The sequence below is a fragment of the Streptomyces sp. NPDC057010 genome, assembly GCF_042673805.1.
Lineage (GTDB): Bacteria > Actinomycetota > Actinomycetes > Streptomycetales > Streptomycetaceae > Streptomyces.
In genome coordinates, this window is the sequence record NZ_JBHUSC010000037.1 from 1 (window position 1) to 56,066 (window position 56,066).

Below are 56,066 nucleotides of genomic sequence, written 5' to 3' on the forward strand. Positions count from 1 at the left end.
GATCTTGGGCGGTGCCGGGATTGGGAGGGGGATGGGGATCTTCGGCGGTGCCGGGATCGGGAGGGGGATCGGGAACTTGGGGGGTGCCGGGATCGGGAGGGGGATCGGGAACTTCGGGGGTGCCGGGATCGGGAGGGGGATGGGGAACTTAGGGGGCGCCGGGATCGGCGGCAGGGGGATCGGGATCTTCGGGGGTGCCGGGATCGGGGGCAGCGGGATCGGGATCTTCGGCGGCGCAGGTATGGGCAGGGGGCCCGGTATCTGCGGCGGTGCCGGTATCGGGGGCAGGGGGATCGGGAACTTCGGGGGCACGGGGCCCGGGTTCTTCGGGGGCACCGGGAACGGGGGCCACGGTCCCGGCTTCGGCGCGGGCATCTTGTCGTGGTCACCGTGCCGCTTCTTGTTCTTGTCCGACTTCTTCTTGTCGTTGTTTCCCTTCCCGTTGCGGTTCTTGTTCTTCCAGTCGCCCTGGCCGTTTTTCTTTTTATTGCTGTCATTTCCGCTGTGATTGTCATGGACGACGTTGGCGTGACTGACTGCCGCAGTCGTTCCGGACGTCGCGGCGAATGCGCTCGCGGGCAGTGCGACGGATCCGGCCGCCAGGGCGGTCGTCGTCGCCAGCATCACGAAACGCCTGGTCATGGGCGTCTTGGGCATAGGTGTCTCCTTGCTCTGTGAAGGGGGTGATGAATGGATCCGGCGCCGGGCCGGCCCATTTCGGTGTTCTCGTGAACCGTGTGGGTTCCCACATCAAGTAAGCACGGGACGATCAGCGAGGACATGTCCCTGCATCTCGCGACTTGACGTCCTGGATTTACGTGTTCCACACGGCCCGCGAGGTGTTCGATCACCGCATCACGCCTGTTCAAGGCGATAGGAGCCCGAATAACGCGAAAAGCCGCCGCGGAGTACCGCGACGGCTTGGAACAGCCTCCCCGGGCGGCCCGGGGAGGCAGGGGCTTCAGCAGGTCGAGTGGAAGAGGCCGCCGACCGGTTCGGTCTCGGCCAGCCGGTTGTATAGCTCCACGGCCTCCGACGTCGGTGCGACGTGGACCTCGGCCCCGGCCTTCCGGACGAGCTCCAGGGTCTCCGGCATGATCCGCAGCCGCCGTTCCATGCCCTCACCGAGGACGATCACCCTGGCCCCGTGGCCGAGCAGCTCGCCCACCTCGCCCGGCACGATGCCCGGATCGTGCCGGGTGCCGTGCTCGGACCAGTCCCAGGGGCGGCCGCCGCCCGGGTACAGCTTGACGTCCTTGCCCGGGGCGAGCCCCTCGACCTCGATCCGGCCCCAGGAGAGGTGGGTGACGCGCGGAGACCTCGCCGGGGGAGCCCACAGCATCAGGTTGCTCATGAGCTCGGCCTGCTCGACGGCGTCGTCGAGGGCGTGGTGCGTGTGCGGCAGGCGGGAGCGCAGTTCGCGGGGCATGCGGCCCTTGACCGCGGCGCGCAGCGGGACCCGCGCCTTCACCGCGTAGAGGGTCTTCATGTCCAGGCATCCGGAGTGGCCGAAGGGGCTGTCGCCGCCGAAGCGCATCAGGTACCAGTACAGGAAGGTCCAGTCGAAGGAGGCCGGGTAGCCGCACATCACCGGCTGCGCCCCCGCGGAGACCTCCCGCACCCAGGTCCGGAACTCCGCCATGGCCACGGCCGGATCGGCGCCCTCCCGGACCAGCCGGTCGCGGTCCAGCCCGCTGACGGCGAGCGCCTCGGGTACGTACGCGTCGCTGATCGGCCGCAGCTCGCGGTAGAAGGTCTGCTCGCGCGGATCGGCGGCCGTATACGAGCCGCCGTCCTGCCGGCCCGCGACGGCGGCCCCGAAGCTGATCATCGAGTACGGGCCGGGGATGGGTCCGTCGGCCTCGATGTCGACGGAAACGTAGAGACTGGGACGTGCGGTTCGGGCTGCCATGCGGGTGAGCATGCCAGCCCGGTCCCGCCCGATCACACGGATTTACGGACTACGGCGCGGCCGTCAGGAACATGCCCGTCTGGTCCGCCCCGGCGGTGTTCTTGCAGCTGACGGAGGAGGTCGCGGGCTGCGCCACGGCCAGGGACAGGCAGCGGCCGACGGCCAGCTGCCCGAAGTGGTTGGGGTGCATGGACTCCTGGACGAGCCCCTGCGACTCGTTGTTGTCGATCCAGCGCGCCCACTCGCTCGTCGTCGCCGACGCGGGCACCGTGGAGCTCACCTGCTTGCTCGCCTTCGCGCACACCTCGCGCCCCTGCATCATGTCCCGCAGGTCCAGGAACTGCACGCCCTTGGCGGCGGCAACGCCCTTGAGCCGGCCCGCGATCTGCGGCACGAGGGAGTCCCGCGCCCAGTCCGAGTCCCGGTTCCAGAAGGGGCAGCCGCCGGTGTTGAGGCGGCTCCAGTCGCTCTGCGTGTACCGGTTCTCCGCGCCGCGCGGTATCGGCGACGGGTAGGACTGCAGCACGATGCGGTAGGAGGAGTCCGCGTACCCGGCCCCGCGCATCACGGCGCGCACCTCGTCGACGGACTTGCCGACGTTCGCCATGACGGCGTCGATCTTCTGGTCGACGCCGGCCTGCTGGTCGTCGTAGCAGTACGAGTTCCAGAGGACGAAGTCGTAGGCGCACTCCTTGATGATGTCGGCGAAGCCGAGGTCGTTGCCGCCGACGGACAGCGCGATGACCTTGACGTTGTTGCTCGCGGCTACGGCGGCGAGCTGGTCGGCCTGCGGGGCCTCGCCCTTGAAGGCGACGCCGCCGCTGGAGGCGCGGAACACGTTCTGGGAGGTCGCCCCGGAGCAGGCCAGGTTCACGGCCTTCTCGGCGATGGCCCCGGCGCTGATCACCTCGGCGGAGTCGGACCTGTGGCAGCCACCCGCCGTGGCCCCGTACACCTTGGCGGGATCGTAGGTGCTGCCGCTCACCCAGGCCCGGTCCGTGCCGTTCCTACTGCCGGTGTTGGTCAGGCTGTTGCCCTTCCAGCGCCCGGCTTCGCCGGATATGTAGCTGTCGCCCATGGACACCACGGCGGTGGGCCCGGCCCCGGGACTGGCGGCGGAGGTCCCGGCCCCGGCGGCCAACAGCGCCCCGACGGCGAGCGGCAGAACCATCCCGGCCCCCACCGCGCGTCGCACACGACGGCGGGACCGGTTCTTGCTGGCGGTGCGGAATCCGATCACTGCGGAACTCCTGCGGTCGGCCATGCCGGAGCGGACGACAACTCCGGTGCATGGCTGTGAAGTGGGGGTACCGCCGGCCGGTGGCACCGGAAAGGTGACACGCGCCCACTTGTTACCGCTAGGTACAGTCAGGTTACGAACAAGTAACAACCGACCGGTCGTTCGGCTCGGCGGTCCCCGAGGGGGGCGGGATGTGAGACCAGGTCCCTTGTGTGTGGCACGTTTTGCTAGGTTCGCTCGGTAATGAACTGAACCGGGTGGGGGCGTCGTGAATCAGATCGACAAAATCCTGGACAAGGTGGACGCGGGGGACATCGCGCTGCCTGAGTTCCAGCGGGGATACGTGTGGACCCGTGACCAAGTCCGGGCCTTCTTCCTCTCGTTGTACCGCGGCTATCCGGTGGGCGGCTTCCTCACCTGGAGCACCAAGGCGGAGACCGCCGACGCCCGCGGCGGTGTCGGCGGCAAGGACGGCACCATCCACCTGCTCCTGGACGGCCAGCAGCGCGTCACCACGCTGTACGGCGTGATCCGGGGCAGGGCTCCGCGCTTCTTCGACGGGAACGAAGCGACCTTCACCGGGCTCCACTTCAACCTGGAGACCGAGACCTTCGAGTTCTACGCACCCGCGAAGATGAAGGACGAGCCGGTCTGGGTCGACGTGACCAGGCTCTTCGAAGGAGGGACCGGCGTCCTCCTCGCCTTCATCCAGCGGACCGGTGCCGAAGGCGAGCAGTTCAACCAGTACTTCAAGCGGCTCACCGACATCCTGCAGATCGCGACCAGGCAGGTCCACATCGAGGAGGTGACGGGCAAGGACAAGACGGTCGACGTCGTCGTCGACATCTTCAACCAGGTCAACTCCGGTGGCACCAAGCTCTCCAAGGGGGACCTGGCCCTCGCCGCCCTCTGCGCCTCCTGGCCGCAGGCGCGGCCGACGATGAAGACCGCCCTCGCCGACTGGGGCGCCGCGGGCTTCGGCTTCAAGCTCGACTGGCTGTTGCGGAACGTGAACGCCGTCGTCACCGGCGAGGCGCAGTTCGCCAAGCTCGCCGATGTCGGCGTTCCGGAGTTCAAGAGCGGCCTCAAGGCGTCCGTCCACGCCGTCTCGCACCTGCTGGACGCACTGGGCGGACGGTTGGGCCTCGATCACGACCGGGTGCTCACCGGCCGCTCCGCGTTCCCCGTCATGAGCCGCCTGCTGCACCAGAGCGGCGGAACGTTCCCCGATGCGAAGACCCGCGACCGGCTGTTCTACTGGTACGTCCACAGCTTCCTGTGGGGCCGGCACGCCGCCTCCGTCGAGACCACCCTCAACCAGGACCTCAAAGCCCTCGAAGAGGGCGGTGTGGACCAGCTCGTCGCCGTCCTGCGCCGCAGCCGCGGACATCTCGACGTACGCCCCGACGACTTCGACGGCTACAGCATCGGAGCGCGGTTCTACCCGCTCCTCTACCTGCTCACCCGCGTGTACGGGGCCAAGGACCTGCTCAGCGGGGTCGAGCTGAAGCACAACCTGCTCGGCAGGAACGCCTCGCTCCAGGTCCACCACATCTTCCCGAAGGCCCGGCTGCGCAAGCACGACTACGCCCAGCGGCAGATCAACGCCGTCGCGAACTTCTGCTTCCTCACCCAGGACAGCAATCTCAAGATCGGTGCCAGGGACCCGCTGGAGTACTTCGAGGAGGCCGAGGCGAGGAACCCGGGCGTACTCGCCACCCAGTGGATCCCGATGGACCGGGAGCTGTGGCGCATCGAGAACTACCCGGACTTCCTGGAGGCCCGCCGCGTTCTGCTGGCCGGCGCGGCGAACGCGTTCCTCGACGCCCTGCACGACGGCGCGTCCCCGGCCGGTCAGCCCGCTCCCGCGGTCCCCCGGCCGGCCTTCCCGTTCCAGGGGGCCGTCGCCCCCGTGGAGCCGACGGCCGACGAGGACGAGGTGCCCGGACTGCGCGAGCTGCTGCGGTTCGTGGACGAGGCGGGGCTGGCGGCGCCCGAGCTCGAATCGGAGGTGACGGACCCCGCCACCGGCGAGGCGATCACCATCGCGGCCGCCGTCTGGGCCAGCGGCCTGCAGGAGGAGACCGGGAACCCGGTCGTGCTCGCCCTCGACCACGAGCCGTCGGTGCAGGCGGCGCTGGAGGCGGGCGGGTACCGGGTCTTCCACACGGCCGGCGCCCTGATGGCTTACATCGGCAACGTCCGGGCCGGGCGGGCCGGTTAGGGGAACGGCTCCGCCCCCGCTGCCTCGACGGCGGCGGGGGCGGAGCGGCTGTTTTCGACTGCTGTGCGTTTCAGCCGAATCCAGGGTCTAGCCGACCAGCTGGTCGTACGCCGGGAGGGTGAGGAAGTCGGCGTAGTCCGCGTCCAGGGAGACCTGGAGGAGGAGGTCGTGGGCCTGCTGCCACTTGCCGGACGTGAAGGCCTCCTCGCCGACCTCGGCGCGGATGGCGGCCAGTTCCTCCGCCGCGATCTTGCGGGTCAGCTCGGCCGTGGCCCGCACGTGTTCGCCGTTGTGCTCGAATACAACACCGGCGTTGATCCACTGCCAGATCTGCGAGCGCGAGATCTCGGCGGTGGCCGCGTCCTCCATCAGGCCGAAGATGCCGACCGCGCCGAGGCCGCGCAGCCAGGCCTCGATGTAGCGGATGCCGACCTGGACCGCGTTGCGCAGGCCCTCGTACGTCGGCTTCGCGTCCAGGGAGTCGATGGCGATGAGCTCGCCCGGGGCCACCGAGACGTCCTCGCGCAGGCGGTCCTTCTGGTTCGGCTTCTCGCCGAGCACCGCGTCGAAGGAGGCCATCGCGATCGGGACCAGGTCGGGGTGGGCGACCCAGGAGCCGTCGAAGCCGTCGTTCGCCTCGCGGTCCTTGTCGGCCTTGACCTTCTCGAAGGCGACCCGGTTGACCTCGGCGTCCTTGCGGGACGGGATGAAGGCCGCCATGCCGCCGATGGCGTGCGCGCCGCGCTTGTGGCAGGTGCGGACCAGCAGTTCGGTGTAGGCGCGCATGAACGGCGCCGTCATCGTCACCGCGTTGCGGTCCGGCAGGACGAACTTCTCGCCGCCGTCACGGAAGTTCTTGACGATGGAGAACAGGTAGTCCCAGCGGCCCGCGTTCAGACCGGCCGCGTGGTCGCGCAGCTCGTAGAGGATCTCCTCCATCTCGTACGCGGCGGTGATCGTCTCGATGAGGACGGTCGCGCGGACGGTGCCCTGCGGGATGCCGACGTAGTCCTGGGCGAAGACGAAGATCTCGTTCCAGAGGCGCGCCTCCAGGTGCGACTCCGTCTTCGGCAGGTAGAAGTACGGGCCCTTGCCGAGGTCGATCAGACGCTTCGCGTTGTGGAAGAAGTACAGGCCGAAGTCGACCAGCGAGCCGGAGGCCGGGGCGCCCTCGAACTGCAGGTGGCGTTCCTGGAGGTGCCAGCCGCGCGGGCGCATGACGACGGTCGCCAGCTCCTGGGCGGGCTTCAGGGCGTACGACTTGCCGGTGCGCGCGTCGGTGAAGTCGATGCGGCGCTCGTAGGCGTCGATGAGGTTGAGCTGGCCGAGGACGACGTTCTCCCAGGTGGGGGCCGAAGCGTCCTCGAAGTCGGCGAGCCAGACCTTGGCGCCCGAGTTCAGGGCGTTGATGGTCATCTTGCGGTCCGTCGGACCGGTGATCTCCACACGGCGGTCGTTCAGCGCGGCCGGGGCCGGGGCCACCTTCCAGTCCCCCTCGCGGACCTGTGCGGTGTCCGGGAGGAAGTCGAGGGTGGAGGTCCGGGCGATCTCGGCGCGGCGCTCCCCGCGGCGGGCCAGCAGCTCGGCGCGGCGGGGGGCGAACCGCCGGTGGAGCTCGGCCACGAAGGCGAGGGCCGCTTCGGTGAGGACTTCGTCCTGCCGTGGCAGGGGCTCGGCATCGACGATGGCCAGCGGGGACGGCGCTGGTGCGGACATATCTGTCACTCCTTCAGCGGCGGTGCCTGGCGGCCGCGGGGAATGCTCGCGCGAGACGGCACGCAGTGCCGTCGGGTGTGGAGAGTTCCGGGATACGGTCGCGGGCGCCGTCTTTGGTTCAGGGCGCTTCTGACCAGTGGATAGTAATTTCCTCATGGTGGAAGTTCAATGGTTTGTTGACGTCGAGATTCTCTGAGTCGACAGATTCCGCTTCCCGGTGGCCCTCAGTGCCACCGTCGTCACGCCGTGCTCAGAGGAGACGTGCCAGGTCGGGCGGGGTGTCGATGTCATACGCCTCCGCGATATCCGCGCACTCCACCAGTACGAGCTCACCCGCATGCCGGGTGAGATGCACCCGCGCGCCCTTGTCGCCCGTCGCCGTCGCCGCGATGTCCGCCCACCGGTCCGCGCCGAAGAGCACCGGATGGCCGCGCTCCCCGTCGTACGCCGCCGCCACCAGGCTCGCGGGGGATCGGTACGCCTCCCTCACCCGGGAGACGGCCGCCGGCCCGATGCCCGGCTGGTCCACCAGCGAGACCAGGGCCGCGCGGGCCCCCGTACCGGCCAGCGAGGCGAGGCCGACCCGCAGGGAGGAGCCCATCCCGTCCGCCCAGTCCGGGTTGTCCACGACCACGCAGCCCGCCAGGTCCGCCCGCTCGCGGACCTCGGCGGCCGAGGCCCCGAGCACCACGTGCACCGGGCCGCAGCCCGCCTCGCGCAGCACCCGTACGGCGTTCTCGACCAGGGGGCGGCCGCGGTACGGGAGCAGCGCCTTGGGCCGCCCGCCGAGGCGCCGGCCGCCGCCGGCCGCCAGGAGCAGGCCCGCGATCACGGGTGAATCGGCTGACTTGGTGGAACCGGAACCGGAATCGGTGTGGGATGACATGCCACCGATTCTCGCTCCTGGGACGGGCCCCTCCCACGCCGTCCCAGCGCACGCCGTACGGCGGCCAGCGCGGCCCCGATGCGCAGCGGCTCGGAGATCCGGTTCTCGGCGGCGGCCAGCAGGGCACGTTCGTCACGGTCGGTCAGCATCTCGGCGTCTCCTTGCCAATCGGGGGCCAATACGGCGAGTCTGGTCCTCGATTGGCCTGGTCGGCAGAGCCAATCAGGGGAGGTTGGCATGGCAAACGGGCGAGTGGTCCAGACGGCGGACAGAACCATCGGCAGCCGCCAGCTCGCGGCCCTGCTCCCCGCGGAGGTCCTGGCCCGCCCCGGCTACCGGGCGCTCGCCGACTCCGTGCGCACGCTGATCCTCGACGGCCGGATCGCCCTGCACGTCCGGCTCCCCGCCGAGCGCGAGCTCGCCGAGGCGGTCGGCGCCAGCCGGGCCACCGTCACCGGCGCCTACGACCTGCTCCGCGAGAGCGGTTACGTCCGCAGCCGGCGCGGCTCCGGAACCTGGACCGAACTCCCCGACGGCCACCTGCCGGTCGGCTCGCCCGGCATCCTCGGCGGCGGCACCGGAGGCCGGCCCGACGGCGAATCCGGGATCGACCTGGCCATCGCCGCCATGGGGGCCCCGGAAGGCAGCCTCGCCGAGGCCTTCGCCTGGGCCGCCCCCCGCCTGCCCGAACTCGCCCGCTCGCCCGGCTACCACCCCTTCGGCATGCCCGACCTGCGCACGGCCGTCGCCGACCGGTTCACCCGGCGCGGGCTGCCCACCCGCCCCGAGCAGATCCTGATCACCGCCGGCGCCCAGCAGGCCTTCGCCCTCGTCGTCAGCCTCCTGTGCCGGGCCGGGGACCGGGTCGTCACCGAGAACCCCACCTACGCCAACGCCCTCGACGCCCTGCGCCACGCACGGGTCCGCACCGGCTCCATCGCCGTCTCCGACGCCGGCTGGGACATGGAGATAGCCGAGTCCACGCTGCGCCAGACCGTGCCCAGGCTGGCGTACGTGATCCCCGACTTCCACAACCCGACGGGCGCCCTGATGCCGCCGGAGCAGCGACTGCGGCTGCTCTCCGCCACCCGCGCCACCGGCACCTGGCTCGTCGTCGACGAGACCATCGCCGACATCGCCCTGGACGTGCCCGCGCCCGCGCCCCTGGCCGCGCTCGCCCCGCGCGGCGGCGCCGACCACGTGCTCACCATCGGCTCGCTCAGCAAGACGCACTGGGGCGGCCTGCGGGTGGGCTGGATCCGGGCCACCGCGAGGATGATCACCGAGCTGACGGCCGTACGGGTCTCCGCCGACATGACCGGCTCCGTACTCGACCAGCTGGTCGCCCTCCCGCTGATGGACAGCCTGGAGCGGTCCCTGCCCGCACGCCTCGCCGCGCTGCGGACCCAGCGCGAAGCCCTCGTGCGGTCCCTCCAGCGGCACACCCCCGAATGGTCCTGGCAGCTCCCGCCCGGCGGGCTCTCCCTCTGGGTGGACCTCGGCGAGCCGGTGAGCTCCGCCCTGTCCGACCGGGCGGCCGAGGCGGGGGTCCACATCGGCCGCGGCGCCCGCTTCGGGGTCGACCCGGGCACCTTCGAGCACCGGCTCCGGATCCCGTACACGCTCCCGCCCGACCGCCTGGACGAGGGCGTACGCCGCCTCGCGACGGCCTTCCACGACGGGGTCCCGCTGGCACCGGCGGTGGAGCGCCCGCACTGGGTGGCCTGAGCGGCCTTACGCGGCCTTGCGGAAGTAGGCGTTCGCCGCCGGGCGGAACATCAGCACCACGGCGGTGCTCACGGCCGCGACGTGGACGGCCCGGCTCGCACCGAAGACCCAGTCCAGGACTCCCGCCCGCGCGGCGGCGTCGGCGAGCGAACCGCCGTCGGCGAGGTACCCGAGGGGCTGCACCACCAGCGAGGCGGTCCCGAGCACCCCGAGGACGAGAGCCAGGGCGATCCGGGCCCACCGGGCGCCGCCCCGCATCCGTACGGCGGTCAGCACGGCGGCGGTGAACACGGCGAGCCGGACGGCCAGTCCGACGCCGGTGTCGAGGGCCGAGCCGCTGTCGTCGGCGAGGATCCGGCCGATCGCGAGCACGGTCTCGAAGACGCCGGCGGCCACGGCCGTCAGCCACAGTGCGCAGGCGGTGCGGACCTCGGCGGGAGGGGTGGCGGTCGGGCGCGTGAGGACGTCGGGGTGCATCGGGGGCTCGCTCTCGCATCGGGGACTCGATGCCCCGATGCTCCCGCCGCGGCCCCGTGCTCCGCCCGCCTGCCCGCCGGTGTCCCGAGAGGGGGGCCAGCCCCACCGGACGGGGTCTACGGCGTGCGGATCAGCCGGCGGGTGGCCGCGGCCGCCACGGCGGAGGTGCGGGAGTCGACGCCGAGCTTCGCGTAGACGTGCACCAGGTGGGACTTGACCGTGGCCTGGCTCAGGAAGAGCTTCTTGGAGATCTGCTGGTTCGACAGCCCGTCCGCGACCAGTTGCAGCACCTCCAGCTCCCGCTTCGTCAGCGCCTCCGCCGGGGTCCGCATCCGGTCCATCAGCCGCAGCGCCACCGCCGGGGCCAGCGCCGACTGGCCCGCCGCGGCCGTCCGCACGGCCGCCGCCAGCTCCTCCGGCGGGGCGTCCTTGAGGAGGTAGCCGGAGGCGCCCGCCTCCACCGCCGCCAGGATGTCCGCGTCCGTGTCGTACGTGGTCAGCACCAGCACCCGCGGGCCGCCCGCCCGGGCCGTGATCAGGGCCGTCGCCTCGGAGCCGTGCATGCCGGTCCCCGGCCCGAACTGCAGGTCCATCAGGACCACGTCCACCGGCTCGGCGGCCGCCAGCTCCACCGCCCGTTCGGCGGTCGCGGCCTCGGCGACCACCGCGAAGTCCGGCTCGGTGTCCAGTACGGCGCGCAGCCCGGCCCGGACCACCGGGTGGTCGTCGGCCAGCAGGAGGCGGATGGTCACGGTCGGGCCTCCAGGGGTTCCAGCGGCAGCGGCAGGGTGACGGCCACGGCGGTGCCCTGGCCCGGGGCGGACTCCACGGTGAACAGCCCGCCCAGGGTCTCGGCGCGCGAACGCATCGCCGGCAGGCCGAAGCCTCCGTCGCCGGCCGACGGCGGCGCCGAGGAGGGATCGAAGCCGTCCCCGTCGTCCACGACGTCCAGCGTGACCGAGGCGTCCATGAAGGTCAGGGTGATCTCGGCGCGCCCGGCCCGGGCGTGCCGCACCACATTGGCCAGCGCCGACTGCGCGATCCGCAGCAGGGCCACCTCGTAGGGCGTGGGCAGCACCCGCGGGCCGCCGCTCAGCGAGAACCGCACCCGCGGCCCCGGCACCCCCGAGCACAGCCGCTCCAGCGCACCGGCGAGCGACCCGTGCTCCAGGTCCGGGGGCGTGAGGGCCCGTACGAAACGACGCGCCTCCGCGAGGTTCTCCTGGGCGGCCTCCCGGGCCTGCGCGATGTGGGGCCGGGCCGGGGCCCCCTCCGGCAGCGCCCGCTCGGCGGCCCGCAGCAGCAGCTGGATCGAGGACAGCCCCTGCGCCAGCGTGTCGTGGATCTCCCGGGCGAGCCGCTCCCGCTCGGCCAGGATCCCCGCGCCACGCTCGGCGGCGGCCAGCTCGGCGCGGGTCGTGATGAGCTCGTCGATCAGCTCGCGGCGGCGTTCGCTCTCGCGGTACAGCGCCTGGTAGCCCAGTACGGTCGCCACCGCCACGGCCCCGCCCAGCAGCGGTCCGAGGAAGGCTCCGGGGGTCACCGCACTGCTGTGCGCGAGGAAGCCGCAGATCGCCGCGCAGGCCGTCACCGCGACGGCCGCGACCCCCCAGCGCAGCCGCAGCAGGTGCAGCTCCAGGAAGTACAGCGGGAAGGCGATCCACAGCCCGTCGGGGGAGACCACCAGCAGCGCCGCCCAGGCCGCGCCGAGCCCCGCCAGCCACACCGCCCCGGCGCGCGGCGAACTGTGCACGGCGGGGGCCCGTACACCGCCCGCGTACACCGCGGCCAGCACGGCGCACGCGGCGACCACCCAGCCGGCCCGGGGCGCCGAGTCGGCGACGGCCCGCCCGGCGGCCAGCACGAGCAGCCCCAGCAGCAGGGCGTGCAGGCACAGCCGCAGCACCTTCGACACGGGGGTGAGGGGGCGCGAGCCGGCGGGAGCGGGGGACGGCGGCGGAAGCGGAGCGGGAGCAGTCATGGCCTGACCAGCGTAAGTGGGCTCCCACCGCCCCCGGTCAACCAAAAGTTTGATGTCGGCGTGCGCCCTTCGATACGAGGATCGCTACCGTGGCGCGATGCCCCGTGTCCACGCGGAGGACCAGGGTGGGCAGCATGTTCGTCGCATGGAGAGATCTACGGTTCGCCAAGGGCCGGTTCGCCCTCATGGGCTCGGTCGTACTGCTCATCACGCTGCTGGTCGGCCTGCTGTCCGGGCTCACCTCGGGCCTGGCCCGGGAGAACATCTCGGCCATCACCGGCCTGCCCGCCACGCACCTGGCCTTCGCCGCGCCCGCCGGTGACCAGAAGGTGTCCTTCACCAATTCCCAGGTGCCCGAGTCCGCCTGGCGGGCCTGGCGGGCACAGCCCGGCGTGGCCTCCGCCGAGCCGCTCGGCATCCGCACCACCAACGCCGCCTCGGGGGAGCGCACGGCCGCCGTCTCCGTCTTCGGCGTCGACCCCGCCGGGAAGCTCGGCCCGCGCGGCGGCGGCCCCGACCGGGGCCGGGTGGTCCTCACCGAGAAGGCCGCCAAGGAGCTCGGCGGGCTCACCGCCGGCGCCACGCTCAGGATCGGCCCCCTCGAACTGACGGTGGCCGCCGTCTCCGGCACCGCCGCCTACAGCCACACCCCCGTCGTCTGGATGGACCTCGGCGACTGGCAGCGCCTCGGCAACCCCGGCGCCTCCCCGGAGCCCCTCGCCACCGTCGTCGCCGTGACCGCGTCCGACGGCGGCGGCCCGGACCTCGCCGCCGCCGAGAAGGCCTCGGGCACCAAGGCGCAGACCGTCGACGAGGCCCTGGGCGCGATCGGTTCGTACCAGGCCGAGAACGGTTCCCTGCAGCTGATGCGCGGCTTCCTCTTCGCCATCTCGGCCCTGGTGATAGGCGCCTTCTTCACCGTGTGGACGATCCAGCGCAGCGGGGACATCGCCGTCCTGAAGGCACTGGGTGCCTCGACGCCCTACCTCCTCAAGGACGCCCTCGGGCAGGCCGTGGTCATGCTCGCCATCGGCACCGGGCTGGGCACCGCGCTCGCCGCCGGCTTCGGGGTGCTGATCAGCGGCGGTGACGTGCCCTTCGTCCTCGACGCCGCCACCGTGCTCGTGCCCGCCGCGATCATGATCGTGCTGGGTGCGCTGGGCGCGGCCCTGTCCATCCGGCGGATCACCGCCGTAGACCCGCTGACCGCCCTCGGGAGCGCCCGATGACCCTCCTCGTCCACGACGTCACGCTCACCTACCCGGACGGCGACGGCCGGCTCACCGCCCTCGACGCCGTCGGCCTGGAGGTGCCCGCCGGCACGCTGACCGCGGTGATCGGACCCTCCGGCTCCGGCAAGTCCAGCCTGCTGGCGGTGGCCGCCACGCTGGTCACCCCGGATGCGGGGCGGGTCGTCGTCGCGGGCCAGGACACCTCCGGGCTGGGCGCCGCGGAGAAGTCGGCGCTGCGCCGGGAGAAGATCGGCATCGTCTTCCAGCAGCCGAACCTGCTGGCCTCGCTGACCGCCGCCGAGCAGCTCCAGGTCATGGCGCACCTCTCCGGCCGCCCCTCCCGGGCGCTGCGCCGTCGTGCGCTGGAGCTGCTGGACGCGGTGGGGCTGGCCGACAAGGCCGACCGGCGGCCGCACCAGCTCTCCGGCGGCCAGCGCCAGCGGATCAACATCGCCCGCGCCCTGATGAACGAGCCCGCCGTGCTGCTGGTCGACGAGCCGACCAGCGCCCTCGACCACGAGCGCGGCGCGGCCGTCCTCGACCTGCTGGTCACCCTGACGCGGGAGCGCTCCACCGCCACGGTGCTGGTCACGCACGACCACGCCCACCTGGAGCGGATGGACCGTACGGCGACGATGGCCGACGGCCGTCTGACGCAGAGCCCCGACTCGGTACCGGCGTAGACCCCCGCAGCGGGGCCGCCGGGGGGCGGCTCCGACCGCACGGTCAGCCGCCGCAGTCGGACGGACGAAGGCCCTCGGCCGCCCAGTGGGGGGCGGCCGAGGGCCTTCTTCACGCCTTCGCGCGCCGTCGTACGGCGCGGTGCGCTACGCCGGGTTCTGGTTCGCCAGGGCCACCGACAGCTCGGCGGCGACGCCCTGGAGGATCGGCACGAAGGACTCGGCGACCGCCTCGGTCACCCGGCCCGCCGGGCCCGAGATGGAGATCGCGGCGGCGGTCGGCGAGTTCGGCACCGACACGGCGAGGCAGCGGACCCCTATCTCCTGCTCGTTGTCGTCGACCGCGTAGCCCGCCTTGCGGACCTGCTCCAGCGCGTCGAGGAAGCCCTCGGGCGTGGTGATGGTCTTCTCGGTCGCCGCAGGCATGCCGGTGCGGGCGAGGAGGGCCCGTACCTCCTCGGCGGGGGTGTAGGCCAGCAGGGCCTTGCCCACGCCCGTGGAGTGCGGCAGCACACGGCGGCCGACCTCGGTGAACATGCGCATGGAGTGCTTGGAGGGGACCTGGGCGACGTAGACGATCTCGTCCCCGTCGAGCAGGGCCATGTTCGCCGTCTCGCCGGTCTCCTCGACCAGGCGGGCGAGGTAGGGGCGCGCCCAGGTGCCCAGCAGCCGCGACGCGGACTCGCCGAGGCGGATCAGACGCGGGCCGAGGGAGTACCGTCGGTTGGGCTGCTGGCGTACGTAGCCACAGGCGACGAGGGTGCGCATGAGGCGGTGGATGGTCGGCAGCGGCAGACCGCTGGCGGCGGAGAGCTCGCTGAGGCCGACTTCGCCCCCGGCGTCGGCCATGCGTTCGAGCAGATCGAAGGCGCGCTCAAGGGACTGGACGCCACCGGTGGCGGCGGTGGTCTTGGCGGAAGCGTCGGTGGTGCTGGCGCTGGACGTCGGCACGGCGCGGTCCTTTCGGTGCTGGCAGGCAAGGAAGCAGCCTACCGGTCGGTCGACGTCGGCCCTAGAGCCGGGGCGACGCCGTCCCCGCCGGTCAGAGGCGGTTTGTCCTGGTGGCGGACGTCCTCGGGAAGTTACCTGCCCGGGTGCCGGTGGTGGTAGCTACATTCTGGATAGTGAAATCTTAATTCCATGCTGTGGAAACATCCAATTGCGGTGCAGGCGTGTCAGTGGTCCGTCCGGGCGCTCTTGACTGGCCCCGGATCGGGGTGAAGACTCCGTCAACAGAACGTTGAATTTCGCTCTGTGGAAGTAGATGGGGAGGTTCCGGTGTCCGACGTGGCTGTGGAACTGGTACTGCGCTCGACGCGCGTCATCACCCCCGAGGGGACGCGCGCCGCATCGGTGGCCGTCGCCGGCGGGAAGATCACGGCAGTGCTGCCGCACGACGCCGAGGTACCGGCCGGAGCCCGGCTGGAGGACTTCGGCGACGACGTCCTGCTCCCCGGTCTGGTCGACACCCACGTCCACGTGAACGACCCGGGCCGCACCGAGTGGGAAGGCTTCTGGACGGCCACCCGCGCCGCCGCGGCCGGAGGCATCACCACGATCCTCGACATGCCGCTCAACTCCCTGCCGCCCACCACCACGGTCGACAACCTGCGCGTCAAGCAGGAGGTCGCCCGCACCAAGGCGCACATCGACGTCGGCTTCTGGGGCGGCGCCCTGCCGGACAACGTCAAGGACCTGCGCCCGCTGCACGACGCCGGCGTCTACGGCTTCAAGTGCTTCCTGTCGCCCTCGGGCGTGGACGAGTTCCCGCTGCTCGACCAGGAGCAGCTGGCCACCTCGCTCGCCGAGATCACCGGCTTCGGCGGCCTGCTGATCGTGCACGCCGAGGACCCGCACCACCTGGAGTCCGCGCCGCAGAACCCGGGCCCCAAGTACGCCGACTTCCTGGCCTCCCGCCCCCAGGACGCCGAGAACACCGCGATCCAGAACCTGATCGACCAGGCGAAGCGGCTGAACGCCCGCGTGCACGTCCTGCACCTGTCCTCCGCCTCCGCGCTCCCGCTGATCGCCGCCGCCAAGGCCGAAGGCGTGCAGATCACGGTCGAGTCCTGCCCGCACTTCCTCACCCTCACCGCCGAGGAAGTCCCGGACGGCGCCACCGAGTTCAAGTGCTGCCCGCCCATCCGCGAGGCCGCGAACCAGGACGTCCTGTGGGACGCGCTCGCCGACGGCACCATCGACTGCATCGTCTCCGACCACTCGCCCTCCACCGCGGACCTGAAGACCGGCGACTTCGCCACCGCGTGGGGCGGCATCTCCTCCCTCCAGCTGGGCCTCCCCGCCATCTGGACCGAGGCGCGCAAGCGCGGACGCACCCTCGAAGACGTCGTCCGCTGGATGTCCACCGCCCCGGCCGCCCTCGCCGGACTGGCGCAGAAGGGCGCGATCGAGGCCGGCCGCGACGCCGACTTCGCCGTCCTGGCCCCCGAAGAGACCTTCACCGTGGACCCCGCGGAACTGCACCACCGCAACCAGGTCACGGCGTACGCGGGCAAGACCCTGCACGGCGTCGTGAAGTCCACCTGGCTGCGCGGCACGCAGATCGCCGACCACGGCACCCCGACCGAGCCCACGGGCCTCCTCCTTGAAAGGCAGAACTGACAGTGGCGATTCCCTCCTTCACCGGTAACGCGAACCCGTACGGAGGCGGCGACCCGTACGCGGACTACCGCACCGCGGACTTCCCGTTCACCCAGTACGCGAACCTCGCCGCCCGTGAGCTGGGCGCCGGTGTCACCTTCGCCAACGACGAGTTCTTCGCCCAGCGCGAGAACCTGCTCATCGCCGAGGCCGCGCACTTCGACCCCGAGCACTTCGGTCACAAGGGCAAGATCATGGACGGCTGGGAGACCCGCCGCCGCCGCGGCGTCTCCGCCGAGCAGCCCTGGCCGACCGCCGAGGACCACGACTACGCCCTGGTCCGCCTCGGCGCCCCCGGCGTGATCCGCGGCATCGTCGTCGACACCGCCCACTTCCGCGGCAACATGCCGCAGGCCGTCTCCATCGAGGGCACCAACTGGGAAGGCTCCCTGGCGCCGACCCCCGAGGAGCTCCTCGGCGACGACGTCAAGTGGACCACCCTCGTCCCGCGCACCCCGGTCGGCGGCCACGCCGCCAACGGCTTCGAGGTGGACGCCGAGCAGCGCTTCACGCACCTGCGCGTCAACCAGCACCCCGACGGCGGCATCGCCCGCCTGCGCGTCTACGGCGAGGTCCTGCCGGACCCGAAGTGGCTCGAGGCGCTCGGCTCCTTCGACGTGGTCGCCCTGGAGAACGGCGGCTCCGTCCAGGACGCCTCCAACCGCTTCTACTCCCCGCCGACCAACACCATCAACCCGGGCCGCTCCCGCAAGATGGACGACGGCTGGGAGACCGCCCGTCGCCGTGACAACGGCAACGACTGGATCCGCTACCAGCTCGTCACCGAGTCCGAGATCCGCGCCGTCGAGATCGACACCGCGTACCTCAAGGGCAACTCGGCCGGCTGGGCCTCCCTCTCCGTCAAGACGGGCGAGGAGGGCGAGTGGACGGAGTTCCTGCCGCGCACCCGTCTGCAGCCCGACACGAACCACCGCTTCGTGCTGGACACCCCGGCGGTCGGCACCCACGTCCGGATCGACATCTTCCCGGACGGCGGCTTCTCCCGCCTGCGCCTCTTCGGCTCCCTGACGGAGGCCGGCGCGGCCGCCCTGACCGCCCGCCACCAGGAACTGGGCGGCTAGTCCGGCCGGCGCGGGGCCGGGGCGCAGCCCCGGGACACGAACCCGCACCCGGGGGCCGACACCCCCGGGTCGCGCACGGCCCGCAGGGGGCGCACCGCTTCGGCGATGCGCCCCCTGCGGCGTATCGGCGTGGGCGCTTTCGCGCGCCGCACCGATGAGTCCCCGAGGGTCCGGGAGTCTGAATCCGCGTAGGGAACATCGAGCGAGGAGCGCGGAGCCATGGGGAAGCTGACACTCACCACCTTTTTGACCCTCGACGGCGTGATGCAGGCGCCCGGGGCGCCGGAGGAGGATCCCAGCGGCGGGTTCGAGTACGGCGGGTGGCTGGTGCCGTTCGCCGACGAGGGGATGGGGGAGTTCGTCACCGAGGTCTTCGGGAAGACGGAGGCGTTCCTGCTCGGGCGGCGGACGTACGAGATCTTCGCCTCCTACTGGCCGCGGCACGACGACCCCGCCGATCCCGTCGCGGCCAAACTGAACCGCCTGCCGAAGTACGTGGCCTCGACGACGCTCAAGGAGCCGCAATGGGGCCCCGCCACCGTGCTCGACGGGGAGCAGCTGCAGAGCGAGATCGTGCGGGTGAAGGACGCGATGGAGGGGGAGCTGCAGGTGCACGGCAGCGGTGCGCTCGCGCAGTGGCTGCTGGCCCGCGATCTCGTGGACGAGATGAACCTGCTGGTCTTCCCCGTGTTCCTGGGGGCCGGGCGGAGGCTGTTTCCCACCGGCGGGCTGCCGACCGCCTTCGAGCTGACCGGTTCGCGGACGACCCCGGCCGGGACGGCCATCCACACCTACCGGCCGAAGGGGCGGGCCACCTTCGGCTCCTTCGCGGACTGACCCGGCGCTCTAGCGGGGGTCGAGCGCCAGCTGGACCACGCGGCCCTCGCGCAGGACGAGCAGGTCCGGGGACTCGTGCTCGTAGTGGCGGATCCGGCCGACCGGGCCCGGCGGGCGGATGTGGGGCGCGACGGTCATGAGGAAGTCCTCCAGCTCCGGGAGCTGTTCCTCGTGGATTTCCTGGCGGGCCGTCAGCGCCCAGCCCTCGTGGTTGCCCCGGGCGAGTTCGCCGACGAGCACGCCCCCGACGCGCCAGGCCGGGCCGCGGGCGCCCAGGAGGTCGGCGTCCGGTGCGAGCTGGCGCCGGATCTCCGCGAGGACGGCTTCCGGCGTGCCCTCGACGAGGTCGAAGGCGAGGTCCAGGGCGTAGAGATCAGCCATGCGGTCGATGCTACGGGGCCGCGGGGGGCCGCCCGGAACGGGGTCGCCGGGGAAGATCGGCTCCGGTAGCGTGGCGGGCACCATCCGTGTGAGCCGCCGACGTCTCCACCTCGTACGCGCCACGTTGGAGATCACCGGTGACCGTCATCTCACCCGCCCTGGCCGCCGCTCCCCGCCGCACCTGGCCCGCCGACCTGCCCGTGCTGGCCGTCGCCGTCGTCTGGGGCGGCAGCTACCTCGCCGCCAAGGGCATCACCGCCGCGCACACCGTCGTCGCCGTGCTCGTGCTGCGCTTCGCGCTCGTGCTGCCCGTCCTCGTCGTCGCCGGCTGGCGGCGCCTGAGGGCACTGAACACGGCCCAGCTGCGCGGCGCCGGGGTGCTGGGGCTCGTACTCGGCGGGATCTTCCTCCTGGAGACCTACGGGGTGGTGCACACCTCCGCCACCAACGCCGGCCTGATCATCAGCCTGACCATGATCTTCACGCCGCTGGCCGAGGCCGCCGTACGGCGCAGGGCGCCCTCCGGTGCCTTCCTCGGCGCCGCCGCCGTGTCCGTCGCCGGGGTCGTGCTGCTGACCCAGGGAGGCGGACTCACCGCGCCCGGCCTCGGTGACCTGCTGATCCTCGGCGCCGCCCTCGCCCGGACCCTGCACGTCCTGCTGATGGCGCGCACCAAGGCCGTCCAGGACGCCGACTCGCTGTCGCTGACCACCGTGCAGCTCGGCAGCGCCGTCCTCGTCTTCGCCCTGCTGGCCGCCGTGCCCGGGACCGGGGACGGCCCGTGGGCCGCGGCCGCCGGCTTCGGGGCGGCCGAATGGGCGGGCCTCGCCTTCCTGTCCGTCTTCTGCACGCTCTTCGCCTTCTTCGTGCAGATGTGGGCCGTACGCCGGACCTCGCCCTCCCGCGTGAGCCTGCTGCTCGGCACCGAGCCGCTGTGGGCGGCCGCGGCCGGCATCGTCATCGGCGGCGAGCACCTCGGCGCCCTCGGCTTCGCGGGTGCGGCGCTCGTGCTGGCCGGCACCGCGTGGGGGCGCCGAGCCGCCGCCTGATTGTCCGAAAGGGGCTCCTGTTCAAGGTCAACTCCCGGCCTACGCTGGCCCCCATGCCCGTTCTGGATCTCAGCAGCCTCGCCGACGACTTCAACGAGAATCCGTACCCGCACTACGCGCGGTTACGGGAGAGCGGCCCCGTCCACCGCGTCAAGACGGCCGACGGTGAGGAGATCTGGCTCATCGTCGGCCACGACGAGGCCCGGCAGGCCCTCGCCCACCCCCACGTGGCGAAGAACTGGCAGATCGCCGGCCTCTACGCCGACCGCACCACCACCTCCCTCAGCACCAACATGCTCCGCTCCGATCCGCCCCACCACACCCGGCTGCGCCGGCTGGTGGCCCGCGAGTTCACCGCCCGCCGCATCGAGGACCTGCGCCCGCGCGTCCAGCAGGTCACCGACGATCTGCTCGACGCGATGGCCGCCGCCCCCGGCCGGCACGCCGATCTGATCTCCTCCTTCGCCGTGCCGCTGCCGATGACCGTCATCTGCGAGCTCCTCGGCGTCCCCGACCTCGAACGCGGCCGCTTCCGCCGGTGGTCCACCGAGATCGTCGCGCCCACCGGCAAGGAGGCCGAGGCCGCCGCCCTGCGCGCCATGTCCGCATACCTCGCCGAGCTCACCGACGCCAAGCGTGCCAACCCCGGCGAGGACCTGCTCAGCGCCCTGATCCGGACCCGCGACGAGGACGGCGACCGGCTGTCCCCCGAGGAACTGGTCGGCATGGCCTTCCTGCTGCTCGTGGCGGGCCACGAGACCACCGTGAACCTGATCGGCAACGGCGTACGGGCCCTGCTCGACCACCCCGACCAGCTGGCGGCCCTGCGCGCCGACCCGGACGGCCTGATCGACGGCGCGGTGGAGGAGATGCTCCGCTACGACGGCCCCCTGGAGAGCGCCACCTTCCGCTTCGCGAACGACGACCTGGAGATCGGCGACACCTTCATCGAGGCCGGCTCCGCCGTCCTGGTCTCCCTCGCCGCCGCCGACCGCGACCCGCTGCGCTTCCCCCGGCCCGACGCCTTCGACATCCGCCGCACCGGCCGGAGCCACATGGCCTTCGGCCACGGGATCCACTTCTGCCTCGGCGCCCCGCTCGCCCGGATGGAGGGCCGCATCGCGGTCCGGGCCCTGCTGGAACGATTCCCCGACCTGTCCGAGGACCCCGGTGCCGGCCCCCGCGAGTGGATCCCCGGCGCCCTCATCCGGGGTGTGAAGCGGCTCCCGGTCTGCTGGTAGCCGCGCGATGGCCTCAGAGACCGGGCAGCTCCGCCAGCAGGACCCGCCGCCGCTCCCGCCGGGACAGCTCGCACGCCTCCGCGATCCGCAGCGCGGCGAGCGCCTCCCGGCCGTCGCACGGGTTGGAGCCCTCGCCGCGCACCAGGCGGACGAAGGCCGCCAGCTCCGCCTCGTACGCCGGGGCGAACCGCTCCAGGAACCCCGTCCACGGCTTGCTCGCCGGGGGCGGGCCGTGCGGTTCCGTCGAGGCGATCGGCGTGCGGTCGTCCAGCCCGGCGGACACCTGGTCCAGCTCACCGGCCAGCTCCATGCGCACGTCGTAGCCGGCGCCGTTGCACCGGGTGCCGGTCGCCGTGACCAGGGTCCCGTCGTCCAGGGTCAGCACGGCCGCCGCCGTGTCGATGTCACCGGACTCCCGGAACCGCTCCGGTCCGGCGTCCGACCCGGCCGCGTACACCTCCAGCACCTCGCGCCCGGTCACCCAGCGCACCATGTCGAAGTCGTGCACCAGGCAGTCCCGGTACAGCCCGCCGGAGGTCGCCAGGTACGCGGCGGTCGGCGGCGCCGGATCGGCCGTCATCGTCCGTACGGTGTGCAGCCGGCCCAGCGCTCCGGACAGGACCAGCTCGCGGGCCGTGCGGTAGCCCGCGTCGAAGCGGCGCATGAACCCCACCTGGAGCAGCCCGCCGGCGGCCTCCACCTCGCGCAGCACGGCCAGCGACCGGGCCAGGTCCGGGGCCACCGGCTTCTCGCAGAACACCGGCAGCCCGCCCCGTACGGCCCGTACGACCAGCTCGGCGTGCCCCTCGGTCGAGCAGGCCACGACCACCGCGTCCACGCCCCAGGTGAAGACCTGGTCCACGGAGGGCGCGGCGGTGGCCCCCAGCCGGTCGGCGAGGCGCGCCGCCCGTGCGGGGTCGGCGTCCGCGAGCAGGAGCGAGCCCGCATCCGGGTGGCGGGCCAGCGCCGCCGCGTGGAAGGAGCCGATCCGGCCCGTTCCGATGAGCCCGATGCGCATGCACTCAACGTGACCCCGTACGGGGGACCTGTCAATCTGCCCGCGCACGCCCCGATGACCCCTCATGGTCCACTGTGGCGGATACTGGGCGGCTGGAACCGGAATGACCGATTGATGACGGACGACACGGACGAGGGAAGGGCGGCGCGGCGACGTGGCTAGGGTCGGGACAGGGGTACGGGTCGTGGGCGCCGTGCTCGCGGCGGTACTGGGAGCCTCGCTCGCGGGCTGCAGCAGTACGGGCGGCAAGCGCGCCGAGGACCGGGCGAAGGCCGAGGCGCAGGGCCGGCCCGCCGTGTCCACGCCGCGCTGGACCTTCGCGATGGTCACCCACGCGGGCGACGGCGACACCTTCTGGGACATCGTCCAGAAGGGCGCCAAGGAGGCCGCGGCCAAGGACAACATCAACTTCGTGTACGCCCACGACGACCAGGCGCAGCAGCAGGCGCAGTTCGTGCAGAACGCCATCGACCAGAAGGTCGACGGGATCGTCGTCAGCCTCGCCAAGCCGGAGGCCCTCAAGGACGTCATCGCCAAGGCCGTCAAGGCCGGCATCCCCGTGGTCACGGTCAATTCCGGATCCGCCCAGTCCGCCGAGTACGGGGCGCTGACCCACATCGGCCAGGACGAGCAGATCGCGGGCGAGGCGGTCGGTACCGAGCTGAGCAAGCGGGGCCGCAAGAAGGCCGTCTGCGTCCTGCACGAACAGGGCAACGTCGGCCACGAGCAGCGCTGCGCGGGAGCGAAGAAGACCTTCAGCGGCACAATGGAGAACCTGTACGTCGAGGGCACCAACATGCCCTCCGTCCAGGCCGCCATCCAGGCCAAGCTCCAGGCCGACCCCTCCGTCGACGCGGTCCTCACCCTCGGCGCGCCCTTCGCCCCGACCGCGATCAAGGCCAAGGACGCGGCCGCGAGCAAGGCCGAGGTGGACACCTTCGATCTCAACGAATCCGTCGCCCGCGACCTGAAGTCCGGCGCCCTCGGCTTCGCCGTCGACCAGCAGCCCTACCTCCAGGGCTACGAGGCGATCGACCTGCTCTGGCTCTACCGCTACAACGCGGACGTGCTCGGCGGCGGCCGCCCGGTGCTCACCGGCCCGCAGATCGTCACCGGCACCGAGGCCGCCAAGCTGGAGGAGTTCATCAAGCGGGGCAGCCGATGAGCACGGCCACCACCGCGGACGAACGGCTCGCGCCCACCCACGTGGTCCGCCGGCTGCTGGGCCGCCCCGAGCTCGGCGCGGTCGTCGGCGCGGCCGCCGTCTTCGTCTTCTTCTCCTTCGCCGCCGACAGCTTCCTGCGGGCCTCCAGCCTCAGCACGGTCCTGTACTCGGCCTCCACCATCGGGATCATGGCCGTCCCGGTGGCGCTGCTGATGATCGGCGGGGAGTTCGACCTGTCCGCCGGCGTCATGGTCACCACTTCGGCGCTGCTGAGCTCGATGTTCAGCTACCAGATGACCGCGAACGTCTGGGTCGGCGTCCTGGTGTCCCTGGCCGTCACCCTGGCCGTCGGCTTCTTCAACGGATTCATGCTGACCCGCACCAGACTGCCGAGCTTCATCATCACGCTCGGCACCTTCCTGATGCTGACCGGCCTGAACCTCGGCTTCACCAAGCTGATCAGCGGCTCGGTCTCCACCAAGACCATCGCCGACATGGAGGGCTTCCCCTCCGCCCGCGCCCTCTTCGCCTCCCAGTGGAACGTCGGCTCCGTCACCCTCAAGGTCACCATCCTGTGGTGGCTGGCCCTGGTCGCCGTGGCCACCTGGATCCTGCTGCGCACCCGCGCCGGGAACTGGATCTTCGCGGTGGGCGGCGGGGCCGACGCGGCCCGCGCGACCGGCGTGCCCGTCGTGAAGACCCGTATCGGCCTCTACATGGGCGTGGCCCTGTGCGCCTGGATCTCCGGACAGCACATCCTCTTCTCGTTCGACGTGGTCCAGTCGGGCGAGGGCGTCGGCAACGAGTTCCTCTACATCATCGCGGCCGTCATCGGCGGCTGTCTGATGACCGGCGGCTACGGCTCCGCCATCGGCTCGGCGGTCGGCGCCTTCATCTTCGGCATGACCAGCAACGGCATCGTCTACGCCCAGTGGAACCCGGACTGGTTCAAGTTCTTCCTCGGCGCGATGCTGCTGCTCGCGACGCTGCTCAACGCATGGGTCCGCAAGCGGGCGGAGGCAAAGTGAGCACGGCACTCGTGAAGCTGACCGAGGTCAGCAAGTACTACGGCAACATCCGCGCCCTCCAGGGGGTCTCCCTGGAGGTGTCGGCCGGCGAGATCACCTGCGTCCTCGGCGACAACGGAGCCGGCAAGTCCACCCTCATCAAGATCATCGCGGGGCTGCACCGGCACGACGCCGGATCCTTCGAGATCGAAGGGGAGGAGACCGTGCTCGCCAACCCGCGCGCGGCCCTCGACCGCGGCATCGCCACCGTCTACCAGGACCTGGCCGTCGTCCCCCTGATGCCCGTCTGGCGCAACTTCTTCCTCGGCTCGGAGCCGACCAGGGGCCGCGGCCCCTTCCGCCGCCTCGACGTGGAGCACATGCGCGCGACCACCCGCGCCGAGCTGCTGCGCATGGGCATCGACCTGCGCGACGTGGACCAGCCCATCGGCACCCTCTCCGGAGGCGAGCGGCAGTGCGTGGCCATCGCCCGCGCCGTCCACTTCGGCGCGAAGGTCCTCGTACTCGACGAGCCCACCGCCGCCCTCGGCGTCAAGCAGTCCGGCGTCGTCCTCAAATACGTCGCCGCCGCCCGCGACGCCGGCCTCGGCGTGGTCCTGATCACCCACAACCCGCACCACGCCCACCTGGTCGGGGACCGTTTCGTCCTCCTCAAGCGCGGCACCATGGCGGGCAGCCACACCCGCGACTCGATCACCCTCGACGAGCTGACCCGGCAGATGGCAGGCGGCTCCGAGCTGGAGGAACTGAGCCACGAGCTGGAGCGGGTGGCAGAATCGGGCCCGGGCCCCGCCGCGGGCGGGCCCTCGCCCCGCGGCGACGACGCCGCGCGGGGCACGGCATGAGCAAGAGGGACGACGGCACACCGATGAGCAGCACCTACCGGGGGTTCACGCCGCCGCGCCGCGGCTCCGCGCGGGCCACGGTGCTGCGCACGGTCGGCACGCGCGAGCGCAGGTCGCACCTGACCGCCCCGCGCGTCCCTACCGTCGGCATCGACATCGGCGGCACCAAGGTGATGGCCGGGGTCGTCGACGCCGACGGCATCATCCTGGAGAAGATCCGCACCGAGACCCCCGACAAGTCCAAGAGCCCCAAGGTCGTCGAGGACACCATCGTCGAGCTGGTCCTGGACCTCTCCGACCGGCACGACGTGCACGCGGTGGGCATCGGCGCGGCCGGCTGGGTCGACGCCGACCGCTCGCGCGTCCTGTTCGCCCCGCACCTGGCCTGGCGCGACGAGCCGCTGCGCGACGCCCTCCAGTCCCGGCTCGCGGTCCCGGTCATGGTCGACAACGATGCCAACACCGCCGCCTGGGCGGAGTGGCGCTTCGGGGCCGGCCGCGGCGAGGACCACCTCGTCATGATCACGCTCGGCACCGGCATCGGCGGGGCCATCCTCGAAGGCGGTCAGGTCAAGCGCGGCCGCTACGGGGTCGCCGGCGAGTTCGGCCACATGCAGGTCGTCCCCGGCGGCCACCGCTGCCCCTGCGGCAACCGGGGCTGCTGGGAGCAGTACAGCTCCGGCAACGCCCTGGTCCGCGAGGCCCGCGAGCTGGCCGCCGCCGACTCCCCGGTCGCGTACAACATCATCGCCAGGGTCGGCGGCAATGTCTCCGAGATCACCGGTCCGCTCATCACCGAGCTGGCCCGCGAGGGCGACGCCATGTGCGTCGAGCTGCTCCAGGACATCGGCCAGTGGCTCGGCGTCGGCATCGCCAACCTGGCGGCCGCCCTCGACCCCTCCTGCTTCGTCATCGGCGGCGGGGTCAGCGCCGCCGACGACCTGCTGATCGGCCCGGCCCGGGACGCCTTCCGCCGCCACCTCACCGGCCGCGGCTACCGCCCCGAGGCCCGGATCGCGAAGGCCCAGCTCGGCCCCGAGGCGGGTATGGTCGGAGCCGCCGACCTCGCCCGACTGGTCGCCCGCCGCTTCCGCCGCGCCACCCGCCGCCGCGTGGAGCGCTACGAACGGTACGAGCGCTACGCGCAGCAGCTGGGCCGGCGCGACACCACCGGCCCCGAGGACCAGGAACCGAAAGCGTGACACCCCCGCCCACCCTGCCCCGCCAGGCCCCCGCCCCTGACGGGGGCGGCACGCCGCCGCCCACCGCCGAGGACCGCAGGCACGTCGTCAAGCGCCGCTGGATCACCGCGATCATCATCGTGCTGCTGATCGGCGTACCGGCCGGCTACCTGGCGATCTCCACCCAGCAGAGCCGCGAGAGCGGACGCGACAAGGCCGCGAAGATCGGCGCGACCAAGGTGCGGCCCGGCTGGCCCTCGAAGGTGCAGCGCAGCATCTACGAGGTGCCCATCCCGGACAAGGCCTGGCGGGTCGGGTTCCTGGAGACCAACAACTGGCGCACCAGCCGGCTCTTCACCGCGTTCGCGGTCACCCCGGAGGACCTGGAGCTCTTCCTCGCCTCCGTCGGCACGAGCCGGGCCGCGCTGAACCCGGGCGAGGTCGCGATCTCCCCGCACGACTCCGAGGTCGCCGGCTGGAGCTGGAGCCCGAAGGCCACCTGGTACGGGATCACCCTGGAGCAGCCGGACCCGCGCCCCACCCGGGACATCACGGTCGACATGACGGATCCGGAGCACCCCAGGGTCTACGTGGTGTCCACCACGACCCCGTGATCCGGCCCTCCGGGTCTAGCCTTGGATCATGAAGCTCACCAAGCGGCTGCACTCCTGCGTCCAGCTGGAGAAGGACGGGCGCACGCTCGTCATCGACCCGGGCGCCTTCAGCGAACCGGACGCGGGCCTCGGGGCGGACGCCCTGCTGGTCACGCACGAACACCCCGACCACTTCGAGGAGGGCAGGCTGCGGGCCGCCCTCGACGCGAATCCGGCGGCCGGGCTGTGGACCCTGCGCAGCGTCGCCGAGAAGCTGGCCCCCGCCTATCCGGGCCGGGTGCACACCGTCGGCAACGGCGACACCTTCACCGCCGCCGGGTTCGACGTCCAGGTGCACGGAGAGCTGCACGCCGTGATCCACCCGGACATCCCGCGGATCACCAACGTCGGATACCTCGTGGACGCCTCGCTCTTCCACCCCGGGGACGCGCTGACCGTTCCCGGTGCCGGGGTGGAGACGCTGATGCTCCCGGTGCACGCGCCCTGGAACAAGATCGCCGAAGTGATCGACTACGTCCGCGAGGTCAAGCCGCGCCGGACCCTCGCCATCCACGACGCGGGTCTGACCGACCTGGCGCTGCCCATCTACGCCACCCAGATCGGCAACCTCGGCGGCGCCGAGTACGGCCGGCTCACCGCCGGGGACTCCACGGAACTGTGACTGTCGGTGCCGGGCGGTAGGTTGGGACGCATGCGTATCGCCACGTTCAACGTCAACTCCATCACCGCCCGGCTGCCCCGTCTGCTGGCCTGGCTGGAGAGCTCCGGTACGGATGTCCTGTGCATCCAGGAGACCAAGTGCTCCGCGGAGCAGTTCCCGCACGCCGAGCTGCGCGAGCTGGGCTACGAGGCGGTCGTCAACGCCACCGGCCGGTGGAACGGCGTGGCCCTGGTCTCCAAGGTCGGCCTGGAGGACGTGGTCGCGGGGCTGCCCGGCGGTCCCCACTACGAGGGGATCGAGGAGCCCCGCGCGATCTCCGCCACCTGCGGCGGGGTCCGCCTCTGGTCGGTGTACGTGCCCAACGGCCGCGAGATCGCGCACGACCACTACGGCTACAAGCTGGACTGGTTCCGCGCGCTGACCACCGCCGTCGCCGAGGACGCCGCCGGCCCCCGGCCCTTCGCCGTGCTCGGCGACTTCAACGTGGCCCCGACCGACGAGGACGTCTTCGACCCGGCGGTCTTCGAGGGCCTCACCCACGTCACCCCCGCCGAGCGGGCCGCCCTGGAGGCGCTGCGGGCCGCCGGGCTCACCGACGTGCTGCCGCGCCCCCTCAAGTACGACCGTCCGTACACGTACTGGGACTACCGCCAGCTCGCCTTCCCCAAGAACAGGGGCATGCGCATCGACCTGGTGTACGGGAACGAGCCCTTCACCAAGGCCGTCACCGACGCCTACGTCGACCGTGAGGAGCGCAAGGGCAAGGGCGCCTCCGACCACGCACCCGTCGTCGTGGACCTCGCCCTCGACAGCTAGGACGCCGCCGGGCTCGGCGGATCCCGCCAGGCGCGCCCTGTGGTCAGCGGCGGATCCTGGTGCGACGCTGGGCGGTATGAACATCCCTTTCCTGGACAACTGGCTGAACCGGCACCAATCGGAACGGGGTGCGGGTCTCGCCGGCGCCCTCGCGGACGATCCCGAGGGCGTCGCCGAGTTGTTCTCGGAGTGCGAGATGCTGCGCGTCCAGGCGAGGCAGGCCGGGCTCGAACTCGACGAGAGTCAGGGCTCGTTGGAGGCGCTCGACCAGCTGATGCCGCGATGGCGGCGGGATCCCGAGATCGTGCCCTGGCTCGGCAACGACGCGGGCTTCTACCTCGGGACCGTGATCATCCGGACCATCCCGGGCGCCGCCTGGCAGGTCTGGCCCAACGGCCAGCCGGTGATCCGGCTGGCCTCGGGCCGCGAGCTGAACGTGATCGAATCGGGGGTCTCCTGGGCGATGACCGGTTCCCCCGAGCTCAGCCAGGCCTACGCGGAGGCCTCGGAGGGCTGACCCGCCGCGAGCTTTATGTCCCCTTTAGGCGTGTCGGGGTGAAGTGCCCTTCCCGGGCTGGATAGTTTGCGCTGACCTCGACACCGACAAGTGGGCAGGGCAGCGCATGGCCGTCGATCCGTTGATCGAGCTGCGGGACGTCAACAAACACTTCGGACAGTTGCACGTACTACAGGACATCAACCTCACCGTCGGCCGCGGGGAGGTGGTGGTGATCATCGGCCCGTCCGGCTCGGGGAAATCCACCCTGTGCCGGGCCGTCAACCGGCTGGAGACCGTCGAGTCCGGCACCATCCTCCTCGACGGACAGCCGCTGCCCGCCGAGGGCAGGGAGCTGGCCCACCTGCGCGCCGAGGTCGGGATGGTCTTCCAGTCCTTCAACCTCTTCGCGCACAAGACCGTCCTCGCCAACGTCTCCCTCGCGCAGATCAAGGTCCGCAAACGCCGCAGGGAGGAGGCGGACAAGCGCTCCCGCGAGCTCCTGGACCGCGTCGGCCTCGCCGACCAGGCCGACAAGTACCCCGCCCAGCTCTCCGGCGGTCAGCAGCAGCGCGTCGCCATCGCCCGCGCCCTCGCCATGGACCCCAAGGCCCTGCTCTTCGACGAGCCCACCTCCGCCCTCGACCCGGAGATGATCAACGAGGTGCTGGAGGTCATGCAGCAGCTGGCCAGCGAGGGCATGACCATGGTCGTGGTCACCCACGAGATGGGCTTCGCCCGCTCCGCCGCCAACCGCGTCGTGTTCATGGCCGACGGGAGGATCGTCGAGGACCGGACCCCGGAGGAGTTCTTCACCGCCCCCGAGAGCGCGCGGGCCAAGGACTTCCTCTCCAAGATCCTCAAGCACTGAGGGGCCGGGCCCATGAGACACCTGCGCGCCCTCGCGCTCCTCGCGGTCCTGCTCGCCGCCGCCACCGGCTGCGGCAGGTCCGGCAGCCCCCCGGTCAAGGGACCACAGCCCGAGGACCTGCCCGCGTACGAGGTCGACACCGCCTTCCGGCTGCCCGACTCCCGGACCTGGGAGAAGGCCCGCAAGCGCGGCCACCTGGTGGTCGGCGCCAAGGAGGACCAGCCGTACCTGGGGGAGAAGGACCCCGCGAGCGGCGGCTACTCCGGCTTCGACATCGAGATCGCCAAGATGATGGCGGCCGCGCTCGGCTTCGACCCCGGGACCACCGTGTTCCGCACGATCGCCTCCGCCAACCGCGAGACGGCCCTGCAGAACGGCCAAATCGACTACTACGTCGGCACCTACACGATCAACGACAACCGCAAGAAGCAGGTGGGCTTCGCCGGCCCCTACTTCATGGCCGGCCAGTCCCTCCTGGTCCGCAGGAACGAGAAGGACATCAAGGGCCCCGAGGACCTCGCGGGCAGGAAGGTCTGCTCGGCCGCCGGATCCACCCCGTACCAGCGCCTCCAGAAGGAGTTTCCCAAGGCGGTCCTCGTCGCCTACGACACCTACTCGGTCTGCGTGGACAACCTGCTCACCTACCAGGTCGACGCCGTCTCCACCGACGACTCCATCCTCCTCGGCTACGCCGCCAAGGTCCCCGAGGAACTCAAGGTCGTCGGAAAGCCCTTCTCCAAGGAGCCCTACGGCATCGGCGTCCCGCGCGGCGACAACGCCCTGCGCTTCGCCCTCGACGACGCCCTGGAGGAGAACGAGAAGGACGGCAACTGGAAGAAGGCCTACGAGGCCACGCTCGGCCTGTCCGGCGTGCCCGCCCCCGCTCCGCCGCCCATCGACCGCTACCCGGCGGGCTGAAGGAGACGACACCGCCATGGACGTACTCACCAAGAACTTCTCGCTCTACGGGAAGGGCTTCCTCGGCACGGTCGAGCTGACCGTCTACGCCTCCCTCCTCGCCCTGGTCCTCGGCTTCGTCATGGCCTCCTTCCGCGTCGCACCCGTCGGCTCCTTCCGGGTCTTCGGCACGGTCTGGGTGGCCGTCCTGCGCAACACCCCGCTCACCCTGCTCTTCTTCGCGGTGCTGCTGGGCCTGCCCCGTTTCGGCCTGGTGCTGCCCTTCCAGCTCTTCGCCGTCCTCGCCCTGGGCTGCTACACCTCCGCCTTCATCTGCGAGGCGCTGCGCTCGGGCATCAACACCGTCCCCAAGGGCCAGGGCGAGGCCGCCCGCAGCCTGGGCATGTCCTTCGGCCAGACGCTGGGCACGGTGATCCTCCCGCAGGCCTTCCGCTCCGTCATCCCGCCCATCGGCTCCACCCTGATCGCGCTCGCCAAGAACTCCGCGATCGCCGGCGCCTTCAGCGTCACCGAGCTGCTGGGCACGTACAAGACCCTCAACGAGCTGGGCTACAGCATCATCTGGACCTTCGTCTGGATCGCCGTCGGCTACCTGATCATCACCCTGTCCATCAGCGCGCTCTTCAACGTGCTGGAGAAGCGCTTCGGAGTCGCCCGATGACCGCGCACGCGCTCCACGGGGACATGGAGTCCACCGCCCTCTACGACATCCCGGGCCCCCAGGCCCGGCGCCGCCACTTCCTCTACGGGATCCTGTCGACCGCCGTGATCCTCGCGCTGCTGGCCTGGATCCTCTACCTGCTCTTCGACACCCACCAGTTCACCGCCGCCAAGTGGCGCCCCTTCGCCTACGAGGGCATCCAGGAGCTGCTGCTGAAGGGGCTGGGCAACACCCTCAAGGCCTTCGCCTACGCCTCGGTGCTCTCGCTCCTGCTCGGCGCGGTGCTCGCCACCGGCAGGCTCTCGGTCCACCGGCCGGTGCGCTGGCTCGCCACGGTGTGCGTGGAGTTCTTCCGGGCCATGCCGGTACTGGTGATGATCTTCTTCATCTTCGTCGCGCTGAAGGTCCAGCCGCTGCCCGCGCTGGTGGCGGGGCTGACGCTCTACAACGGCTCGGTGCTCGCGGAGGTCTTCCGTACGGGCATCAACGCGGTGGCCAAGGGCCAGCGCGAGGCCGCCTACGCGCTCGGCATGCGCAAGACGCAGGTGATGACCTTCGTCCTCGCCCCGCAGGCGGTCCGGGCGATGCTGCCGACGATCATCAGCCAGCTGGTGGTGGCGCTGAAGGACACCTCGCTCGGCTTCCTGATCACCTACGAGGAGTTCCTTCACGCGGGCAAGCTGATCGCCTCCAACCTGGACTACGACCTGCCCTTCATCCCCGTCGTGATGATCATCTCGCCGGTCTACATCGGGATGTGCATGCTGCTGTCCTGGTGCGCCACCTGGGTCGCCCGGCGGGAGCGGCGCAGCCTCAAGACCCGGGCGGTGGAGGTCGCCCCGGCCGAGCCGGGGGTGGTGCTGCCGGGCCGGGAGTAGCCCCTCCGGAGCCCTCCCCACCCGGCAGCAGCCGCGGTCACTGCTCGCGCAGCGGCACCGAGACGTACGAGGGATCGGTGCGCGGCGAGGAGAAGGTCAGCTGCGCGCCGGTGGGGTTGTGCTCGATGTAGAGCGGGTCCACGGTGTCGACGACGAGGGCGAGCCGGTGGCCCGCGGGCACGTCGTAGGCGGTGGAGAAGAGCTCCAGGTCCACGCCGAACGCCTGCCCGGGGGTGCGGCCGTGGAAGGTGTACGGGGCGTTGCTGACCAGCTTGCCGATGCCGAGCGGGCCGACGTCGTAGAGGTACGCGACGAAGGTGCCGTCGGCCTTCGTGGGGGTGACGGTGGTGTGCAGCCGGGCCGTGCCGCGGATGCGGCGGTCCCCGGCGTAGCGCTCCGACTGCCAGACGGCCGCGAAGGCGCGGGGCAGGAGGGGGATGGAGGCGGCCGGGGGCGCCTTGACGAACTGGTCGAGGACGCTGGAGAGGAAGATGATCCCGCCGTTGGCGCCGGAGTCCACGTTGGCGAAGAGGTGCTCGCTGTCGGAGAGCTTCAGCTTCTCGGTGCCGCCGGAGCCGACCGACTTCCAGTCGGCGTAGCCCTCGTAGCCGTCGTTGCTGCGGGACTTGAGCTGCACCGGGGCCTCGGTGTCGATCCCGTTGCGCTCGCCCTTGAGGTAGCGGTCGAACCAGCGGTGGGCGTTGGTCCAGGTGTCGTTGGGCAGGCCGAGCAGGCCGGTGCCCTCGGCGGTGGCGTGGTCGCCGGGGCGCAGCTCCAGGCGCTTGGGGCCGGTCAGCTTCTCGAAGAACTTCGCGTACTGGTTGGGCGGGAAGATGGTGTCGCCCCACGCGTTGCCGAGCATGATCGCGGCGCCGTTGGCGTTGATCCGGTCCACCTGTTCGGCGGCCGAGCGCTTCCTGCCCCAGTCGATCATCGCCTGCTCGTTCTCCAGCTTCGAGCCGAGGAAGTCGCCGAGGATCTGCTGGAGTTCGGGGCCGGGGCGGCCGGTGAGGTAGCCGGTGGCGCCGAGCATGGCGGCGGCCTGGAGGTGCTGGGTGCGGCCGGAGTAGATGGACTCGATGAGGTCGGCCCAGCCGCTCATCGCGACCACGGCCTTGACGCGGGGGTCGTGGGCGGAGGCCAGCAGGCTGATGCCCGCGCCGTACGAGACCCCGCCGAGGCCGATGCGTTCGGCGTCGGCGGGGGTGTGGGCGAGGGCCCAGTCGATGACGGCGGAGACGTCGGCGATGTCCGGGGGACCGGCCACCTCGATCTGCCCGCCGGAGAGCCAGAAGCCGCGGGAGGTGTAACCGACCACGACGTAGCCGGAGTCCGCGAGCTTCCTGGCCTGGGCGATGTATTCGATCTGGGGCATGCCCCAGCTGGTGGGCAGCACGATGAGCGGGTACTTCCGGCCGGCCCCGGCGCCCGCCGGGGTGAAGACGTTGCCCTTGAGGGTGATGCCTCCGGAGCCGGGGATGTCGTGGAACCGCAGCTCCGGCGAGGCGTCGGCGGAGGCCGTCACGGTGGTGGCGGGAGCTGCCTGGGCCTGGTGGGGGGCCAGGCCCAGGGCGGCTGCCGCCAGCAGGGCCGCCACGGCTGCGGCGGTGGTGGTGCGTTCCATCAATCGCTCCTCGCGTACGCCGGGGTCGTCAAAGTGACCCGACGGTAACCGCAAGGGGTTACCGGAAGTAACCCATGGGTAAGTTACGCGCTGGTAACGATTGAACGGAAGTCAGTGCCCGGATCAGCCGTTCTGGGGCGCGCCGGACAGGGCGCTCTTGGCCTTCCACTGGTCCCAGGAGAGGTTCCACTCGCCGTAGCCGTTGCCGATGTCGGCGTTGCCCTTCGAGCCCTCGCCGACGACCTCGAACGGGTCGCCGACCTGCACCTGGGCGTAGAAGGCCTTGGCGTTGGCGTCGCTCATGCCCACGCAGCCGGAACTGGTGTTGGCGCTGCCGAAGTTGGCGCTGTTCCACGGCGCGGCGTGCACGTACATGCCCGACCAGGTTAGCCGCATCGAGTAGTCGACCATCTTGTCGTAGGCGTCGCCCAGGCCCACCGTCTGGGAGTCCATCCGGATGGTGCCCTCCTTCGACATCAGCACCATCTTCCCGGACCAGGAGGCCTTCTTGCCGCCCGGTGTGCCGGCCGAGATCGGGATGGTCTTCACCGCCTGGCCGTCCTCGGTCACCGTCAGCTTCTTGGTGTCGAGGCTGACCTCCATCCGGCGGTCCTTGCCGATCTTGAACTCGGTGCTGTAGTCCCGCGCGAACAGGCCGCCGCCCGGGCCGGAGTCCACGCCGTTCAGGTTCATCTCGACCTTCACGTCCGTGCCGGACTTCCAGTAGTCCTTCGGCCGCCAGTCCACCCGGTCGTTGCCGGAGTAGTCCTTGAACCAGCCCCAGGATCCCTCGGTGTTGTCCGAGGTGGTGACCTTCAGCTGCTTCTCCACCTCGGCCTTGTTCTTGACCGGGTTGTCGAAGACCAGCGAGATCGGCATGCCCACGCCCACCGTGCTGCCCTTGGCCACGTTGATCGAGACCTTGTTCACCTTGTCGGCGGCGGTGGTCTTGAACTGGGTGGTCGCGCTCTGGCTGTCGGTGTTCTGCGCCTCGACCTTGTAGTCCGTGCCGGGTGCGGCGTTGCGCCCCGAGGTCCAGGTCTTGCCGTCGGCGGATATCTGCCCGGGCAGCTCCCCGCCCTTGGAGTCCGTCACCTTCACCAGCGAGAGCTTGCCTTCGGTGATGGTCACCTTCACGGGCTCACCGGCCTTGACCTGATCGCCCGTGAGGTTCACGGAAACGGCCATGTCCGGCTTCTGCTTCATATCCGCCTTGCCGGATCCGCTCCCCGCGGTTCCCGAGCCGCCCCCGCAGGCGGTCAGCGCGAGGGCCAGAAGTGCGGTGCCAGCCATGGCGGTGCGGCGTGTGCGGCTCAACGGAAAACCCCTCCAAAGAAATGAACGTCCGCAAAGTAGGAGCGGACAGAGCGACTTTAGGTTGCGGAACTCGGGGAAAAGGTCCGGATTTCCTCTGTGACATGGACCGCAGCGAAACGGTCATCATCCGGTCACATGCGCCGCGCACTTCGGTCACGGGCGGCTGTGAGAGTCCTGTACGTACCCATCAGACCGAACAGGAAGGCCGTCAGCCGTGTGCGCACTGCTCGTGACAGCCGCTCAGCAGGACCAGGGACAGGAGTTGAGCGTGCGCGCCCTGTCCGCCTCCGCATACCTGGGGTTCCTTTCCGGGCACCGGCGGGCGAGCTTTCTCCAGTACCCGTCCTGGGCCGGGGTGAAGGACCTCTGGCGCTCGGAAAGGGTCGGATGGCACTTGCCCGACGGGACCCTCGTCGGCGCCGGACTCGTTCTCTATCGCCAATTCCCCGGCACCCGCAAATACTTCGCGTACCTTCCCGAGGGCCCCGTGGCCGACTGGTCCGACCCGCACATCGACCGCTGGCTCACCCCCTTCATGCGCCACCTGAGGGCGGCCGGCGCCTTCGCCGTCCGCATCGGCCCCACCCCCGCCTACCGCCGCTGGGACGCGGCCACCGTCAAGGCGGCCACCGGGCCCGGACGGCAGATATCCGACGTGCTCGCCACCGAGGTCGACCCCGTCGGAGCCGCCCTCGCCGACCGGCTGCGCACGCGCGGTTGGAAGCGGTGTGGCGGCGAGGACGACGGCGACGCCCAGCCCCGCCACGTCTTCCGCGTGCCGCTGGCCGGCCGCACCCTCGACGACCTGTGGTCCGGCCTGAACCAGGAGTGGCGGCGCAATGTGCGCAAGGCCACAAAGGCGGGCGTGGAGACGGTCATCGGCACCGCCGCCGACCTGCCCGAGTTCTACCGGCTGCTGCAGATCACCGAGGAGCGCGACGGCTTCCGGCTCGGCCGCTCCCTCGCGTACTACCGGCAGCAGTACGAGGTCCTCAACGCCGAGGAGCCGGGCCGGATGCGGCTCTACCTGGGTGTCCACCAGGGCGAGATACTCGCAGCCCACACCATGATCGTCGCCGGGAAGAGGGTCTGGTACCAGACCGGCGCCTCCGCCGACCACCGCCGCGAGGTCCGCCCCAGCAACGCCCTGCAGTGGCGCATGATGTGTGACGCCCACGACCTCGGAGCGGACGAGTACGACATGCGCGGGGTACCCTCCACCCTCGACCCCGACGAACGTTCCTTCGGGCTGCTGCGCTGGAAGCTCGGCACCGGCGGACAGGTCGTCGAGACGCTCGGCGAGTGGGAGACCCCGATGGACGGATACGCCAACACGGCGCTCTACAAGGCGTTCCAGGCCTACATGGCCCGCCGGTGAGCCACGGCACGACGGCCGAGGCCGCCGGGACGGGCGCGCGGCACGGTGCGGCCGCCCCCGCCGCGAAGAAGACGTCGGTGCTGCGCAGCGGCGCGCTCATGGCGGCCGGCTCGATCGTCTCCCGCGCCACCGGCTTCGTCCGCTCCGCCGTCGTCGTCGCGGCGCTCGGCACCGCACTGCTCGGCGACAGCTACGCCGTCGCCAACACGGTCCCGAACATCATCTACATGCTCCTCATCGGCGGCGCCCTGAACGCCGTCTTCGTCCCCGAGCTGGTGCGCGCCGCCAAGGAGCACGCCGACGGCGGCTCCGCCTACACCGACCGGCTGCTCACCGCCTGCACCGCGGCCCTCGTCGCGCTCACCGCCCTCGCGGTCCTCGCCGCCCCGCTGATCGTCTCGGCCTACACCGACTACAGCGGAGCCCAGGCCGACACCACGGTCGCGCTGGCCCGCTACTGCCTGCCGCAGATCCTCTTCTACGGGCTCTTCACCCTGCTCGGACAGGTGCTGAACGCCCGCGGCCGGTTCGGCGCGATGATGTGGACCCCGGTCCTCAACAACTTCGTGATCATCGGTGTCTTCGGGCTCTTCCTCTACGTCTCCCACGACGCCGCCGACGGCCTGACCGCCGCCGAGACCCGGCTGCTGGGCCTCGGCACCACCGCCGGCATCGTCATCCAGGCCCTCGCCCTGGTCCCCTCGCTGCGCGCCGCCCACTTCCGCTGGCGCCCCCGCTTCGACTGGCGCGGCAGCGGCCTCGGCCGCCCGCTGCGCAACGCGGGCTGGACGGTCATGCTCGTCCTCACCAACCAGATCGGCTACTGGGTCGTCACCCGGCTCTCCACCACCACCGGGCAGCACGCCGTCGAAGCCGGCCTGGCGGGCGGCGCCGGCTACACCGCCTACAGCAACGCCTACCAGCTGTGGATCGTCCCCCAGGGCATCATCACCGTCTCCCTCGTCACCGCCCTCATGCCGCGGATGAGCTCCGCCGCCTCCGAGGGCGACCTCGGCGCCGTCCGCCGGGACATCTCCTACGCCCTGCGCTCCAGCGCGGCCCTCGTCGTGCCCGCCGCCGCCGTCTTCGCCGCCCTCGCCCCCTGGGTGATGGGCAGCGTCTTCGAGTACGGCCGCACCGGAGCCGCCGACATCGAGGTCATGGCGGGCATGCTCATGGCCTTCGCACCCGGCCTGATCGCCTACTCCGCCCAGTACGTGCTCTCCCGCGGGTTCTACGCCCTCTCCGACACCCGCACCCCCTTCTTCCTCAACCTGGTCATCGCCGCGCTGAACGCCGGACTGTCGGCCGCCGCGTACCTGCTGCTGCCCCCGCGCTGGGCGGTCACCGGCATGGCCGCGGCCTCCTCCGTCGCCTTCCTCGCGGGCGCCGCCGTGACCGCCTACACCCTCTCCCGCCGCCTCGGCCCGCGCGCGGGCAGCCGCACCGAGCGGCGTGCCACGGCCCTGCGCACCCACCTGCGGCTCCTCGCCGCCTGCGTCCCGGCGGCCGCCGCCGGGTGGGCGGCCGCCCGCGCCGCCGACGGCTTCGGCAACTTCGCCGCGGTCGGGGCGGGAACCGTCGCGCTGGCGCTCGGCGTCGTCCTCCTCGCCGGGCCGCTGCGCCTGACGGAGATCACCGACCAATTGGACTCCCTGCGGCGCAAAATCGGCCGATAGCGGGAGGAAAGCCATGAACCACCTGGGGATACTGACCGGATGCCACGCGTACTGCTGATCGAGGACGACCCTTCCGTCCGGGAGGGAGTGGGCCTCGGCCTGCGCCGGCGCGGCCACGAGGTGAGCGCCGCCGAGACCGGCGAGGAGGGCCTCGCCCTGATGGGGGGCTTCCGCCCCGAGCTGGTCCTGCTCGACCTGATGCTGCCGGGGATCAACGGCGTGCAGGTCTGCCGCCGCATCCGCGAGACCAGCGAGGTGCCGATCATCATGCTCACCGCGCGCGGCGACGACTTCGACATAGTCGTCGGCCTGGAGGCCGGCGCCGACGACTACATCGTCAAACCCGCCCGCACCGAGGTCATAGAAGCCCGCATCAAGGCCGTCCTGCGCCGGCTCGCCGACCCGGTGGGCATACGCCCCGAAGTCGAGGTCCACGGCGAGCTGGCCATCGACCGAGCCGGGCTCACCGTCGCCAAGAACGGCGACCGGGTCGCCCTCGCCCCCAGCGAGATCAAGCTCCTGCTGCACCTGTCGGCCTCGCCCGAGCAGGTCTTCTCCCGCCAGCAGCTCCTGGAGTACGTCTGGGACCACAGCTACCACGCCGACGCCCGCCTCGTGGACGCCTGCGTCCGCCGCCTGCGCCACAAGATCGAGGACCCCGCCCGCAGCCCCCGCTACATCCAGACCGTACGCGGCTTCGGCTACCGCTTCGGCCCCCTGTAGCCGGCCGTGAGACGCATAGCGCCCCTGGGCCTGCGCACCCGGCTGATCGCGGCCTTCCTGCTGGTCGCCGCGATCAGCGCGGTGACCACCGCCGCCCTGACCTACCAGCAGGCGCGCAACGCCATCCTCAAGCAGACCCAGGACACCGCCGTCAGCACCCTGCGGGACCAGGTGGAGCAGCAGGAGATCCGCTTCCCCATGACCCAGCAGGAGCTCCAGCGCGTCGTCACCGAGCTCGGCAAGCGCGGCAAACCCCACCCGTGGATCATCTTCGGCGAGTACGAGGGCCTGCGGACCTCCACCAACCCCGGCACGCCCACCTCCACCGTGATCACCGACAGCCTGCGCGACCAGGTCCGGGGCAACCGGTACACCGCCTTCCAGCGCGTCGAGGACCAGCGCGGCAACCCGTGGCTCACGATCGGCGTCCCCGCCCTCTTCGAGCACAACGGCTACACCGAACCCACCGGGGCCGTCTTCTACGCCAGCATTCCGCTCACCACCGAGAAGCAGACCGTCGAGGCCATGGTCGTCGCCGCCCAGCGGGGCGCCGTCCCGGGGCTGGCCATCGCCGTCGTCCCCGCGCTGCTGGCCGCCCGCAGCGTGCTGCGGCCCGTGCGCGACATGCGCCGCGCCGCCCAGCGGCTGGGCCGCGGCCGCCTGGACACCCGCATCGAGGTCCGGGGCGCCGACGAGCTCGCCGGCCTCGCCCGCACCTTCAACGAGACGGCCCGGGCCCTGGAACAGTCGGTGCGCGAGCTGCAGGACGCCGAGACCCGCGCCCGCCGCTTCGCCTCCGACGTCTCCCACGAACTGCGCACCCCCCTCGCCGGGATGCTCGCCGTGACCGAGGTCCTCGACGAGGACGCCGCGCACCTCGACGCCGACACCGCCAAGGCCCTGCTGCTGATCAGCGCCGAGACCGGCAAACTCGCCGTCCTCGTCGAGGACCTGATGGAGATCTCCCGTTTCGACGCCCGGGCCGCCGAGCTCAACCTCGACGACGTGGACATCGCCGAGGCCGTGCGCAAGTCCCTCGAACGACGCCACTGGGACGACGACCGCGTCGTCACCGAGCTGCCCGACGGGGTGCGCGCCCGCCTCGACCCGCGCCGCTTCGACGTGGTCCTCGCCAACCTCGTCGGCAACGCCCTGCGGCACGGCGGCGCCCCCGTACGCGTCACCGTACGGACCGTACCGGGCGACGACGGCGAGCGGCTGCTCATCGACGTCGCCGACAGCGGGCCCGGCATCGCCCCCGAGGTGCTGCCGCACATCTTCGACCGCTTCTTCAAGGCCGACGCGGCCAGGACCCGCTCCGCCGGCAGCGGCCTCGGACTCGCCATCACCCTGGAGAACGTCCGCCTGCACGGCGGCACCCTCCGGGCGGCCAACGGCCCCTCCGGGGGAGCCCTGTTCACGCTCGACATGCCGCTGGAGGCCCACCGATGACCGGGCGGAAGACGCGATCCCGGGCCGCGGCGGCCACGGCGGCGCTGGCGGGCTGCGCCCTGCTCGCCGGATGCGGGATCAAGCCCACCGGGGTGGTCGAGAGCGGCCACGCGGCCACTTTGAAGAGCCCCGGCGCCAAGGCCGCCGCCCTCTACTTCGTTTCCAAGGAGGGCGACCGGCTCGTCCCGGTCCCGTTCACGTTCGACGGCGGCTACACCATCGCGCCCAGGGCGCTCGCGCGGCTGCTGCTGGACGGCCCCATCGGTCCGGCCCAGGAGGCCGGGCTCACCACGGCGCTGCCCCGGCTGCCCGCCGGGCAGGAGGACGTCCTGGCGGTGAGCGAGTACGCGCCGGGCTCCGGGATGACCGTCCGGGTGCCGTTCGCCGTGGGCTCCCTGTCGGAGCTGGCCCGCAGCCAGCTGGTGTGCACCGTCGGCGTCTCCGCCGTGCCGGACACCCTCAGCCCGGTCACCCTCCAGGGCACCGACACCGCCCTGCCCGCCGCGGAGTGCCCGCGGCGCTGACGTGAGCGGCCGGCCCCGGGGCCGGCCGCGCCCTTGCGGGCGGGGCCGCGCACCCGTCACGGTGGCCCCATGGACCACGCCGCGGACGTCCCCGACGTCTTCGACCCCCGGATCTACGCCGAAGGCGTCCCGCACGCCCGCTACCGGCTGCTGCGCGCACACCATCCGGTGGCCTGGCAGGAGGAGCCGGAGATCGCCGGGTGGCCGGCCGGCCCCGGCTTCTGGGCCGTCACCCGGCACGCCGACGTCGTCCGCGTGCTGCGCGACCACCGCACCTACTCCTCCTGGGCCGGCGCCACCCAGATCCGCGACCCCGACCCGGCCGACCTGCCGTTCCTGCGGCGCACCATGCTCAACCAGGACCCGGCCAAGACCTCGGGCGACCACGGCCGGCTGCGCCGGCTCGTCGCCCGCGCCTTCACCCCCGCCCGCGTCGACGCCTTCGCCGGGCGGGTACGGGAACGCGCCCGCACCCTGCTCGCCGCCGCCCGGGAAGGGGCCGGGGCGGGGACCGCCGACATCGTGCGCACCGTGACGGACGAGTACGCCCTGCTCAACCTCACCGACCTGCTGGGCGTCCCGCCCGCCGACCGCGGCCTGCTGCTGGAATGGACCGTACGGGTCATCGGCTACCAGGATCCCGAGGACGCGCCCGCGCCCGTGCTCGGCCCGGACGGCAAGCCGCTGAACCCGCGCTCCCCGGCGCTGCTCGGCGAGATGTTCGCGTACGCCCGCGAACTGGCCGCCCACAAGCGGGCGCACCCCGGCGACGACGTGATGACCTCCCTCGCGCACGCCGGACTCGACGACGCCGAACTGGAGATGTTCTTCTTCCTGCTGACCGTCGCGGGCAACGACACCGTCCGCAGCGCGGCCCCCGGCGGCCTGCTCGCGCTCGCCCGGGACCCGGACGCCTACCGCCGACTCGCTGGGGGACAGGTCCCGGTGGACCGCGCCGTCGACGAACTCCTGCGCGTCCACCCGCCGGTGCTCAGCTTCCGCCGCACCGCCGCCACCGACACCGAGCTGGCCGGGCAGCCGATCCGGGCCGGGGACAAGGTGGTGGTCTTCCACGCCTCCGCCAACCACGACGAGCGCGTCTTCGGCGACCCCGGCCGCCTCGATCTCGGCCGCACGCCCAACCCGCACGTCTCCTTCGGGGACGGCCCGCACGTCTGCCTCGGCGCCCACTTCGCCCGGCTCCAGCTGCGCACCCTCTACGAGGAGTGGTGCGCCGCCATGCCGGAGCCCGAACTGACGGGTCCGCCGCGGCGATTGGTGTCCAACTTCATCAACGGGATCACGCGGCTGCCACTGCGGGTGTCCGGGCCGGCCCGGTGACGTCCGCGATCAGCTCGGTCACGTCCGGCCCGTACGCGTCGGAGTTGATCACCTTCAGCATCACGCAGAACGACTCGTCGCCGTACTTGCGGGCCAGCCGCACGTGGTGCCTGGCCAGGTAACGGGCGGCGGCCTGGTTGCTGATGGCGGTCTGCCCCGACAACAGGAACACCGGCCGCGAGCCCTGACCGTCCGTCAGCCGCGCCAGCAGCACGTGCTCGACCATGCCCTTCTCCCAGCGGTACGACTCCCCGCCGACGCGGATGGCCCCCCGGTCCGGATGACCCGACGCGAGGCCCACGTCGGTCTGCACCCCCGGGAGCATGGAGGCCAGGTGCGCCGTGGTCCGGGCATTGGACGCGGGCCCGCCGACGCAGAACTCGGCCCGCTCGCCGAAGCCCTGCCGGGCCAAGTCATGGGTGACGATCTGCACGTTCGCCCCGCAGTCCTTGATCAGGGCGGATATCTCCAGCAGGGCGAAGGCGTCGTTGCGGTGCAGGGAGGAATCGGTGCCGCCCATCTGGCGGTTGACCACGAACAGACAGTCGGACCCGGTCGGCAGCCCGAAGAAGGCCTGCTTGCGGCGCAGCGCGCGCCGCCAGACGTAGGTCCGGGTGAACCAGCCGAACCCGCCGCTGAAGCCGGTGGCTATCACCCCGAGCACGATGTTGCGCACGTCGTCGTTCATAGCGCGGGATGCTAGGCCATGCGATCCGGAGGGTCACCAGCCGGTGCGCCGGGGCCGTGAACCGGGCGGCCCGGCCGACGCCCTGACGGGGTGCCGGGCAGGCCGCTAGGCTCGGCGCACGCTGCCAATGGAGGTCCGGATGCACCGTCCCGCCGCCCGTACGTTACCGCTGCTGGCCGTCGCCGCCGCGCTCGTCTCGACCGGAGCCGCCGCCCCGCCCCCGTCCCCGGCCGCCCCCGCCAAGGTGCCGGTCGCCGCCGGCTACGGCGGGGCCGTCGCCAGCGTCGACGCCGACGCATCCGCCGCCGGCATCGCCGTCCTGCGCTCCGGCGGCAACGCGGTGGACGCGGCCGTCGCCACCGCCGCCGCGCTCGGCGTCACCGAGCCGTACTCGGCCGGCATCGGCGGAGGCGGCTACTTCGTCTACTACGACGCCAGGACCCGCCGCGTGCACACCATCGACGGCCGCGAGACCGCCCCCGCCACGGCCACCGCCGGCCTCTTCCAGGAGAACGGTACGCCCATCCCCTTCGCCGAGGGACAGACCAGCGGCCGCGGCGTCGGGGTCCCGGGCACCCCGGCCACCTGGAAGAGCGCGCTGGACTCCTGGGGCAGCCGCCCGCTCGGCCAACTCCTCAAGCCCGCCGAGAAGCTGGCCCGCGACGGGTTCACCGTGGACCCCACCTTCCGCGCCCAGACCGAGGCCAACCAGGACCGGTTCAAGGACTTCCCCGACACCAGGAAGCTCTTCCTGCCGGGCGGCGCCCTGCCGGTGGTCGGCTCCACCTTCAAGAACCCGGACCTGGCCGCCACCTACGCGGAGCTCGCCCGCAAGGGAACCGGCGCCCTCTACCGGGGCCCGATCGCCGAGGACATCGTCAACGCCGTCCGCAAGCCCCCGGTGGACCCGGCGGCCACCCGGATCGTCAGGTCCGGCGACCTGACCACCGAGGACCTGCGCGCGTACGCGACCAAACGGCAGGAACCGACCCGGGTGGGCTACCGCGGCCTGGACGTCTACAGCATGGCGCCCTCCTCCTCCGGCGGCACCACCGTCGGCGAGGCGCTGAACATCCTGGAGGGGACCGACCTCTCCGGGGTGTCCGAGGCGCAGTACCTGCACCGGTTCATCGAGGCCTCCCGGATCTCCTTCGCCGACCGCGGCCGTTGGGTCGGCGACCCGGCCGCCGAGGACGTGCCGACGCGCGAACTGCTCTCCCAGCGGTTCGCCGACTCGCGCGCCTGCCTGATCAGGCCGGACCAGGCGCTGACCAGCCCGCTGGCGCCCGGGGACCCGCGCCGTCCGGCGCCCTGCGCGACCTCCGGGCAGGCCGCCCCGACCACCTACGAGGGGGAGAACACCACGCACCTGACGGTCGCCGACCGCTGGGGCAACGTGGTCTCCTACACCCTGACCATCGAGTCCACCGGCGGCAGCGCGATCACCGTCCCCGGCCGCGGCTTCCTGCTCAACAACGAGCTGACGGACTTCTCCTTCGCCCCGGCCGCGCCGGGCGTCCCGGACCCGAACCTGCCCGGCCCGGGCAAGCGCCCGCGCTCCTCCATGTCCCCGACGATCGTGCTGGACGACGGGCGGCCGGTCCTCGCGGTGGGCTCCCCGGGCGGCGCCACCATCATCACCACCGTCCTGCAGACCCTGATCGGCCATCTGGACCGGGGCCTGCCGCTGGTCGACGCCATCGCCGCGCCGCGGGCCAGCCAGCGCAACCAGACCACCACCGAGCTGGAGCCGGGGCTGTGGAACAGCCCGGTGCGCGCGGAGCTGGCGGCGCTCGGCCAGGGCTTCCGGCAGAACCCGGAGATCGGCGCCGCGACCGGCGTGCAGCGGCTCCCCGACGGCCGCTGGCTGGCGGCGGCCGAAACGAGCCGCCGCGGCGGCGGCTCGGCCATGGTGGTCCACCCGCACGGAAAGCCGTAGCACCGGCGGCGGGCCCGGGGCTCGCCGTTCGGGCGGGCGCGGCGGCCGAACGGGCCAATCGGCGGTGCAACCGCCGGGGTGCGGGGGAAGCGTGAAGACGTGTCAGCCACCAATGCATCCAAGCGACTCGGTCTCGGACTCCTCGGCGCGCTGCTCGCGAGCGGGCTGCTGGTCGCGGCCTGCGCCGTCCCGGACGGCAGGGCCCCCGCGACGGAGCCGGGCGGCGGGGGCCCCCGCCACCCGGGCCCCGTCGTCGGCCACCGGGAGGGCCCGCCGCCGAGGTGAGGCGGGCCCCACGGGCGTACGGGGGCCACCACCACCCTTAGGCTCCGGTCATGACTCTCGAGGAGCTGAGCCGGGGCAAGTACGTCAGCCTGACCACCTTCCGGAAGGACGGCACGCCCGTCGCGACTCCGGTGTGGGCGGTGGCCGACGGTGGGGAGCTGTGCGTGTGGACGCGCAGCGATTCGTGGAAGGTGAAGCGGATACGCAACAACGGGCGGGTCGCCGTCGCCGCGTGCGACGTGCGGGGGCGCGTGGCGGAGGGGGCGCCCGTGCTGGAGGGCGAGGCGCGGCTGCTGGACGAGGCGGGGCTGAAGCGGGTGCGCGCGCTGATGCGGCGGAAGTACACCTGGCAGTTCTGGGCGGTGGACCTGCCCGCCACCGTGGCGCGGCGGGGGAAGCGGCCGCACACCGGGATCGCCGTGAAGCTTTGAGGCGCCCGTAGCCCGCCCGTAACACTGGTGCGGTGCAATGCGGTCATGGAGACCGCGACTTCGCCGGCTGTCAGGCAACTTGCCGAGTGCATACGGGGGTTGACCCAGAGGCTGGATCCCGGGGCAGGCTGGTACGGGGAGTTCCTGCGCCGGGACCCGGCGGGCATGCGGGCCTGCCTGGACGGCGCCGCGATACCGCCGTGGGACGTGCTGGAGTCGCTGCTGCGCGACCTGGCGGCGGCGTGGGGCGCCGAGTCCGCGCAGCGGGAGACCGCATACGCGGCCCGGCTGCGCGCGGCGGCCGTCACGGCGTGGGACCGCCTGCCGGGCGGGACGCAGGAGCTGCGGACCCAGCTCGCGGCCTCGGCCGCCCAGCGGGCCGATTCGGAGGCGGCCCTGCGCGCCCTCACGGCGCGACTCGGCTCCACCGCCGACCCGGGGCAGGCGGACGCCCTGTCCCGGGAGATCTCCTGGACCCAGGACGACGCGGCCCGCGCCGCGGCCCGCCACGCGGACCTGGCGACCCGCCTGTCGGCCGTGGACGCCGAATCACGGCCCGGGCCCCGGACACCGGCCGGTTCCCCGTGGCCGGGGGAGCCGGCGGGCGGGCCCGGCGAACCGCTGCCCGGGGTGCCGTGGCAGCGGACCCTGCCGAACGAGCGCCCCGCCGGTTCGCCGTGGCCGGGGGAGCCGGCGGGCGGGCCCGGCGAACCGCTGCCCGGGGTCCCGAGGCAGCGGACCCTGCGGGACGAGGGCCCCGTAGGCCGGGCCGAAGGCCGCTGGCTGCGCGGCGGGCCACGACGAGCCGGGGGAGCCCGGTACGCGGGCTCCCCGGCCCCCGAGCCCCCGCCCTTCACCCCACCCCCGGGCCACCCGGGCGCCGACGACACACCGGACCCCGCCCCCCGCGGCGCCCGCTACGGCTCGGCTTCCGGCGGGGACGGGCGTGTGCCGGGGCGCCCCCGCAGGGCGCCGAACGCAGTCCCGCCGCCACTGTCCGACCCCTGGCCACGTTCGGCGCCCGAGGAGGTGCCCCGGCACACGCCCGTCCCCACCGCAACCTCCCCGGCAGCCCCCGGCGCCGCGGGCCACGCCGAGCCCCCCGCAGGGGCCACCCGCGCCATGGTCGGAGACCTGCTCGTCCTGCGCGCCCAAGCCCGCGGCGGCGAAGCGCACGCGCTGCTCTGCGAGGCCGCCGGCTGGCCCGCCGAACGGCTGCCCGGGCTGGCCGACGAGCTGCTCGGGGCGGGCCTCGCGGCCGACTGGGCCACCCTCCTGTGGGAGGCGGCCTCGCTGCCGCCCGAGCGGCTCGCCGCGGCCGCCGCCGCCCTCGGCGAGGCCGGCCGCGAGGCCGACAGCGACCGCCTGCTCCGCCAGGCGGTCTCCCGCCCCACCCCCGAGGTCGCCGACGCGGCCCTCGCCCTCGGCGGCGCCGGCCGCCCCCGGGAGACCGACGCCCTGCTCGCCGCCTTCGTCCGCGTCCGCACCCCGGAGGAGTCCGCCGACCTCGCCCGCCGCGACCCGCGGTGGTTCGCCCCGCACCTGCTCCGCGCCGCCGCCGCCCTGTCCGCGACCCACCGCCGGGACCTGGTCCACGCCCTCCGCCTGGCCGGCATCGCGACGGCGTAAACCGCCCGTCTCCTGACCGCAATCGACCGCGGAGCGACGTAACGTGATCGACTACTCCAACAGGGCACGGCGGTCTTGCCCCACGCTGTGACGAGGCCTACGTTCTACTCCCTACGTACTCCGTCTACGTGCGTAGAACCGGCGTTCCCGTCGCGAGGAGCAGCTCATGGCCCAAGTCGTCCGCGCCGCGCTGGTCCAGGCCACCTGGACCGGAGACACCGAGTCGATGATCGCCAAACACGAGGAGCACGCCCGCCGGGCCGCCGCCCAGGGCGCGAAGGTCATCGGCTTCCAGGAGGTGTTCAACGCCCCCTACTTCTGCCAGGTCCAGGAGCCCGAGCACTACCGCTGGGCCGAGGCCGTCCCCGACGGCCCGACCGTCCGCCGCATGCAGGACCTCGCCCGCGAGACCGGCATGGTGATCGTGGTCCCCGTCTTCGAGCGGGAGAGCGAGGGCTTCTACTACAACACCGCGGCCGTCATCGACGCCGACGGCAGCTACCTCGGCAAGTACCGCAAGCACCACATCCCCCAGGTCAAGGGCTTCTGGGAGAAGTACTACTTCCGCCCGGGCAACCTCGGCTGGCCCGTCTTCGACACCGCCGTCGGCCGGGTCGGCGTCTACATCTGCTACGACCGCCACTTCCCCGAGGGCTGGCGCCAACTCGGCCTCGCCGGGGCCCAGCTCGTCTACAACCCGTCCGCCACCCACCGGGGCCTGTCCGCGTACCTGTGGCAGCTGGAGCAGCCGGCCGCGGCCGTCGCCAACGAGTACTTCATCGCCGCGATCAACCGGATCGGCCAGGAGGAGTACGGCGACAACGACTTCTACGGCACCAGCTACTTCGTCGATCCGCGCGGCCAGTTCGTCGGCGACACCGCCAGCGACAAGGAAGAGGAACTCCTGGTCCGGGACCTCGACTTCGGACTCATCGAAGAGGTCCGCACCCAGTGGGCCTTCTACCGCGACCGCCGCCCCGACGCCTACGGAGGGCTCGTACAGCCGTGACCAACCCGATCCCCCTGCACAGCCGCCACCGCTCCGTCCTGCCCGACTGGCTCGCGCTCTACTACGACCGCCCCATCGAGCTGACCCACGGCGAAGGCCGCCACGTCTGGGACGCCGACGGCAACCGCTACCTCGACTTCTTCGGCGGCATCCTCACCACGATGACCGCCCACGCCCTGCCCGAGGTCACCAAGGCCGTCTCCGAGCAGGCCGGCCGGATCATCCACTCCTCGACCCTCTACCTCAACCGGCCGATGATCGAGCTGGCCGAGCGGATCGCCGCCCTGTCCGGCATCCCCGACGCCCGCGTCTTCTTCACCACTTCCGGCACCGAGGCCAACGACACCGCCCTGCTGCTCGCGACGACGTACCGCCGCTCCAACCAGATCCTGGCGATGCGCAACAGCTACCACGGCCGGTCCTTCTCCACCGTCTCGATCACCGGCAACCGCGGCTGGTCCCCGACCAGCCTCTCGCCGCTCCAGACGTACTACGTGCACGGCGCCGTCCGCACCCGCGGCCCCTTCGCCCACCTCTCCGACGCCGAGTTCACGGCCGCCGCCGTCGCGGACCTCGAAGACGTCCTCGGCCAGGCCCGCGGGGGAGTGGCCGCGCTCATCGCCGAGCCCATCCAGGGCGTCGGCGGCTTCACCTCCCCGCCGGACGGCCTCTACGGGGCCTTCCGCGAGGTCCTGGCCCGCCACGGCATCCTGTGGATCAGCGACGAGGTGCAGACCGGCTGGGGGCGTACGGGCGACCACTTCTGGGGCTGGCAGGCCCACGACCGGAGCGGTCCGCCGGACATCCTCACCTTCGCCAAGGGCATCGGCAACGGCATGTCCATCGGCGGGGTCGTCGCCCGCGCCGAGGTGATGAACTGCCTGGACGCCAACTCCATCTCCACCTTCGGCGGTTCCCCGGTCACCATGGCGGCCGGCGTGGCCAACCTCGCGTACCTGCTGGAACACGACCTCCAGGGCAACGCCCGCCGCGTCGGCGGCCTCCTCCTGGAGCGGCTGCGCGCCATCGCCGCCCACGTGCCCGCCGTACGGGAGGTGCGCGGCCGGGGCCTGATGGCCGGTCTGGAACTGACCCTGCCCGGCACCGACCGGGCCGACCCGGAAGCGGCCGCCGCCGTCCTGGAGGCCGCCCGCGCGGGCGGACTGCTGCTCGGCAAGGGCGGCGGGCACAACACCAGCGTGCTGCGCATCGCGCCGCCGCTCTCCCTGACCGTGGCCGAGGCGGAAGAGGGAGCCGAGATCCTCGAACAGGCGCTCCGCAGCATCCAGTAGGGGGACTTCCGATGAGCATCCGCACCCTGATCCGCGGCGGCCTGGTCGTCACCGCCGCCGACGAGCTGCACGCGGACGTCCTGATCGAGGACGGCCGCGTGGCCGCCCTGGCCGCGAGCGGCTCGGCCGCCGCCGGGGCCTGGACGGCCGACCGCACGATCGACGCGAGCGGGAAGTACGTCATCCCGGGCGGGGTCGACGCGCACACCCACATGGAGCTCCCCTTCGGCGGCACCTCCGCCTCGGACACCTTCGAGACCGGAACCCGGGCCGCCGCCTGGGGCGGCACCACCACCATCGTCGACTTCGCCGTGCAGAGCGTGGGCCAGTCCCTGCGCGCCGGGCTCGACACCTGGTACGACAAGGCCGACGGCCACTGCGCCATCGACTACGCCTTCCACATGATCCTCTCGGACGTCAACGAGGGCACCCTGAAGGAGATGGACCTCCTCGTCGGGGAGGGCGTCACCTCCTTCAAGCTGTTCATGGCGTACCCGGGGGTCTTCTACAGCGACGACGGCCAGATCCTGCGCGCCATGCAGCGGGCCTCCTCCAACGGCGGGCTGATCATGATGCACGCCGAGAACGGCATCGCGATCGACGTCCTCGTCGAACAGGCCCTGGCGCGCGGGGAGACCGACCCACGCCACCACGGCGAGGTCCGCAAGGTGCTCCTCGAAGCGGAGGCCACCCACCGCGCCATCCAGCTCGCACGGGTCGCCGGCTCCCCGCTCTACGTCGTCCACGTCTCGGCCGAGGAGGCGGTGGCCGAGCTGGCCGCCGCCCGCGACAAGGGCCTGCCCGTCTTCGGGGAAACCTGCCCGCAGTACCTCTTCCTGTCGACCGACAACCTCGCCGAGCCCGACTTCCAGGGCGCCAAGTACGTCTGCTCCACCCCGCTGCGCCCCCGCGAACACCAGGCGGCCCTGTGGCGGGGGTTGCGTACGAACGACCTCCAGGTGGTGTCCACCGACCACTGCCCGTTCTGCTTCCGGGGGCAGAAGGAGCTGGGCCGCGGCGACTTCTCCAAGATCCCCAACGGGCTGCCGGGGGTGGAGAACCGCATGGACCTCCTCCACCAGGCCGTCCTGGACGGGCACATCGGCCGCCGGCGCTGGATCGAGATCGCCTGCGCGACCCCGGCCCGGATGTTCGGCCTCTACCCGCAGAAGGGCACCATCGCGCCGGGCTCCGACGCCGACATCGTCCTCTACGATCCGCACGCCGAGCAGGTCATCTCCGCCGAGACGCACCACATGAACGTGGACTACTCGGCGTACGAGGGCAAGCGGATCACCGGGCGCGTCGAAACGGTCCTCTCGCGCGGCGAACTCGTCATCGACCGGCGCGAGTTCACCGGCCGCGCCGGACACGGTGCCTTCATCCACCGCTCCACCTGCCAGTACCTGTAAGCAAGGAGCCGCCATGGACTTCGGCCTCGTCCTGCAAACCGACCCGCCCGCCTCGCAGGTCGTCAGCCTGATGCGCCGCGCGGAGCGCAACGGGTTCCGCTACGGCTGGACCTTCGACTCCGCCGTGCTGTGGCAGGAGCCGTTCGTCATCTACAGCCAGATCCTGGAGCACACCCGCAGGCTCCACATCGGCCCGATGGTCACCAACCCGGGCACCCGCACCTGGGAGGTGACCGCCTCCACCTTCGCCACCCTCAACGACATGTACGGCAACCGCACGGTGTGCGGGATCGGCCGCGGGGACTCGGCGATGCGGGTCGCCGGCCGCAAACCCAACACCCTGGCCCGGCTCGGCGAGGCCATCGGGGTCATCCGCGACCTGGCGGAGGGCCGCGAGGCGCTCGTCGACGGCAACCCGGTCCGCCTGCCCTGGGTCCGGGAGGGCCGCCTCCCGGTCTGGATGGCGGCGTACGGGCCCAAGGCGCTCGCGCTCGCCGGGGAGAAGGCCGACGGGTTCATCCTCCAGCTCGCCGACCCCTACCTCACCGAATGGATGGTCAAGTCGGTCCGCGAGGCCGCGGCGGCGGCCGGCCGCGATCCGGCCGGGATCACCATCTGCGTGGCGGCCCCGGCGTACGTGAGCGACGACCTCGCCCACGCCCGCGACCAGTGCCGCTGGTTCGGCGGCATGGTCGGCAACCACGTCGCCGACCTCGTCTCCCGCTACGGCGAGCACTCCGGGCTGGTCCCGGACGCCCTGACCGAGTACATCAAGGCCCGCCAGGGCTACGACTACAGCCACCACGGCCGGGCCGGGAACCCGTCCACGGACTTCGTCCCCGACGAGATCGTCGACCGCTTCTGCCTCCTGGGCCCGCCCGAGGCCCACATCGAGAAGCTGCGCGCCCTGCGCGACCTGGGCGTCGACCAGTTCGCCGTCTACGACATGCACGACGCGAAGGAGGACACGATCGACGCCTACGGCCGGCACGTCATCCCGGCGTTCAGAGACTGACACCCTCCCGACCCGAAGGGACTGCGCGCATGCCGGACCACACGACGGGCGATCCCGGCGACCCAGGGGGCCGCGTCGAGCTCGCGCCCGGGGAAGTCCCCTCCGACGGCCGCTTCGCCAATGCCGACCTGCTCCCCGTGCCGGTCGAGGCCAGGCGCTGGACCACGTACAACTTCACGGCCCTGTGGGTCGGCATGGCGCACAACATCCCCTCCTGGCTGCTGGCCTCCGGGCTGGTGGCCCTGGGAATGGACTGGAAACAGGCCGTCTTCACCATCGCCCTGGCCAACCTGATCGTGCTCGTGCCCATGCTGCTCACCGGGCACGCCGGACCCAAGTACGGGATCCCGTTCCCGGTGCTGGCGCGGGCCTCCTTCGGGGTGCGCGGGGCCAACCTGGCCGCGCTGATCCGGGCGGGCGTCGCCTGCGCCTGGTTCGGGATCCAGACCTGGATCGGCGGGTCCGGGATCTTCGTCCTGCTCGGCAAGATCTTCGGCGGCTGGGCGGACGCGGGGAAGATCGCCGGGCAGCCCTGGACGCTGTGGCTGTGCTTCATCCTCTTCTGGGCCCTCGAACTCGCCATCATCTACCGGGGGATGGAGACCCTGCGGCGCTTCGAGAACTGGGCCGCGCCGTTCGTCATCGTCGGCGCGCTGGCGCTGTTCGTGTGGATCGGGCTGAAGGCGGGCGGCTTCGGCGAGCTGCTGGACCAGCCGTCCCGGCTCGGCTGGGGCCCGGACTTCTGGCCGGTCTTCTTCCCGTCGCTGATGGGGATGATCGCCTTCTGGTCCACGCTCTCCCTCAACATCCCGGACTTCACCCGCTTCGGGGCCGGCCAGCGCTCCCAGATCCTCGGCCAGTCCCTGGGACTGCCGACGACGATGACCCTCTTCGCGCTGCTGTCGGTGTTCGTCACCTCCGGTTCGGAGGCGGTGTACGGCACGCCGATCTGGGACCCGGTGGAGCTGGTCGCCAAGACCGACAACGTCTTCGGGCTGCTCTACGCCCTGGTCACGGTCCTGATCGCGACGATCTCGGTGAACATCGCGGCGAACGTCGTCTCCCCGGCCTACGACCTGGCCAACCTGGCCCCCCGCCGGATCAACTTCCGCAGGGGCGCGCTGATCACAGGGGTCGTCGGCGTCCTGATCATGCCGTGGAAGCTGACCTCCACCCCCGAGCTGTACATCTTCACCTGGCTCGGCCTGGTCGGCGGGCTGCTCGGCACGGTCGCCGGCATCCTCATCGCCGACTACTGGATCGTCCGGCACACCCGCCTGTCACTGCCCGACCTCTACCGGGAGGGCGGGCCGTACTGGTACCGGGGTGGCTGGAACCCGCGCGCACTGGCCGCCTTCCTCGTCGGCGGCGTGCTCGCCATCGGCGGCTCGCACTCGGCTCCCGGCCAGGGCCCGTTCCCCGAGGACGGGCTGATCCCGCTGCTGCGCCCACTCGCGGACTACGGCTGGGCGGTGGGGCTGGCGTCCTCGCTGCTGCTGTACGCGGCGCTCATGTGGCGCAGCCGCCCGGCCCGCTGATCGCCGCCGCGGCCGGACGCCGGTTCACCGGGAGTCCACCCGGTGTCCGGCCGGGCGACGGGGGCCGTCGGTGGGGATTGTCGGCCGGGCGTGGTGTGATGGGGGCATGATCGATGAGTTCCTGGCCCAGGGCCTGTCCGACGTGGAAGAAGCCGTCCGCAAGGCGGCGGCGGTCGAGATCATGCCGAGGTTCCGACAGCTCGCCGACCACGAGGTCGACCAGAAGAGCGGCCCGCACGACCTGGTGACGGTCGCCGACCGCAAGGCCGAAGAACACCTCACGGCCTCGCTGACCAGGCTGCTGCCCGGCTCGGCCGTCGTCGGCGAGGAGGCCGTGCACGCCGACCCGACCGTGTACGGGGCGCTGCGCGCCGAAGCGCCGGTGTGGATCGTGGACCCGGTCGACGGCACCCGGCAGTTCGTCTCCGGCGACCCCGCCTTCTGCACCCTGGTGGCGCTGGCCCACCGCGGGGTGATCCTCGCCTCCTGGACCTTCGCCCCGGCCCTGGAGGAGCTGGCGACCGCCGTGCGCGGGCAGGGCGCGTACGTCAACGGCGAGCGGATCCGCAGCGGCTCGCCCGAGCCCGGCGCGGAGCTGCGCGTGGCCATGGCCCACCCGCTGTACACCTCCGACGCGGACAAGCGGGCCCTGAGCCGCCTGGACGTGCCCGGGGTCGCCGCCCGGCCGTGCGGTTCGGCCGGCCTGGAGTACCTGAAGGTGGCCCGCGGCGAGATGGACGGCCTGGCCTTCACCTGGCCCTCCGCCTGGGACCACGCGGCCGGTCTGCTGCTGGTCGCCGAGGCGGGCGGCGCGCAGAGCACCGTCGCCGGGGTCCCCTTCCGGGTGGACCGGGACAACGCCCTGCCGTTCGCCGTCGGACGGGACGAGCCCACCGCCGTACGGATCCGGGAGCTGCTCCGGGGCGAGTAGGGCGACCGGACCGCGAGGGCGGGCGGAATATCCTGGGGGGCGAAGGCGCCGCCGGACGAAGGAGTCGCAAGTGCCGTCGATTCTCGATGCGGTCGTGGTGGGGGCGGGGCCCAACGGGCTGACGGCCGCCGTCGAACTGGCCCGGCGCGGCTTCTCGGTGGCCGTCTTCGAAGCCGCCGAGACCGTCGGCGGGGGAGCCCGGACCGAGGAGCTCACCCTCCCCGGCTTCCGGCACGACCCCTGCTCGGCGGTGCACCCGCTCGGCATCGGCTCGCCGGTCTTCGCCACCATGCCGCTCAAGCGCTACGGGCTGGAGTGGCTGCACGCCCCGCTGCCGATGGCGCACCCCTTCGACGACGGCACGGCCGCCGTCCTCTCCCGCTCGGTCGCCGAGACGGCGGCCTCCCTCGGCCCGCGCGACGCGGGCGCCTACCGCCGCCTCGTGGACCCGTACCTCGGCAAGTGGGACACCCTGGCGCGGGACTTCATGTCCCTGCCGAGCACCGCCCTGCCCCGTGACCCGCTCACCCTCGCCCGCTTCGGGCTGGCCGGACTGCCCCCCTCCACCTGGCTCCTGCGCCGCTTCCGCGACGAGCGGGCCCGGGCCCTGTTCGCGGGGCTCGTGGCGCACGTCATCGCCCCGCTCGGCGGGATCGCCACCGGCGCCGTCGGCCTGGTCTTCGCCCTGGCCGCGCACGCGAACGGCTGGCCGATGCCGCGCGGCGGTTCGCAGTCCATCTCCGACGCCCTCGCCGCCTACCTGCGCGACCTCGGCGGCACGGTCCACACCGGCTTCGAGGTCAAGCGGCTCGACGACCTCCCGCCCGCCCGCACCTACGTCTTCGACACCTCGCCGACCGCGCTGGCCCGCATCGCCCGCCTGGGCCGCGCCTACGACGGCTACCGGTACGGCGCCGCCGCATTCAAGATCGACTACGCGCTGGACGGGCCCGTTCCGTGGACCGCCGAAGAGCCCCGCCGGGCCGGCACCGTCCAGATCGGCCCGCGCGCCCGCGACATCGACGCCGCCCTCCAGCTCGCCTCGGGCGGCCGCGCCCCGCGCAACCCCTTCCTCATCACCGCGCAGCCCAGCCTCCTCGACCCCGGCCGGGCACCCGCCGGCAAGCACGTGTTCTGGGCGTACGGCCACGTCCCCGCGGGCTGGGACGGCGACCTCACCGACGCCGTCGAACGCCAACTGGAGCGCTTCGCCCCGGGCTTCCGCGACCTGGTCCTGGCCCGCGCCACCGCCGGCCCGCCGCAGCTCGCCGCCCGCAACCCCAACTACGTCGGCGGGGACATCGCCTGCGGCGCCGCCTCAGGGCTCCAACTGCTGCTGCGCCCGAGGCTCTCCCTGTTCCCGTACGCCACGGCCCACCC

Annotated in this window: 51 protein-coding genes and 1 pseudogene (1 of these 52 running past the window's edge); 38 read left to right on the forward strand and 14 right to left on the reverse strand. The window is 72.2% G+C overall.

Going from position 1 to position 56,066, the window contains the following annotated elements; all coding sequences use genetic code 11:
- The 3 genes and pseudogenes from ACFTXQ_RS25950 to ACFTXQ_RS25960 all read right to left on the reverse strand — a co-directional run.
- Positions 1-657 (reverse strand): annotated as a pseudogene (locus ACFTXQ_RS25950) (hypothetical protein); the annotation flags it as partial.
- A 304-nt stretch (positions 658-961) separates the two neighbouring features.
- Positions 962-1,912, reverse strand: a complete 951-nt coding sequence (locus ACFTXQ_RS25955) for an MTH938/NDUFAF3 family protein (protein ID WP_382644700.1) — start codon at positions 1,910-1,912, stop codon at positions 962-964.
- 49 nt (positions 1,913-1,961) lie between these two features.
- A complete protein-coding gene (locus ACFTXQ_RS25960) occupies positions 1,962-3,152 on the reverse strand; it encodes a GDSL-type esterase/lipase family protein (protein WP_382644702.1) in 1,191 nt (396 codons plus the stop codon).
- A gap of 268 nt (positions 3,153-3,420) precedes the next feature.
- On the opposite strand from ACFTXQ_RS25960, the gene ACFTXQ_RS25965 reads away from it, so the two are divergent.
- Positions 3,421-5,376, forward strand: a complete 1,956-nt coding sequence (locus tag ACFTXQ_RS25965; protein WP_382644704.1) for a DUF262 domain-containing protein — start codon at positions 3,421-3,423, stop codon at positions 5,374-5,376.
- An 87-nt stretch (positions 5,377-5,463) separates the two neighbouring features.
- On the opposite strand, the gene aceB is transcribed toward ACFTXQ_RS25965, so the two are convergent.
- Positions 5,464-7,092 (reverse strand): malate synthase A, encoded by a 1,629-nt coding sequence (gene aceB / locus ACFTXQ_RS25970; protein WP_382644706.1) that lies wholly within the window; start codon positions 7,090-7,092, stop codon positions 5,464-5,466.
- Between the two features lie 250 nt (positions 7,093-7,342).
- Positions 7,343-7,978, reverse strand: a complete 636-nt coding sequence (locus tag ACFTXQ_RS25975) for an NTP transferase domain-containing protein (RefSeq protein ID WP_382644708.1) — start codon at positions 7,976-7,978, stop codon at positions 7,343-7,345.
- A 237-nt stretch (positions 7,979-8,215) separates the two neighbouring features.
- On the opposite strand from ACFTXQ_RS25975, the gene ACFTXQ_RS25980 reads away from it, so the two are divergent.
- On the forward strand, positions 8,216-9,706 hold the full coding sequence (locus ACFTXQ_RS25980) for a PLP-dependent aminotransferase family protein (RefSeq protein ID WP_382644710.1): 1,491 nt from the start codon (positions 8,216-8,218) through the stop codon (positions 9,704-9,706).
- A gap of 6 nt (positions 9,707-9,712) precedes the next feature.
- Here the strand turns inward: ACFTXQ_RS25980 and ACFTXQ_RS25985 are convergent, their stop codons facing one another.
- The 3 genes from ACFTXQ_RS25985 to ACFTXQ_RS25995 all read right to left on the reverse strand — a co-directional run bounded on the left by ACFTXQ_RS25985 (position 9,713) and on the right by ACFTXQ_RS25995 (position 12,164).
- On the reverse strand, positions 9,713-10,183 hold the full coding sequence (locus tag ACFTXQ_RS25985) for a hypothetical protein (RefSeq protein ID WP_382644712.1): 471 nt from the start codon (positions 10,181-10,183) through the stop codon (positions 9,713-9,715).
- Between the two features lie 116 nt (positions 10,184-10,299).
- The gene (locus tag ACFTXQ_RS25990) at positions 10,300-10,935 is read right to left on the reverse strand and encodes a response regulator (protein WP_382644714.1); all 636 of its coding nucleotides are present in this window, start codon (positions 10,933-10,935) and stop codon (positions 10,300-10,302) included.
- Positions 10,932-12,164, reverse strand: coding sequence for a sensor histidine kinase (locus ACFTXQ_RS25995; RefSeq protein ID WP_382644716.1), 1,233 nt, complete (start codon positions 12,162-12,164; stop codon positions 10,932-10,934). Before ACFTXQ_RS25995 ends, ACFTXQ_RS25990 begins: the two co-directional genes overlap by 4 nt.
- Before the next feature lie 134 nt (positions 12,165-12,298).
- Here ACFTXQ_RS25995 and ACFTXQ_RS26000 point away from each other — a divergent pair, with 134 nt between their 5' ends.
- Both ACFTXQ_RS26000 and ACFTXQ_RS26005 read left to right on the forward strand, forming a co-directional pair.
- Positions 12,299-13,393 carry an ABC transporter permease gene (locus tag ACFTXQ_RS26000; protein ID WP_382644718.1) on the forward strand — a complete coding sequence of 365 codons (1,095 nt, stop codon included), beginning with the start codon at positions 12,299-12,301 and terminating at the stop codon, positions 13,391-13,393.
- A complete protein-coding gene (locus tag ACFTXQ_RS26005) occupies positions 13,390-14,079 on the forward strand; it encodes an ABC transporter ATP-binding protein (protein ID WP_382644720.1) in 690 nt (229 codons plus the stop codon). The genes ACFTXQ_RS26000 and ACFTXQ_RS26005 overlap by 4 nt, the downstream gene beginning before the upstream one ends.
- 144 nt (positions 14,080-14,223) lie before the next feature.
- On the opposite strand, the gene ACFTXQ_RS26010 is transcribed toward ACFTXQ_RS26005, so the two are convergent.
- A complete protein-coding gene (locus ACFTXQ_RS26010) occupies positions 14,224-15,027 on the reverse strand; it encodes an IclR family transcriptional regulator (protein ID WP_382644721.1) in 804 nt (267 codons plus the stop codon).
- A gap of 336 nt (positions 15,028-15,363) precedes the next feature.
- On the opposite strand from ACFTXQ_RS26010, the gene allB reads away from it, so the two are divergent.
- The 3 genes from allB to ACFTXQ_RS26025 all read left to right on the forward strand — a co-directional run bounded on the left by allB (position 15,364) and on the right by ACFTXQ_RS26025 (position 18,656).
- Positions 15,364-16,698 carry an allantoinase AllB gene (allB, locus tag ACFTXQ_RS26015; RefSeq protein WP_382644816.1) on the forward strand — a complete coding sequence of 445 codons (1,335 nt, stop codon included), beginning with the start codon at positions 15,364-15,366 and terminating at the stop codon, positions 16,696-16,698.
- Between the two features lie 2 nt (positions 16,699-16,700).
- A complete protein-coding gene (gene alc, locus ACFTXQ_RS26020) occupies positions 16,701-17,819 on the forward strand; it encodes an allantoicase (protein ID WP_382644723.1) in 1,119 nt (372 codons plus the stop codon).
- Positions 17,820-18,038: 219 nt separating this feature from the next.
- Entirely contained in the window at positions 18,039-18,656 is a 618-nt protein-coding gene (locus ACFTXQ_RS26025; protein ID WP_382644724.1) for a dihydrofolate reductase family protein, read from the forward strand.
- A 9-nt stretch (positions 18,657-18,665) separates the two neighbouring features.
- On the opposite strand, the gene ACFTXQ_RS26030 is transcribed toward ACFTXQ_RS26025, so the two are convergent.
- Complete coding sequence (locus ACFTXQ_RS26030) at positions 18,666-19,037, reverse strand: hypothetical protein (RefSeq protein WP_382644726.1); 372 nt, start codon at positions 19,035-19,037, stop codon at positions 18,666-18,668.
- A gap of 137 nt (positions 19,038-19,174) precedes the next feature.
- Between ACFTXQ_RS26030 and ACFTXQ_RS26035 the strand changes: the two genes are divergently transcribed.
- Together ACFTXQ_RS26035 and ACFTXQ_RS26040 are read left to right on the forward strand one after the other, a co-directional pair.
- Positions 19,175-20,086: a DMT family transporter gene (locus ACFTXQ_RS26035; protein WP_382644728.1), complete on the forward strand. Its 912-nt coding sequence runs from the start codon at positions 19,175-19,177 to the stop codon at positions 20,084-20,086.
- Positions 20,087-20,139: 53 nt separating this feature from the next.
- On the forward strand, positions 20,140-21,327 hold the full coding sequence (locus tag ACFTXQ_RS26040) for a cytochrome P450 (protein ID WP_382644730.1): 1,188 nt from the start codon (positions 20,140-20,142) through the stop codon (positions 21,325-21,327).
- A 13-nt stretch (positions 21,328-21,340) separates the two neighbouring features.
- On the opposite strand, the gene ACFTXQ_RS26045 is transcribed toward ACFTXQ_RS26040, so the two are convergent.
- Positions 21,341-22,345, reverse strand: coding sequence for a Gfo/Idh/MocA family oxidoreductase (locus ACFTXQ_RS26045; RefSeq protein ID WP_382644732.1), 1,005 nt, complete (start codon positions 22,343-22,345; stop codon positions 21,341-21,343).
- A 184-nt stretch (positions 22,346-22,529) separates the two neighbouring features.
- On the opposite strand from ACFTXQ_RS26045, the gene ACFTXQ_RS26050 reads away from it, so the two are divergent.
- From ACFTXQ_RS26050 to ACFTXQ_RS26105, 12 genes are all read left to right on the forward strand, one after another.
- Entirely contained in the window at positions 22,530-23,510 is a 981-nt protein-coding gene (locus ACFTXQ_RS26050) for a substrate-binding domain-containing protein (RefSeq protein WP_382644734.1), read from the forward strand.
- A complete protein-coding gene (locus ACFTXQ_RS26055; protein ID WP_382644736.1) occupies positions 23,507-24,538 on the forward strand; it encodes an ABC transporter permease in 1,032 nt (343 codons plus the stop codon). The genes ACFTXQ_RS26050 and ACFTXQ_RS26055 overlap by 4 nt, the downstream gene beginning before the upstream one ends.
- A complete protein-coding gene (locus tag ACFTXQ_RS26060) occupies positions 24,508-25,383 on the forward strand; it encodes an ATP-binding cassette domain-containing protein (RefSeq protein ID WP_382644738.1) in 876 nt (291 codons plus the stop codon). Before ACFTXQ_RS26055 ends, ACFTXQ_RS26060 begins: the two co-directional genes overlap by 31 nt.
- Positions 25,380-26,585, forward strand: coding sequence for an ROK family glucokinase (locus tag ACFTXQ_RS26065; RefSeq protein WP_382644740.1), 1,206 nt, complete (start codon positions 25,380-25,382; stop codon positions 26,583-26,585). The genes ACFTXQ_RS26060 and ACFTXQ_RS26065 overlap by 4 nt, the downstream gene beginning before the upstream one ends.
- Entirely contained in the window at positions 26,582-27,178 is a 597-nt protein-coding gene (locus ACFTXQ_RS26070) for a hypothetical protein (protein ID WP_382644742.1), read from the forward strand. The genes ACFTXQ_RS26065 and ACFTXQ_RS26070 overlap by 4 nt, the downstream gene beginning before the upstream one ends.
- Before the next feature lie 28 nt (positions 27,179-27,206).
- On the forward strand, positions 27,207-27,839 hold the full coding sequence (locus tag ACFTXQ_RS26075) for an MBL fold metallo-hydrolase (protein ID WP_382644744.1): 633 nt from the start codon (positions 27,207-27,209) through the stop codon (positions 27,837-27,839).
- A 30-nt stretch (positions 27,840-27,869) separates the two neighbouring features.
- Entirely contained in the window at positions 27,870-28,655 is a 786-nt protein-coding gene (locus tag ACFTXQ_RS26080; protein WP_382644746.1) for an exodeoxyribonuclease III, read from the forward strand.
- 76 nt (positions 28,656-28,731) lie between these two features.
- Positions 28,732-29,172, forward strand: a complete 441-nt coding sequence (locus tag ACFTXQ_RS26085; protein WP_382644748.1) for a DUF6278 family protein — start codon at positions 28,732-28,734, stop codon at positions 29,170-29,172.
- A 106-nt stretch (positions 29,173-29,278) separates the two neighbouring features.
- On the forward strand, positions 29,279-30,022 hold the full coding sequence (locus tag ACFTXQ_RS26090) for an amino acid ABC transporter ATP-binding protein (protein WP_382644750.1): 744 nt from the start codon (positions 29,279-29,281) through the stop codon (positions 30,020-30,022).
- Positions 30,023-30,034: 12 nt separating this feature from the next.
- On the forward strand, positions 30,035-30,940 hold the full coding sequence (locus ACFTXQ_RS26095; RefSeq protein WP_382644752.1) for a glutamate ABC transporter substrate-binding protein: 906 nt from the start codon (positions 30,035-30,037) through the stop codon (positions 30,938-30,940).
- Positions 30,941-30,956: 16 nt separating this feature from the next.
- Positions 30,957-31,601 (forward strand): amino acid ABC transporter permease, encoded by a 645-nt coding sequence (locus tag ACFTXQ_RS26100; RefSeq protein WP_382644754.1) that lies wholly within the window; start codon positions 30,957-30,959, stop codon positions 31,599-31,601.
- Complete coding sequence (locus tag ACFTXQ_RS26105) at positions 31,598-32,479, forward strand: amino acid ABC transporter permease (RefSeq protein WP_382644756.1); 882 nt, start codon at positions 31,598-31,600, stop codon at positions 32,477-32,479. The genes ACFTXQ_RS26100 and ACFTXQ_RS26105 overlap by 4 nt, the downstream gene beginning before the upstream one ends.
- Before the next feature lie 37 nt (positions 32,480-32,516).
- On the opposite strand, the gene ACFTXQ_RS26110 is transcribed toward ACFTXQ_RS26105, so the two are convergent.
- Complete coding sequence (locus tag ACFTXQ_RS26110) at positions 32,517-34,103, reverse strand: CocE/NonD family hydrolase (protein WP_382644758.1); 1,587 nt, start codon at positions 34,101-34,103, stop codon at positions 32,517-32,519.
- Positions 34,104-34,226: 123 nt separating this feature from the next.
- The gene (locus ACFTXQ_RS26115) at positions 34,227-35,396 is read right to left on the reverse strand and encodes an Ig-like domain-containing protein (RefSeq protein WP_382644817.1); all 1,170 of its coding nucleotides are present in this window, start codon (positions 35,394-35,396) and stop codon (positions 34,227-34,229) included.
- Positions 35,397-35,682: 286 nt separating this feature from the next.
- Here ACFTXQ_RS26115 and ACFTXQ_RS26120 point away from each other — a divergent pair, with 286 nt between their 5' ends.
- From ACFTXQ_RS26120 to ACFTXQ_RS26145, 6 genes are all read left to right on the forward strand, one after another.
- On the forward strand, positions 35,683-36,798 hold the full coding sequence (locus ACFTXQ_RS26120) for a lipid II:glycine glycyltransferase FemX (RefSeq protein WP_382644819.1): 1,116 nt from the start codon (positions 35,683-35,685) through the stop codon (positions 36,796-36,798).
- Positions 36,795-38,477: a murein biosynthesis integral membrane protein MurJ gene (gene murJ / locus ACFTXQ_RS26125; RefSeq protein WP_382644760.1), complete on the forward strand. Its 1,683-nt coding sequence runs from the start codon at positions 36,795-36,797 to the stop codon at positions 38,475-38,477. Before ACFTXQ_RS26120 ends, murJ begins: the two co-directional genes overlap by 4 nt.
- Positions 38,478-38,516: 39 nt before the next feature.
- Complete coding sequence (locus ACFTXQ_RS26130; RefSeq protein ID WP_382644762.1) at positions 38,517-39,200, forward strand: response regulator; 684 nt, start codon at positions 38,517-38,519, stop codon at positions 39,198-39,200.
- A gap of 6 nt (positions 39,201-39,206) precedes the next feature.
- The gene (locus ACFTXQ_RS26135) at positions 39,207-40,652 is read left to right on the forward strand and encodes an ATP-binding protein (RefSeq protein WP_382644764.1); all 1,446 of its coding nucleotides are present in this window, start codon (positions 39,207-39,209) and stop codon (positions 40,650-40,652) included.
- Positions 40,649-41,176 carry a hypothetical protein gene (locus tag ACFTXQ_RS26140; protein WP_382644766.1) on the forward strand — a complete coding sequence of 176 codons (528 nt, stop codon included), beginning with the start codon at positions 40,649-40,651 and terminating at the stop codon, positions 41,174-41,176. The genes ACFTXQ_RS26135 and ACFTXQ_RS26140 overlap by 4 nt, the downstream gene beginning before the upstream one ends.
- A gap of 69 nt (positions 41,177-41,245) precedes the next feature.
- Entirely contained in the window at positions 41,246-42,517 is a 1,272-nt protein-coding gene (locus ACFTXQ_RS26145) for a cytochrome P450 (RefSeq protein WP_382644768.1), read from the forward strand.
- On the opposite strand, the gene ACFTXQ_RS26150 is transcribed toward ACFTXQ_RS26145, so the two are convergent.
- Positions 42,477-43,205: a hypothetical protein gene (locus ACFTXQ_RS26150; protein WP_382644770.1), complete on the reverse strand. Its 729-nt coding sequence runs from the start codon at positions 43,203-43,205 to the stop codon at positions 42,477-42,479. The two genes, ACFTXQ_RS26145 and ACFTXQ_RS26150, sit on opposite strands and share 41 nt — an antisense overlap.
- A gap of 139 nt (positions 43,206-43,344) precedes the next feature.
- Here ACFTXQ_RS26150 and ggt point away from each other — a divergent pair, with 139 nt between their 5' ends.
- The 11 genes from ggt to ACFTXQ_RS26205 all read left to right on the forward strand — a co-directional run.
- The gene (ggt, locus tag ACFTXQ_RS26155; protein ID WP_382644772.1) at positions 43,345-45,144 is read left to right on the forward strand and encodes a gamma-glutamyltransferase; all 1,800 of its coding nucleotides are present in this window, start codon (positions 43,345-43,347) and stop codon (positions 45,142-45,144) included.
- A gap of 99 nt (positions 45,145-45,243) precedes the next feature.
- Entirely contained in the window at positions 45,244-45,429 is a 186-nt protein-coding gene (locus ACFTXQ_RS26160) for a hypothetical protein (protein WP_382644774.1), read from the forward strand.
- A gap of 50 nt (positions 45,430-45,479) precedes the next feature.
- Positions 45,480-45,860, forward strand: coding sequence for a PPOX class F420-dependent oxidoreductase (locus ACFTXQ_RS26165; protein ID WP_382644776.1), 381 nt, complete (start codon positions 45,480-45,482; stop codon positions 45,858-45,860).
- Positions 45,861-45,959: 99 nt separating this feature from the next.
- Complete coding sequence (locus ACFTXQ_RS26170; RefSeq protein WP_382644778.1) at positions 45,960-47,489, forward strand: hypothetical protein; 1,530 nt, start codon at positions 45,960-45,962, stop codon at positions 47,487-47,489.
- Positions 47,490-47,655: 166 nt separating this feature from the next.
- Positions 47,656-48,498: a nitrilase-related carbon-nitrogen hydrolase gene (locus ACFTXQ_RS26175; protein WP_382644780.1), complete on the forward strand. Its 843-nt coding sequence runs from the start codon at positions 47,656-47,658 to the stop codon at positions 48,496-48,498.
- Positions 48,495-49,790, forward strand: a complete 1,296-nt coding sequence (locus ACFTXQ_RS26180) for an aspartate aminotransferase family protein (protein ID WP_382644782.1) — start codon at positions 48,495-48,497, stop codon at positions 49,788-49,790. The genes ACFTXQ_RS26175 and ACFTXQ_RS26180 overlap by 4 nt, the downstream gene beginning before the upstream one ends.
- A gap of 11 nt (positions 49,791-49,801) precedes the next feature.
- Positions 49,802-51,202 (forward strand): dihydropyrimidinase, encoded by a 1,401-nt coding sequence (hydA, locus tag ACFTXQ_RS26185; RefSeq protein ID WP_382644784.1) that lies wholly within the window; start codon positions 49,802-49,804, stop codon positions 51,200-51,202.
- A gap of 13 nt (positions 51,203-51,215) precedes the next feature.
- Positions 51,216-52,217, forward strand: a complete 1,002-nt coding sequence (locus ACFTXQ_RS26190) for a TIGR03842 family LLM class F420-dependent oxidoreductase (protein WP_382644786.1) — start codon at positions 51,216-51,218, stop codon at positions 52,215-52,217.
- A gap of 29 nt (positions 52,218-52,246) precedes the next feature.
- On the forward strand, positions 52,247-53,755 hold the full coding sequence (locus ACFTXQ_RS26195; RefSeq protein ID WP_382644787.1) for an NCS1 family nucleobase:cation symporter-1: 1,509 nt from the start codon (positions 52,247-52,249) through the stop codon (positions 53,753-53,755).
- Between the two features lie 106 nt (positions 53,756-53,861).
- Positions 53,862-54,686 carry an inositol monophosphatase family protein gene (locus ACFTXQ_RS26200; protein ID WP_382644789.1) on the forward strand — a complete coding sequence of 275 codons (825 nt, stop codon included), beginning with the start codon at positions 53,862-53,864 and terminating at the stop codon, positions 54,684-54,686.
- Positions 54,687-54,756: 70 nt separating this feature from the next.
- On the forward strand, positions 54,757-56,066 hold the 5' portion of the coding sequence (locus ACFTXQ_RS26205; RefSeq protein ID WP_382644791.1) for a phytoene desaturase family protein. Its footprint extends 109 nt past the window's final position; the window shows 1,310 of its 1,419 coding nt (coding positions 1-1,310); the start codon lies at positions 54,757-54,759; the stop codon falls past the right edge of the window.

What these genes read in the sequence shown, in the direction of transcription:
- ACFTXQ_RS25955 (WP_382644700.1), bottom strand. Translation starts at nt 1,912, where the DNA reads ATGGCAGCCCGAACCGCACGTCCCAGTCTCTACGTTTCCGTCGACATC.
- aceB (WP_382644706.1), bottom strand. Translation starts at nt 7,092, where the DNA reads ATGTCCGCACCAGCGCCGTCCCCGCTGGCCATCGTCGATGCCGAGCCC.
- ACFTXQ_RS25975 (WP_382644708.1), bottom strand. Translation starts at nt 7,978, where the DNA reads ATGTCATCCCACACCGATTCCGGTTCCGGTTCCACCAAGTCAGCCGAT.
- ACFTXQ_RS25980 (WP_382644710.1), top strand. Translation starts at nt 8,216, where the DNA reads ATGGCAAACGGGCGAGTGGTCCAGACGGCGGACAGAACCATCGGCAGC.
- ACFTXQ_RS25985 (WP_382644712.1), bottom strand. Translation starts at nt 10,183, where the DNA reads ATGCACCCCGACGTCCTCACGCGCCCGACCGCCACCCCTCCCGCCGAG.
- ACFTXQ_RS25995 (WP_382644716.1), bottom strand. Translation starts at nt 12,164, where the DNA reads ATGACTGCTCCCGCTCCGCTTCCGCCGCCGTCCCCCGCTCCCGCCGGC.
- ACFTXQ_RS26000 (WP_382644718.1), top strand. Translation starts at nt 12,299, where the DNA reads ATGTTCGTCGCATGGAGAGATCTACGGTTCGCCAAGGGCCGGTTCGCC.
- ACFTXQ_RS26005 (WP_382644720.1), top strand. Translation starts at nt 13,390, where the DNA reads ATGACCCTCCTCGTCCACGACGTCACGCTCACCTACCCGGACGGCGAC.
- ACFTXQ_RS26025 (WP_382644724.1), top strand. Translation starts at nt 18,039, where the DNA reads ATGGGGAAGCTGACACTCACCACCTTTTTGACCCTCGACGGCGTGATG.
- ACFTXQ_RS26030 (WP_382644726.1), bottom strand. Translation starts at nt 19,037, where the DNA reads ATGGCTGATCTCTACGCCCTGGACCTCGCCTTCGACCTCGTCGAGGGC.
- ACFTXQ_RS26040 (WP_382644730.1), top strand. Translation starts at nt 20,140, where the DNA reads ATGCCCGTTCTGGATCTCAGCAGCCTCGCCGACGACTTCAACGAGAAT.
- ACFTXQ_RS26045 (WP_382644732.1), bottom strand. Translation starts at nt 22,345, where the DNA reads ATGCGCATCGGGCTCATCGGAACGGGCCGGATCGGCTCCTTCCACGCG.
- ACFTXQ_RS26055 (WP_382644736.1), top strand. Translation starts at nt 23,507, where the DNA reads ATGAGCACGGCCACCACCGCGGACGAACGGCTCGCGCCCACCCACGTG.
- ACFTXQ_RS26060 (WP_382644738.1), top strand. Translation starts at nt 24,508, where the DNA reads ATGGGTCCGCAAGCGGGCGGAGGCAAAGTGAGCACGGCACTCGTGAAG.
- ACFTXQ_RS26065 (WP_382644740.1), top strand. Translation starts at nt 25,380, where the DNA reads ATGAGCAAGAGGGACGACGGCACACCGATGAGCAGCACCTACCGGGGG.
- ACFTXQ_RS26075 (WP_382644744.1), top strand. Translation starts at nt 27,207, where the DNA reads ATGAAGCTCACCAAGCGGCTGCACTCCTGCGTCCAGCTGGAGAAGGAC.
- ACFTXQ_RS26080 (WP_382644746.1), top strand. Translation starts at nt 27,870, where the DNA reads ATGCGTATCGCCACGTTCAACGTCAACTCCATCACCGCCCGGCTGCCC.
- ACFTXQ_RS26085 (WP_382644748.1), top strand. Translation starts at nt 28,732, where the DNA reads ATGAACATCCCTTTCCTGGACAACTGGCTGAACCGGCACCAATCGGAA.
- ACFTXQ_RS26090 (WP_382644750.1), top strand. Translation starts at nt 29,279, where the DNA reads ATGGCCGTCGATCCGTTGATCGAGCTGCGGGACGTCAACAAACACTTC.
- ACFTXQ_RS26095 (WP_382644752.1), top strand. Translation starts at nt 30,035, where the DNA reads ATGAGACACCTGCGCGCCCTCGCGCTCCTCGCGGTCCTGCTCGCCGCC.
- ACFTXQ_RS26100 (WP_382644754.1), top strand. Translation starts at nt 30,957, where the DNA reads ATGGACGTACTCACCAAGAACTTCTCGCTCTACGGGAAGGGCTTCCTC.
- ACFTXQ_RS26105 (WP_382644756.1), top strand. Translation starts at nt 31,598, where the DNA reads ATGACCGCGCACGCGCTCCACGGGGACATGGAGTCCACCGCCCTCTAC.
- ACFTXQ_RS26110 (WP_382644758.1), bottom strand. Translation starts at nt 34,103, where the DNA reads ATGGAACGCACCACCACCGCCGCAGCCGTGGCGGCCCTGCTGGCGGCA.
- ACFTXQ_RS26115 (WP_382644817.1), bottom strand. Translation starts at nt 35,396, where the DNA reads ATGGCTGGCACCGCACTTCTGGCCCTCGCGCTGACCGCCTGCGGGGGC.
- ACFTXQ_RS26130 (WP_382644762.1), top strand. Translation starts at nt 38,517, where the DNA reads ATGCCACGCGTACTGCTGATCGAGGACGACCCTTCCGTCCGGGAGGGA.
- ACFTXQ_RS26140 (WP_382644766.1), top strand. Translation starts at nt 40,649, where the DNA reads ATGACCGGGCGGAAGACGCGATCCCGGGCCGCGGCGGCCACGGCGGCG.
- ACFTXQ_RS26145 (WP_382644768.1), top strand. Translation starts at nt 41,246, where the DNA reads ATGGACCACGCCGCGGACGTCCCCGACGTCTTCGACCCCCGGATCTAC.
- ACFTXQ_RS26150 (WP_382644770.1), bottom strand. Translation starts at nt 43,205, where the DNA reads ATGAACGACGACGTGCGCAACATCGTGCTCGGGGTGATAGCCACCGGC.
- ggt (WP_382644772.1), top strand. Translation starts at nt 43,345, where the DNA reads ATGCACCGTCCCGCCGCCCGTACGTTACCGCTGCTGGCCGTCGCCGCC.
- ACFTXQ_RS26165 (WP_382644776.1), top strand. Translation starts at nt 45,480, where the DNA reads ATGACTCTCGAGGAGCTGAGCCGGGGCAAGTACGTCAGCCTGACCACC.
- ACFTXQ_RS26175 (WP_382644780.1), top strand. Translation starts at nt 47,656, where the DNA reads ATGGCCCAAGTCGTCCGCGCCGCGCTGGTCCAGGCCACCTGGACCGGA.
- hydA (WP_382644784.1), top strand. Translation starts at nt 49,802, where the DNA reads ATGAGCATCCGCACCCTGATCCGCGGCGGCCTGGTCGTCACCGCCGCC.
- ACFTXQ_RS26190 (WP_382644786.1), top strand. Translation starts at nt 51,216, where the DNA reads ATGGACTTCGGCCTCGTCCTGCAAACCGACCCGCCCGCCTCGCAGGTC.
- ACFTXQ_RS26195 (WP_382644787.1), top strand. Translation starts at nt 52,247, where the DNA reads ATGCCGGACCACACGACGGGCGATCCCGGCGACCCAGGGGGCCGCGTC.
- ACFTXQ_RS26200 (WP_382644789.1), top strand. Translation starts at nt 53,862, where the DNA reads ATGATCGATGAGTTCCTGGCCCAGGGCCTGTCCGACGTGGAAGAAGCC.